At 69.6% G+C, this 40,707-nt stretch carries 52 protein-coding genes (1 of these 52 running past the window's edge); 5 read left to right on the top strand and 47 right to left on the bottom strand.

Annotated features, from left to right (window positions below):
* A protein-coding gene (locus ACFV1J_RS23680) for a hypothetical protein (RefSeq protein WP_385860990.1) crosses the window boundary here: on the top strand, positions 1-384 show its end. The gene continues 2,169 nt to the left of window position 1, outside the view; the window shows 384 of its 2,553 coding nt (coding positions 2,170-2,553); the start codon falls outside the window, past its left edge; the stop codon is at positions 382-384.
* 66 nt (positions 385-450) lie between these two features.
* Here ACFV1J_RS23680 and ACFV1J_RS23685 read toward each other — a convergent pair whose 3' ends face one another.
* Complete coding sequence (locus tag ACFV1J_RS23685; RefSeq protein ID WP_385861095.1) at positions 451-1,002, bottom strand: GNAT family N-acetyltransferase; 552 nt, start codon at positions 1,000-1,002, stop codon at positions 451-453.
* Positions 1,003-1,394: 392 nt separating this feature from the next.
* Between ACFV1J_RS23685 and ACFV1J_RS23690 the strand changes: the two genes are divergently transcribed.
* On the top strand, positions 1,395-2,672 hold the full coding sequence (locus ACFV1J_RS23690; protein WP_385861097.1) for a geranylgeranyl reductase family protein: 1,278 nt from the start codon (positions 1,395-1,397) through the stop codon (positions 2,670-2,672).
* A 495-nt stretch (positions 2,673-3,167) separates the two neighbouring features.
* On the opposite strand, the gene ACFV1J_RS23695 is transcribed toward ACFV1J_RS23690, so the two are convergent.
* The 5 genes from ACFV1J_RS23695 to ACFV1J_RS23715 form a co-directional block, all read right to left on the bottom strand.
* Entirely contained in the window at positions 3,168-3,896 is a 729-nt protein-coding gene (locus ACFV1J_RS23695; protein WP_385860992.1) for a hypothetical protein, read from the bottom strand.
* Between the two features lie 87 nt (positions 3,897-3,983).
* On the bottom strand, positions 3,984-4,793 hold the full coding sequence (locus ACFV1J_RS23700) for a phosphotransferase (protein WP_385860994.1): 810 nt from the start codon (positions 4,791-4,793) through the stop codon (positions 3,984-3,986).
* A gap of 91 nt (positions 4,794-4,884) precedes the next feature.
* Positions 4,885-5,346, bottom strand: coding sequence for a glycine-rich domain-containing protein (locus ACFV1J_RS23705; protein WP_385860996.1), 462 nt, complete (start codon positions 5,344-5,346; stop codon positions 4,885-4,887).
* 330 nt (positions 5,347-5,676) lie between these two features.
* Entirely contained in the window at positions 5,677-6,114 is a 438-nt protein-coding gene (locus ACFV1J_RS23710; RefSeq protein ID WP_385860998.1) for a hypothetical protein, read from the bottom strand.
* 56 nt (positions 6,115-6,170) lie between these two features.
* A complete protein-coding gene (locus tag ACFV1J_RS23715; RefSeq protein ID WP_385861000.1) occupies positions 6,171-7,400 on the bottom strand; it encodes a helix-turn-helix domain-containing protein in 1,230 nt (409 codons plus the stop codon).
* 690 nt (positions 7,401-8,090) lie between these two features.
* On the opposite strand from ACFV1J_RS23715, the gene ACFV1J_RS23720 reads away from it, so the two are divergent.
* Positions 8,091-9,305, top strand: a complete 1,215-nt coding sequence (locus tag ACFV1J_RS23720; protein ID WP_385861002.1) for a DNA cytosine methyltransferase — start codon at positions 8,091-8,093, stop codon at positions 9,303-9,305.
* Here the strand turns inward: ACFV1J_RS23720 and ACFV1J_RS23725 are convergent.
* From ACFV1J_RS23725 to ACFV1J_RS23830, 22 genes are all read right to left on the bottom strand, one after another.
* Positions 9,292-10,107 carry a hypothetical protein gene (locus ACFV1J_RS23725; RefSeq protein WP_385861004.1) on the bottom strand — a complete coding sequence of 272 codons (816 nt, stop codon included), beginning with the start codon at positions 10,105-10,107 and terminating at the stop codon, positions 9,292-9,294. The two genes, ACFV1J_RS23720 and ACFV1J_RS23725, sit on opposite strands and share 14 nt — an antisense overlap.
* Positions 10,108-10,202: 95 nt before the next feature.
* Positions 10,203-10,457 carry a hypothetical protein gene (locus ACFV1J_RS23730; protein WP_385861006.1) on the bottom strand — a complete coding sequence of 85 codons (255 nt, stop codon included), beginning with the start codon at positions 10,455-10,457 and terminating at the stop codon, positions 10,203-10,205.
* The gene (locus ACFV1J_RS23735; protein WP_385861007.1) at positions 10,454-10,720 is read right to left on the bottom strand and encodes a hypothetical protein; all 267 of its coding nucleotides are present in this window, start codon (positions 10,718-10,720) and stop codon (positions 10,454-10,456) included. The genes ACFV1J_RS23730 and ACFV1J_RS23735 overlap by 4 nt, the downstream gene beginning before the upstream one ends.
* A gap of 77 nt (positions 10,721-10,797) precedes the next feature.
* Positions 10,798-11,595 (bottom strand): peptidoglycan-binding protein, encoded by a 798-nt coding sequence (locus tag ACFV1J_RS23740; protein ID WP_385861009.1) that lies wholly within the window; start codon positions 11,593-11,595, stop codon positions 10,798-10,800.
* 69 nt (positions 11,596-11,664) lie between these two features.
* Positions 11,665-13,608: a hypothetical protein gene (locus ACFV1J_RS23745; protein WP_385861011.1), complete on the bottom strand. Its 1,944-nt coding sequence runs from the start codon at positions 13,606-13,608 to the stop codon at positions 11,665-11,667.
* A gap of 19 nt (positions 13,609-13,627) precedes the next feature.
* A complete protein-coding gene (locus tag ACFV1J_RS23750) occupies positions 13,628-14,503 on the bottom strand; it encodes a hypothetical protein (RefSeq protein ID WP_385861013.1) in 876 nt (291 codons plus the stop codon).
* Positions 14,503-15,594, bottom strand: coding sequence for a hypothetical protein (locus tag ACFV1J_RS23755; RefSeq protein ID WP_385861099.1), 1,092 nt, complete (start codon positions 15,592-15,594; stop codon positions 14,503-14,505). The genes ACFV1J_RS23750 and ACFV1J_RS23755 overlap by 1 nt, the downstream gene beginning before the upstream one ends.
* Positions 15,595-15,621: 27 nt before the next feature.
* Positions 15,622-16,605 (bottom strand): hypothetical protein, encoded by a 984-nt coding sequence (locus ACFV1J_RS23760; protein ID WP_385861015.1) that lies wholly within the window; start codon positions 16,603-16,605, stop codon positions 15,622-15,624.
* A gap of 15 nt (positions 16,606-16,620) precedes the next feature.
* Entirely contained in the window at positions 16,621-17,526 is a 906-nt protein-coding gene (locus ACFV1J_RS23765) for a phage distal tail protein (protein ID WP_385861017.1), read from the bottom strand.
* 2 nt (positions 17,527-17,528) lie between these two features.
* Entirely contained in the window at positions 17,529-18,347 is an 819-nt protein-coding gene (locus tag ACFV1J_RS23770) for a hypothetical protein (RefSeq protein ID WP_385861019.1), read from the bottom strand.
* Between the two features lie 27 nt (positions 18,348-18,374).
* Complete coding sequence (locus tag ACFV1J_RS23775; RefSeq protein WP_385861021.1) at positions 18,375-19,691, bottom strand: hypothetical protein; 1,317 nt, start codon at positions 19,689-19,691, stop codon at positions 18,375-18,377.
* 247 nt (positions 19,692-19,938) lie between these two features.
* On the bottom strand, positions 19,939-20,406 hold the full coding sequence (locus ACFV1J_RS23780; protein WP_385861023.1) for a hypothetical protein: 468 nt from the start codon (positions 20,404-20,406) through the stop codon (positions 19,939-19,941).
* Positions 20,403-20,876, bottom strand: a complete 474-nt coding sequence (locus ACFV1J_RS23785) for a phage tail tube protein (protein WP_385861025.1) — start codon at positions 20,874-20,876, stop codon at positions 20,403-20,405. Before ACFV1J_RS23785 ends, ACFV1J_RS23780 begins: the two co-directional genes overlap by 4 nt.
* Positions 20,877-20,888: 12 nt before the next feature.
* Complete coding sequence (locus ACFV1J_RS23790) at positions 20,889-21,314, bottom strand: minor capsid protein (RefSeq protein WP_385861026.1); 426 nt, start codon at positions 21,312-21,314, stop codon at positions 20,889-20,891.
* Positions 21,304-21,663, bottom strand: coding sequence for a hypothetical protein (locus ACFV1J_RS23795; RefSeq protein ID WP_385861028.1), 360 nt, complete (start codon positions 21,661-21,663; stop codon positions 21,304-21,306). Before ACFV1J_RS23795 ends, ACFV1J_RS23790 begins: the two co-directional genes overlap by 11 nt.
* The gene (locus ACFV1J_RS23800; protein ID WP_385861030.1) at positions 21,660-21,980 is read right to left on the bottom strand and encodes a hypothetical protein; all 321 of its coding nucleotides are present in this window, start codon (positions 21,978-21,980) and stop codon (positions 21,660-21,662) included. Before ACFV1J_RS23800 ends, ACFV1J_RS23795 begins: the two co-directional genes overlap by 4 nt.
* Positions 21,974-22,372: a hypothetical protein gene (locus ACFV1J_RS23805; protein WP_385861031.1), complete on the bottom strand. Its 399-nt coding sequence runs from the start codon at positions 22,370-22,372 to the stop codon at positions 21,974-21,976. The genes ACFV1J_RS23800 and ACFV1J_RS23805 overlap by 7 nt, the downstream gene beginning before the upstream one ends.
* A gap of 2 nt (positions 22,373-22,374) precedes the next feature.
* Positions 22,375-22,617, bottom strand: coding sequence for a hypothetical protein (locus tag ACFV1J_RS23810; protein WP_385861033.1), 243 nt, complete (start codon positions 22,615-22,617; stop codon positions 22,375-22,377).
* Positions 22,618-22,624: 7 nt separating this feature from the next.
* Positions 22,625-23,635 carry a major capsid protein gene (locus tag ACFV1J_RS23815; RefSeq protein ID WP_385861035.1) on the bottom strand — a complete coding sequence of 337 codons (1,011 nt, stop codon included), beginning with the start codon at positions 23,633-23,635 and terminating at the stop codon, positions 22,625-22,627.
* A 16-nt stretch (positions 23,636-23,651) separates the two neighbouring features.
* Positions 23,652-24,131, bottom strand: a complete 480-nt coding sequence (locus ACFV1J_RS23820; RefSeq protein ID WP_385861037.1) for a hypothetical protein — start codon at positions 24,129-24,131, stop codon at positions 23,652-23,654.
* 783 nt (positions 24,132-24,914) lie between these two features.
* Positions 24,915-25,088: an Rmf/CrpP fold protein gene (locus ACFV1J_RS23825; protein ID WP_385861039.1), complete on the bottom strand. Its 174-nt coding sequence runs from the start codon at positions 25,086-25,088 to the stop codon at positions 24,915-24,917.
* Between the two features lie 5 nt (positions 25,089-25,093).
* Positions 25,094-27,355 (bottom strand): phage minor capsid protein, encoded by a 2,262-nt coding sequence (locus tag ACFV1J_RS23830; protein WP_385861041.1) that lies wholly within the window; start codon positions 27,353-27,355, stop codon positions 25,094-25,096.
* Positions 27,356-27,472: 117 nt separating this feature from the next.
* On the opposite strand from ACFV1J_RS23830, the gene ACFV1J_RS23835 reads away from it, so the two are divergent.
* Entirely contained in the window at positions 27,473-27,646 is a 174-nt protein-coding gene (locus tag ACFV1J_RS23835) for a hypothetical protein (RefSeq protein WP_385861043.1), read from the top strand.
* A gap of 25 nt (positions 27,647-27,671) precedes the next feature.
* Here ACFV1J_RS23835 and ACFV1J_RS23840 read toward each other — a convergent pair whose 3' ends face one another.
* From ACFV1J_RS23840 to ACFV1J_RS23930, 19 genes are all read right to left on the bottom strand, one after another.
* The gene (locus ACFV1J_RS23840) at positions 27,672-29,144 is read right to left on the bottom strand and encodes a phage portal protein (RefSeq protein WP_385861045.1); all 1,473 of its coding nucleotides are present in this window, start codon (positions 29,142-29,144) and stop codon (positions 27,672-27,674) included.
* Positions 29,104-29,565, bottom strand: a complete 462-nt coding sequence (locus ACFV1J_RS23845) for an HNH endonuclease signature motif containing protein (RefSeq protein ID WP_385861047.1) — start codon at positions 29,563-29,565, stop codon at positions 29,104-29,106. Before ACFV1J_RS23845 ends, ACFV1J_RS23840 begins: the two co-directional genes overlap by 41 nt.
* Positions 29,566-29,635: 70 nt before the next feature.
* Positions 29,636-30,868 carry a PBSX family phage terminase large subunit gene (locus ACFV1J_RS23850; RefSeq protein ID WP_385861049.1) on the bottom strand — a complete coding sequence of 411 codons (1,233 nt, stop codon included), beginning with the start codon at positions 30,866-30,868 and terminating at the stop codon, positions 29,636-29,638.
* Complete coding sequence (locus ACFV1J_RS23855; protein WP_385861051.1) at positions 30,868-31,314, bottom strand: helix-turn-helix domain-containing protein; 447 nt, start codon at positions 31,312-31,314, stop codon at positions 30,868-30,870. Before ACFV1J_RS23855 ends, ACFV1J_RS23850 begins: the two co-directional genes overlap by 1 nt.
* Positions 31,315-31,531: 217 nt before the next feature.
* Positions 31,532-31,783 carry a hypothetical protein gene (locus tag ACFV1J_RS23860; protein ID WP_385861053.1) on the bottom strand — a complete coding sequence of 84 codons (252 nt, stop codon included), beginning with the start codon at positions 31,781-31,783 and terminating at the stop codon, positions 31,532-31,534.
* Between the two features lie 295 nt (positions 31,784-32,078).
* Positions 32,079-32,525 carry a hypothetical protein gene (locus tag ACFV1J_RS23865; RefSeq protein ID WP_385861055.1) on the bottom strand — a complete coding sequence of 149 codons (447 nt, stop codon included), beginning with the start codon at positions 32,523-32,525 and terminating at the stop codon, positions 32,079-32,081.
* A gap of 100 nt (positions 32,526-32,625) precedes the next feature.
* On the bottom strand, positions 32,626-33,411 hold the full coding sequence (locus ACFV1J_RS23870; protein ID WP_385861057.1) for a hypothetical protein: 786 nt from the start codon (positions 33,409-33,411) through the stop codon (positions 32,626-32,628).
* Complete coding sequence (locus ACFV1J_RS23875; RefSeq protein ID WP_385861058.1) at positions 33,408-33,857, bottom strand: hypothetical protein; 450 nt, start codon at positions 33,855-33,857, stop codon at positions 33,408-33,410. The genes ACFV1J_RS23870 and ACFV1J_RS23875 overlap by 4 nt, the downstream gene beginning before the upstream one ends.
* Complete coding sequence (locus ACFV1J_RS23880; RefSeq protein WP_385861060.1) at positions 33,854-34,033, bottom strand: hypothetical protein; 180 nt, start codon at positions 34,031-34,033, stop codon at positions 33,854-33,856. Before ACFV1J_RS23880 ends, ACFV1J_RS23875 begins: the two co-directional genes overlap by 4 nt.
* Positions 34,030-34,275 carry a hypothetical protein gene (locus ACFV1J_RS23885; RefSeq protein WP_385861062.1) on the bottom strand — a complete coding sequence of 82 codons (246 nt, stop codon included), beginning with the start codon at positions 34,273-34,275 and terminating at the stop codon, positions 34,030-34,032. Before ACFV1J_RS23885 ends, ACFV1J_RS23880 begins: the two co-directional genes overlap by 4 nt.
* Positions 34,272-35,078, bottom strand: a complete 807-nt coding sequence (locus tag ACFV1J_RS23890) for a hypothetical protein (RefSeq protein WP_385861064.1) — start codon at positions 35,076-35,078, stop codon at positions 34,272-34,274. Before ACFV1J_RS23890 ends, ACFV1J_RS23885 begins: the two co-directional genes overlap by 4 nt.
* Entirely contained in the window at positions 35,075-35,902 is an 828-nt protein-coding gene (locus ACFV1J_RS23895; RefSeq protein WP_385861066.1) for a hypothetical protein, read from the bottom strand. The genes ACFV1J_RS23890 and ACFV1J_RS23895 overlap by 4 nt, the downstream gene beginning before the upstream one ends.
* 159 nt (positions 35,903-36,061) lie before the next feature.
* Positions 36,062-36,673 carry a hypothetical protein gene (locus tag ACFV1J_RS23900; protein WP_385861068.1) on the bottom strand — a complete coding sequence of 204 codons (612 nt, stop codon included), beginning with the start codon at positions 36,671-36,673 and terminating at the stop codon, positions 36,062-36,064.
* Positions 36,630-37,205 (bottom strand): DNA cytosine methyltransferase, encoded by a 576-nt coding sequence (locus tag ACFV1J_RS23905; RefSeq protein WP_385861101.1) that lies wholly within the window; start codon positions 37,203-37,205, stop codon positions 36,630-36,632. The genes ACFV1J_RS23900 and ACFV1J_RS23905 overlap by 44 nt, the downstream gene beginning before the upstream one ends.
* A gap of 50 nt (positions 37,206-37,255) precedes the next feature.
* Positions 37,256-37,903 carry a recombinase RecT gene (locus ACFV1J_RS23910; RefSeq protein WP_385861070.1) on the bottom strand — a complete coding sequence of 216 codons (648 nt, stop codon included), beginning with the start codon at positions 37,901-37,903 and terminating at the stop codon, positions 37,256-37,258.
* Positions 37,903-38,154 carry a hypothetical protein gene (locus ACFV1J_RS23915; protein ID WP_385861072.1) on the bottom strand — a complete coding sequence of 84 codons (252 nt, stop codon included), beginning with the start codon at positions 38,152-38,154 and terminating at the stop codon, positions 37,903-37,905. Before ACFV1J_RS23915 ends, ACFV1J_RS23910 begins: the two co-directional genes overlap by 1 nt.
* Positions 38,151-39,203, bottom strand: coding sequence for a YqaJ viral recombinase family protein (locus ACFV1J_RS23920; RefSeq protein WP_385861074.1), 1,053 nt, complete (start codon positions 39,201-39,203; stop codon positions 38,151-38,153). The genes ACFV1J_RS23915 and ACFV1J_RS23920 overlap by 4 nt, the downstream gene beginning before the upstream one ends.
* Positions 39,200-39,475, bottom strand: a complete 276-nt coding sequence (locus ACFV1J_RS23925) for a hypothetical protein (protein ID WP_385861076.1) — start codon at positions 39,473-39,475, stop codon at positions 39,200-39,202. The genes ACFV1J_RS23920 and ACFV1J_RS23925 overlap by 4 nt, the downstream gene beginning before the upstream one ends.
* 14 nt (positions 39,476-39,489) lie before the next feature.
* Positions 39,490-39,642, bottom strand: a complete 153-nt coding sequence (locus ACFV1J_RS23930) for a hypothetical protein (RefSeq protein WP_385861078.1) — start codon at positions 39,640-39,642, stop codon at positions 39,490-39,492.
* 207 nt (positions 39,643-39,849) lie between these two features.
* Between ACFV1J_RS23930 and ACFV1J_RS23935 the strand changes: the two genes are divergently transcribed.
* Positions 39,850-40,308 carry a helix-turn-helix domain-containing protein gene (locus ACFV1J_RS23935; protein ID WP_385861080.1) on the top strand — a complete coding sequence of 153 codons (459 nt, stop codon included), beginning with the start codon at positions 39,850-39,852 and terminating at the stop codon, positions 40,306-40,308.
* The last annotated feature ends 399 nt before the right edge of the window (positions 40,309-40,707 follow it).

The raw sequence follows: 40,707 nt of genomic DNA on the forward strand, positions 1-40,707 counted from the left end.
CGTTCGGTGAAGGGCACCCAGGTCGACTACACGGCCCCGGTCGGCAAGCAGTACCTGCGCATCGGGGTCATCGCGCACGCCCCGACCTCGTCGTACGGGAACTTCGTGAGCATGGAGAAGGGTGCCAAGAAGCGGACCAATTACCAGCGGGTGGAGCTGAAGAAGAACACCTTCGCCCATCGGCCGGGCGCCCGTTGGGAGTTCACGTACGTCAACGAGACCGGGAACACCGTGCACGCCATCGACCAGGCGTACGTGGCCGAGGACGGGACCGAGTACAGCGTCTACTACGAGTGCCTGGACGTGCTGTACGACCCCGAGAACGACAAGGTCTTCAGCACGGCGCTCAGCACATGGTCCGTCAGCGCCGTGGACGTCGACTAGGCGATGACCAGGCGATGAAGCCAGGGGAGGGGCAGTGGGAGCGGTGCGCTCCCACTGCCCCTCCCCTCACACCCCCAGCCGATAGCAGTGCCCCGTGCGTCCGCTCACCGGGATCAGCAGCGTTTCGGCGTGGTGCATGCCCAGGCGGCGGGTCACCGCGATCGAGCGGGTGTTGTGGGCGTCGACCATGGCGACGACGTGGCGTACGCCCGCTGCTCGTACGGCTTCCAGGGCCGCGGTGGCCGCGGCGGTGGCGTAGCCCTTGCCCCAGTACGCGCGCCCGAGGCGCCAGCCGATCTCGATCTCGCCCACCGGGCCCCAGTCGCGGGGCCAGGGCTGGGCGCCGGTGAAGCCCATGACGGCGCCGTCGGCCGGGTCGAGCAGGGTGTAGAGGCAGAAGCCGAGTTCGGCGTGGTGGCGGCGCTGGCGGGCGGTGAGTTCTTCGTAGACGGAGAGTTCGGCGGGGGCGCCGCCGTGGAATTCCATGACCTCCGGGTCGTTGAAGACCCGGTGCCAGTGCAGCGCGTCCTCGTCGGTGGGCACGCGGAGTTCGACGGCGGGCAGCGGCCGGTCCGGGCGCGGCTCGGGAACGGCCGGCGGGGTCGGGGTCGGGGCCAGGGACGAGGTCGGGGACGTGGTGAGCGGGGTCCGGTCTGCGGTCGGCGGGGTCTGGGACGTCACGGCACAACCCTTCGGCTTCATGGAGCAAGCAACGCTTCGGGCAAGGCCCCGGCTTCACGGACAACCCTTCAGGCCCGCGGCTTCACGGGACAACCCTTCAGGTGCTGATCACCGGGGCCCCCATAGACTGCACGTGCCCGGTGCCGGTCGGCACCCAGATATCCAGATAACGACTTCCGGGAGACACCGCCGTGACCGAGTCCGCGTCCGAGCCCGCGCCCGAGTCCGCGTCCGAGCCCGCGCCCGAGTCAAAGCCCGCGACCGCGTCCGAGCCCGCGACCGATTCCGGGACCACCGCCGGTGCGAAGCACAGCGCCGGCGCGGAGCCCATCGCCCTCTCGGAGCACTCCGCGGATGTGATCGTCGTCGGTGCCGGGCCGGCCGGTTCGGCCACCGCGTACCACCTCGCCAAGTCCGGTCTGGACGTACTGCTGCTGGAGAAGACCGCCTTCCCGCGGGAGAAGGTCTGCGGTGACGGGCTGACGCCGCGCGCGACCAAGCAGCTGGTGGCGATGGGCATCGACATCTCGGAGGAAGCGGGCTGGCTGCGCAACAAGGGTCTGCGGATCATCGGCGGCGGCTCCCGGCTCCAGCTGGACTGGCCGGAACTCGCCTCCTTCCCGGACTACGGACTCGTCCGCAAGCGCGACGACTTCGACGAGCAGTTGGCACGGCAGGCGCAGAAGGCCGGTGCGCGGCTGTACGAGCGCTGCAATGTGGGCGCGCCGATCGTGAACGAGCTGACCGGCCACATCACGGGTGTGCACGCCAAGCTCGGTGAGGAGAAGACCCCGGTCACCTTCCACGCCCCGCTGGTGGTCGCGGCCGACGGCAATTCCACCCGGCTGTCGCTGGCGATGGGTTTGCACCGCCGCGAGGACCGTCCGATGGGCGTCGCGGTCCGTACGTACTTCACGTCGCCGCGGCACGACGACGACTACCTGGAGTCCTGGCTGGAGCTGTGGGACCGGCGCGGTGCCCAGGACCGGCTGCTGCCCGGTTACGGCTGGATCTTCGGCATGGGTGACGGGACGAGCAACGTCGGGCTGGGCGTGCTCAACACCTCCGCGTCGTTCCGGGAGCTGGACTGGCGGGAGATCCTCAAGGCGTGGTGCGCGTCGATGCCGGAGGAGTGGGGGTACACGCCGGAGAACATGACCGGCCCGATCCGCGGCGCGGCGCTGCCGATGGCCTTCAACCGCCAGCCGCACTACACCAAGGGTCTGCTGCTGGTCGGTGACGCGGGCGGCCTGGTCAATCCGTTCAACGGTGAGGGCATCGCGTACGCCATGGAGTCGGGGGCGATCGCCGCTGAGGTGATCGTGCAGGCGCAGGCGCGGGCCACGTACGCCCAGCGGGAGCTGGCCCTGCAGCGGTACCCGAAGGTCCTCAAGGACACCTACGGCGGCTACTACTCGCTGGGCCGGGCCTTCGTGAAGCTGATCGGCAACCCGAAGGTCATGCAGATCGCCACCCAGCGCGGGCTGACCCATCCGCTGCTGATGCGCTTCACGCTGAAGATGCTCGCCAACCTCACCGACCCGACGGGCGGCGACGCGATGGACCGCATCATCAACGGGCTGAGCAAGGTAGCTCCGCGTTCATGATCATTCAAGCCGGATGGCTTGGGTCAGTTGTGGCCTACGGCGCGAGCCCGTTCACGCCGTAGGCCATGACTGGTTAGCCCGATTCGAGATCTGGGTAAGCCAGGCTGCGACTGCGCAGTACGGGGTCGCGTCCGAGCCCTAGCATGATCATGAACCCAGGTGGCTGAAGCCGTAACTTCCCAGCACTACGAAGCCGGATCGGCGGGCGAGCCGTAGGTGGCGGGACATCTTCTCTATGGGGAGCTCTGTCCATGTCCGCCTGGCTTGGTGACGTTGTTGTTCTCGTAGTGCTCGCACTGATCGTCTTCGTTAGCGTTCTTGCAGTGCTGCATCCGAACGAGAGGAAAGCCCGGCGCGCGGTTCGCGTCCTCCGGCTGCTGCTCAGGTCATTCCTCGGGCGATAGGTTCAGCGACTGTGCACGCGGGAGCAAAGCGTGAGTCGGCCCCGTGCCCTGCTCTGAGGGACCGGGGCCGTCGTCTGCTCCGCCTTCCAGGTCAGATCGCTCCGGCCAGGCCTGCCGCGTCACCGATGGCCTTCAGGTCGTTCGTCCAGGGCGAGCCGACCATCAGATCGTTGAACGCGATCATGCCGAAGAACAGGAAGAAGAAGGCCATGTACGGCGACGCCTCCATCGGGTCGCTGTCGATGCCGTAGGTCGGGGTGAGGGACAGCTCAATGGTGTCGTCCGACTCCCGGTAGAAGCACCCAGCCGCTGTGAGGGTGGCGTGCGAGAGCTGAGTCTCCCCGACGTACGACTCGAACAGTCCGCCGCCGAGGCTCTTGGCGAGAGCGTTCATCTGCGAGTACTGATTGGCCGGGTTGCTCGGGATCACGGCGTCCCGCACGGCGTCGGCAGCCTCCGGGTCGTATATGTACCCACCGTCGTCCGCCGCCTTTCGGAGACCGGCGTGCTTGAACTGGTGGGCCTTGTTCATGGAGTCCACGGCGTCTTCGCCGTCCCTGACGAGCCACTGGAGGTGAGCGACGTACTCGATCATCAGGCGCCGATTGGGAGCGGCTTCGTGGCCAAGTCCCTTGCTGTGCAGAGTGACCACTGCGGCGGCCTGTCGGTGCAGGGCGGCCACCAACCCCCATCCGACCTGAAACGGTCGACGGTTCTCGGGGGTGGGAGCGTGGTCGGCGGCGCCACCGACCAGCAGCTGGGTCAGAGCCTCCAGGCCAGGCACTGCCCGCCTGTTGAACTCTGCGATATCTACGGTCATACGCAAATCGTCCCGCACGTGGTGTCCCGTGCGCACCATGGTTTCCGAACTGACAAAGAATCATCCGGTGCGCCCATGAAAGGCCCTTTATGGAAACGGCACACTCTCGCGGTGGGTAGCCCACTCTCGTGCGGCGGCGGTGAGGGCGGCACGGTGCGGCAGTGGTCGAGTCCGTTCCCAGTCTTCCCACGCGCGGAAGACGGTGCGCGCGAACGTGGTGACCATGGCAGGGGCGGCAGCGCTGTATGCGGGAATCTGCCGGGCGATTGCTTCGGCCTGCTCTGCGGTGTGTCCGGCGGAGATGAGCCGCGGGATGGTCAACGCGGTGTCCGCCCATGCGGGGGCGGGGCAGGCTAGAGCCCAATCAAGTAGCAGCAGCTTGCCGACAGGGGTTACCAGCATGTTGTGCGGCGACATGTCTGTGTGAGCGAGCCCTCGACCTTGCAGCCCGGCTGGAACATCCTCGGGAAGGAAGTCGGCCCAACGTGTGTGAAGCGGCTTCTTACGCAGCGCCTCAGGCCACGGCACCTCGGACACGACGGTGAGCGTCCGCACAAGGGGGTCGAGATCGTCGGACCCCGGTGTCAGGTCCGGGTAGCGTCCCTCGACGTACTCGTACCCGTACAGCAGCCACCCGCCAGCGTCGACGTCCCAGAGGACGTGGGGCGCGCGAGGCGCGTTCCGGGTGACTTGCGCCTCGTGGCGGTACACCCAAGCCTGTGGGTCGTCACGGCGGGTGCCCTTGACGAACATTCGGCCCGCTCGTGTGTCGACGGTGCAGGCGAGTCGAGACATGACGCCGTGCGGTGCGGTCACGGCCTCCTCGACCGGGCCCGTGTGGTGCTCGACGGCGGCCCGGGTTGCAGCTGGTAGGTCGTGCCATTCGATGCGGTCCACCGCCGGTCTCCCTGCGTTGGTCGAACAAAAAGGGGGCCGGCCCCCGGTCTGGCCACAGCGTGGCACAGACCAGAGGCCGGCGGGGGCACCGTCAGGGATGGAACGGGCTGTCCGAGCAGTTCGCGTGGCACTGCGAGCACTCGGCGAGGTCCAGCTCGGGCCAGAACTCCATGTCGATCTCGTAGCCAGCGAGTGTGATCGCGTCGACTGTCCGGGCACGGAGTGCCTTGCCGCCCCCGTGCTCCTCCGGGTCGAGGTACCCGGGCTGGTGGTCCAGGAATCGGCCGAACTTCTCCTCGCAGAACTCCCGGTACGCCTTGGTGTGGAGCAGGAAGGCGTGCCAGAAGTCGTCGACGAGGGGCGACGGGCTGAGCGGCTTGTCGCTGTAGTCGCACGCGGCGAGGAAGGCGAGCATCTGCCCGACGCCACGGTCGGCCTTCTCCTCGGTCAGCTGCGGGAACTTGGCGCGCATGTTGTCGACCAGGGTCTCGCGCAGTTCCGTGCTGATCAGCGTCCGCGCGTCGGTCGTGGTGCGCTTCTGTGCGGTGGTCACGTTCCGTGCCTCCTTGTGTTGGGGTGGTGCTTCGGACGTGGTGGTGCGCACCGCGGCAGGCCCCGGTTGGCGGCCTCGGCCGCGGTGGAGTCCCCGCCCGCCCAGGGGGAGCAGGAAGCATCCGGGCGGGCGGGGGGCCTTATGCCGCTTCCGGGGCGGCGTCGGGGATGGTCAGCGCCGGGCCGTTGGCTCGAGGGCTGTCGAAGCCGGTGCCTACGAGCATCCCGAGACAGGTGAAACCGGTAGCCGTGCCGATGGCCCAGAGGACGCTGAGGAAGAACCCGACAGGATCGGAGAGTCGCCGTAAGCGGGCGGACGCGTGGCGGGCGCTCACAGCTTGCCCCCGCGTGCCGCGTCGCGCAGTTCGAGAATGCGCCCAACCTGGTAGGCGTACAGCTCCAGCTGCGCGGGGTCGAGCACGAGCAGGGATTCGCTGGTCCCGCCGTCCTCGTAGTGGACGGTGACAGGCAGGCCACCCTGCTCGGCGCGCTGGTCGTACAGCACGTCTCGCTTCTGCGGCGTGATGTGTGTGACCTGAGCGGGGACAGGACGCAGGGTTGTTCCGTCGTGGGGGGCGGACCACTCGTCGCCGCCTCCAGGCGGCACCAGGCCGTAAGTCCGTCTGCCGTCGCCGGGCAGAGCCACGACGACACCGATCTCGCCCTTGGCGGTGTCCCGAGCGAGGTCGCCAAGTCGGGGATAGAACGGTGCGGCGGTCCCTAACTCGCCGCCCTGCGAAGGGAGATGGGGGGTTCCTCGTCGAGTCATGCCCCTGACGCTAAGAGTGCGCCAGGGGCCCAATATGAATCAGAGGAATACGACCCTCATCCGTCGAGATGGAACCGGTCTGACATGCGGCGCAGCTTCTCGCGCGTCGCGGAGCGCTCGGCGTAGACGATGCTCCGCAGCGTCGAACGGGCCATGGGGTGGTTGCGCACAAGCTGTGGGGCGATGCGCTCGGCGGTCTCCAGTTCGGCGAGCGCCTTGTCGCGGTTTCCGTCCCACAGCCAGGCTCGGGCGAGGTCCATGTGGTGGTGCCCCTGCCGGGAGTTGGGCAGGGCGGCGACCAGTTCGGGACCCGTACGACGGTTTATCGCCAGCGCTCGGGTCTGGTCGCCGTATTCCAACGCAACACTGATCGCGTGAATCTGCACGTTGCCCGGTGAGAACGTGACTGAATGCCGGTCGTAGACCGGCGGGCCCTGTTGGTTGGTCATCCGTTCGGCCGCGGCGCGGGCATGCGCGATGCGGTCCTCGGATTCCGACGGTCGGCCCGCGCGGGCGGCCGACACAGCGGCGCGCAGGTGCAGAGACCCCCACATGCGGACGGCGAGAGGGTCGCCGCGGTCGTAGTCGTCCTCGATGCTGCTGAGAGCCTTGTCGGACAGCGACAGGGAGTCGTCCCAATCGGCGGTCGCCCACATGTCCCACACGCGCATCCAGTCGGCGAGCGCGGGCATGACGGGGTCACCGGACAGGCGGGCAGACCATGCCGCACGCTCTGCGGCCATGGTGATCAGTTCGGCGTGCCCGAGGGCATGGGCGGCCGTGTGGGCGAACTTGCAGGCGACGGCGTAAATGGCGTACGCCTCTTCGCGTTCGTGGCCGTTGGAAACCTCGGCGAGCGCACGCGCCTCACGCAGCAGGTCCGGCAGCACACGCAGGATGGCCACATTGGCGGCGGCGTCTCGTAGGCGATGCAGCCTGGTCATGTCGCGCCACAGTTCGCTGGATGGCCGGGGGGTGCCCTCGAATACCGGCGTGAGGTCGTAGCGGCGTAGTTCACGCAAGATGGATGCGGCGGCGACCTGCCACTGATTGTCAGCCGGGCTGCTGGTGTATGGGCGCCCGATCAGGTCGTTGGGATGAACGTGTAGCTCAGCCGCGATGGCGTTGAGCAGGCCGACGCGGTCAATCTCGATTTGTCCGCGTTCCATCTTGGACACCCACCCCTGAGACTTCCCCAGGGCGGCGGCGAGGTCCGCCTGTGGCATGCCCAGGCGCAGGCGCGCGCGGCGAACACGGCGGCCGATCTCCTCGGCTTCTTCCAGCATGCGCGGGGCTCCATCCGTTCGGGCTCTCTCAAGAACGGTACCCATGAGGCGCGGTGAGCGTCTTCCGTGGCGGCAGAACGACAAAGGCGCCCCTGCTCTGCGGCACGAGGCCGGAGATCGGGGGCGCTTCGCGCTTCAGGCTCACCCCGATTGGGCGCGCCGGAGAACCGTTGATTGATCGGTCAGGTACCAGCGTCCGCCGGCGTTACTGGCCACGCCATGTTTCCGGAGGTACGACAGGCTCGCACTGACGGCATCTGGCGTCGTGAAGACTCCGTCCTCTGCCAGTTGATCGACGATCTCGGTACGTGTGAGGGGGGAAGCCGTCCCTGCCAGTAGCGCGCGCACGGCAGGAGTGATGCGACCTCGCCCCGTAGCCGGAGCCGTCCGGCTTGACTCAGCGTCCGGCGGAGTCGGCCTAGGTCCGCCTGCCAGGCGCGCCAGCGAAAGGGACAAACCGTACTCTTCGTCCCGCAACTGCTGAATGTGCTCGGAGGTTGCTGCAATCTCGCGCCTGACCTCAGCCAGTCGCGACTGTAGAGCCTCCACCTCGTCCACGCGGCTCAAGTTATCAGGCGGTTGCTTCATGCCCTCCCTCGCACTTGACTTGACTTGACTTGAGTTCTTGGGATGTCGTAGTCTCGTGAGGGTTCAAGATGTTGCTGAGGTGTTAGCGCGAGGGGAGTGCCGGTGGGCCTTAAGGCGAACCGCGTCGTCGATCTCTTTTCCGGCGGCGGCGGCATGAGCTGCGGCTTCTATGCGCATCCCTCATTCGACCTTGTCGGTGCCGCCGACGTGGAGGTTGGGAAGCCGAGTACCGGGCACGGTGCGATCGGTTGCAACGACACTTACGCGGCCAATCTCAAGGTGGAGCCCCTGGCCGTGGACCTGTCGGTCATCTCGGCTGACGAGCTGGCGGAGAAGATGCCGGCGGACGTGGAGGACCTTGAGGTCCTCTTGGCGTGCCCGCCCTGCACCGGTTTCTCTCGCGCGGTGTCGAAGAACTGGGCGGAGGACGACCCGAGGAATTCTCTCGTTGCGCGTGTGGCTGATCATGTAGCGCGCATGAGGCCTCGGGTGTTCATGATGGAGAATGTTCCGCAGCTCCTGAATGGGAACTTCCGGCACCACTTCGCCGCCCTTCGGGAGAACCTCCAGGGCATGGGCTACAAGGTTCACGCCTCTTCGCATGCTTTGTCCCGCTTCGGGCTCCCGCAGCAGAGAGAACGAGCCCTCGTCATCGCGGTTGCATCCGACCTCCCCCTCTACACGCTCGAAGATCTCTGGCGGGGGTACGAGGTGAGCCCTCAGGCCATTACGGTGCGACGCGCCATCGCGCATCTCCCCAAGGTCGACTCAGGCGAGACTCACCCGGACGACCCCAATCACACGAGCACCCTCCTCAAGGGCGAGTCGCTCGAAAGAATCGCGGCAATGCCTCACGACGGAGGTAGCTGGCCCGACCTGCTCGGAAACCCCGACACGGAGAAGTACCTGATTCCGTCCATGTGGAAGGCCGTTGAGCGGGGCAGGCTGAACTCTTATTGCGACGTTTACGGGCGTATGTCATGGGACAAGCCCGCTGCCACCATCAAGCGTGAGTGCTCGCATGTTGGCAACGGGCGTTATGCTCACCCCGAACAGGATCGGCAGTGCACGGTTCGCGAGCTTGGCATCCTGAACGGATTCCCATCTGACTACATGTTCACCGGCGGAAGCCGTAAGAACCTCTACCGTCAGATCGGCGACGCGGTCCCCCCTCTTGTCTCCCACCAGCTCGCGTGGGTCGCTCAGTGGATCCTCACCGGCGAGAAGCCTGATCTCGATCAGGTGGTTCTGCCTAAGACCTCGCTGCGCGTGGACGACTTCGTTGCTGCAGAATCGGCGCAGCTCACGCTTGTGTAAAGAGGGTCAGCTCATCGCTGTCGGGCTTGGACACCACCCAAGAGCCATGGTGAATGCAGTACTTCGTCTGGTACCAGAGTCGAACCTTCTCGACGCTGGAATCCAGAAGCATCCTGAAAACCTTGTCCCCGTTGGTTGGGTGTGAGAAGTCCGCGCCGAAGCTGATCCCTGGCTTTCCGCCACGGTCCTTCTTCGTGAACATCTCAGGGGTGGCCGAAGTGAAGCAGTCGAGCAGGACCTTTTTCGGTACCTCCTCCAAGGTGTAGACGAAGCTGTCAGTTCGTGTCTCCGCGCGCAGGATCAGGATGCGGTCGTACCCGTCCATGTGCCGGGGGAGGCGTTCACGAACCTCTGCTGCACATAGCTCAGCCGTCGTCGCCTCGCGCACCCAACGAGCCTCGGAGAACTTTTCGATCTTGACCTGCGTAGCACTCAGCCCCTTGGCGGCTTCCGTCTTCAGCGACCATCGCTCGCCGTTCCCGAAGACGTCATAAGCGGACTCGCCAGGCGCCGGGTTGAGATCAGCCTCGTTGTGCCCTTGGGCAATCAGGCAACGCTTCATCGCGTACTCAAAGGGCTTCTTGTTGAGCGGCGCCTCGTGATTTGAGTGGTGGAGGCTGAGGAGATTGGACATCTCCTCAGCAAATGCCTCATCTACGATGTCTACGCCTGAACCCGGGATGAACTGGACGGGGATGTTGAGGCTCTTGACCATTGATGCCACGGTCTCAAGCTGTCGCATCGACAGGTGGTTAAGTCCACTGGTGATCTCATTGGTTACCCGCTCACGGTCGCTGCTCATGGGCTGAGACTACGTTCAGCTGCCCGTCTCGTCGAAGGCGTCGGCGTGAGGCCGGACTCACGCCCCAGCGTGAAGCTGGTGTGCCGGGGTGCACGTCACCGGGCCGTGAGCTGCCACAAGTTGAGGGCGACTCCGACGATTGCGACCAGGGCGAGAACGCTTGGGAGCGGCCAGCGAGAGCGTTCGAGGGCGTCGAGCCTCTGCTCGTGGTCGGCGAGCTGTCGGTCGACTTGGTCACCGCGCTGCACGACGAGGGCGAGCTGCCCGTCGAGGCGGGCGAATCCTGCCTCGACCGCACCGCGGAGTCGCTCAAGTTCGAGGGCGACATCGGACGGCGAGGGGTCGGTCACTCGGCGGTCCCCTTATCTGTTCGGCCGAAGGCGAGCAGCTCGTCGTCGCGGTGCGGGGCGGTGCGCAGCCACGAGGGCAGCAAGCCCTCGATGACGGGAAGGGCCATCACGCGCGTGATGCCCGCGGCGACGGCGAGCACGACGCCAACGCCGGCCGCGGTCTGCGGGATGCCAGCAGCGTCGATGATGAGCGGGGCGCCGGCGGCGAGGGCGAGCACGGTCTGCAGGACGGTGCGGATGGTGCGGCGAGTGGCGTCGGTCATGGCGGTACCTCGTTCCGTGGAAAAGGGAATGGGCCGCCCGCGGTGTGCGGGCGGCCCGTGGGGCGGGGTGGTCGGGGTCAGACCTTGGGGACCTTGAGCGCGTCCCAGGAAGCGCGGCCGGGCCACCCGTCGGCGTCGTCGCCGCGGTAGCCGAGGTGGCGCTGCCACCGTGCGTACGACTGGCGGTCGGACTCGGTCCACTTGGGTCCCGGGCCATCGCGGTATGCGGAGCAGCCGACGGCGACGAGGCGCCGTCCCATGGCGGTGACGATCGGCGAGCGCGGGTGCTTCCTGAACCAGTCGGCGCCCGGGAACGGCTCGTACGCCGACGGCTTGGGCTTGGGCGGTGTGGTGCCGCCTGGGCGCGGGGCGCCCTTCTGGACCCATGCGTACAGCGCCGGTCCGGGGCAGGCGGTCGCGAATCCGTCGCGGTGTCCCTTGATCTCGTTGCCGGCGCCGCCACTCTTACGCAGCCACTCGACGGCGTCGCGCAGGCCGGCGAGCTGCGCGTCGGTCGGGGTGGTCAGACCCGAGTCGCCGACCATGGCGCACACGGCGTAATGCGCGGAGATGAGCGAGCTGTTCCCGTTGGCGCCAGTCTTCTTGTGGGCGCCGCGGCCCTCGAACACGTAGCCGTGCGGGCAGACGATCGCGTTGTACGCGATGTCGGAGTAGTTCTCCTTGGTGTTGGCGAGGTGGCTCGCCTGGATCGCGCGGACGCGTGCCGCGCACTGCCCGTGATTCTCGGGGCGGGCGAGGGACGCCGGTACGGCTGTGCCCTCGTAATGGATCTTCACCCCTCGCGTGCTGCCTATGTAGGTGAGCGGGTGTCGGGAGGGACGGGCGCCCCACTGGGCGCGGGTCACGAACTGCAAGGGCCCTCCTCGGGCATGAGAAAAGCCCCGGGCCATGAGGGCACGGGGCGTGTTGAATTGGCGGGCGGTCTAGGCGAGCGCGGCCCAGAATCGGTTACTGCCGTTCTCCATCGAGCTGAGGGTGAGGGACGCGGGCGCCGTTGCGGCACCGGTCGCGTACGAGCCGAACCGGCGAACGGTGGTCAGACCGAAGACGTTGGGTGGGGAGCCGAACGAGCTCTCGGCAACGAGCATCATCGGGCCGTCGCCCGTGCTGGTGTTGTACTGGAAGCGCCACGCGACGTAGTACAGGCCGGTGGCGGCGGAGTAGGCGGCGGTGAGCGGGACGGAGACGGTCGCCCCGCCGGCGTTGTGGACCTCGGCCGGCTCGGCTCCTGCGGTCGACAGGTCTGCGGTCTGCGCGACCCTGGTTCCGGCGGAGTTGTAGAGCGCGGCCCACGATCCGGTGGTGAGTCCGCCCGCGTATCCGCCGAAGTGCCACACGATTTTCGTCACGGACGCCGCCGACCGCAGGTAGACGGCAGTGACGCGGATCGGGCCAGATCCGGGGTAGAGCGGGGCGGAGTGCCCGACGGCGGGGTCGAATGCCCACGTGAGCAGACCAAAGTCGGACGCGCGCCACTCGCCCCCGCCGAGCGCGTCCACGTAGCTCTTCCGGGCGAGGTGGTTGTCGGCGGTCGGTGCCGCGCTCGACGAGGGAACGCTGCTGAACGTCTTCGAGCCGGCGATCGTCTGCGTTCCGGTGAGCAGGACGGCGGTTCCGGCGGCCTCGGCGCTGACGTCGGCGGCGTTCAGCACGACTGTGCCGGTCTTGCCGTTGACGGACGCGACCGCGCCCGTGCCCCCGGCTCCGACGGTGAACGTGGTTCCGTCGGACTGCCGTACTTTCAGCGCGCCGCCCTCGGCGTACAGCAGCGCCCCCGACGGGTGGCTGCTGCTCGGGACGGTGGCGGCGTTGGCCACGGCCAAGATTCCGTCATCGCCGGCGCCGTAGTTGGTCACTGAGCCGACGGTCAGGTTCTTGACCTTGGCGGCGGTGTTCGAGACGAGCTCGGCATTCTTGTTGACGGCGGTGTACGCGGACTGATCGGCGTTGGACGCTTTGAACACGTCGGCGCCGGTACCGGCGTAGACGACGTGCAGGGTTCCGTCGGTGCGGCTGTATCCGCCGTTATTGGCGACGGCGCCGACGTCGGCCGCGGCGAGGACGATGTCAGCGGCGCTCTTGCCGTTGACGGACTGGACGACGCCTGGAGCACCAGTGGCGCCGGTCGGCCCGGGGTCGCCCTTGTCGCCCTTGGGGCCGCGCAGGTTCCCGCGCGCGGTGCCCCATCCGGAGCCGCTGTTCTGGTAGACGTCGCCGGTATCGGTGCGCAGCAGCAAGTCGCCCGCCCTGGTGCCGGTGCTCGACGTGCTGCCGTTGTTCAAGTACCACGCGGCGCCGCGCACTTCGCCGCCGAGTTGCGCCCACGATCCGGCGGTGCGCTGCCAGGTGGTGACGGTCGTACTGGTCACCCCGAGCACGGTCGCCGTCTCGTACCTGATGTAGAGATCGCCGTCGATGCCGATGTCGGCGGCGGGCGGGGCGCTGCCGGTGTAGATCCGTGAGCCGGGGGCGCCGGCCGGTCCGGTGTCGCCCTTGGGTCCGGGTACGCCGACGTAGTTCGGTTTCGAGGGGTCGGTCGGGGCGATGTCGGCGAGGTCGACGAGGGGCTGCGCCTTGGGTAGCAGGACGTTGTACGTACGGCCGACGGGGATTCCGGCGAGCTGCTCGGCGACGATGTACGCCCATCCCGACGGGTCCATGTCGGGGGCGTCGGTCGCGGGCAGGGTGACCTCGATCGCGCCCTGCGCGTCGAGCGGAGCGACCACGGGGCCGCCGAGGATCACGTCGGACTGGGGGAAAGTGAGCTGCGCGGGGGCGCGGAAGGTGACGGCGCCGGACAGGGGGCGACCGGAGGGGTCGAGGAACCGTCCGCGCACGGTGACGCTCGGGATGTTCTCGGGCAGCACGAAGGAGGGCGCCTCCTTGTCAGTCGTCGATGGCGCGCAGTCCCGGCTCGTCGCCGGCGGGCGGCGGACTGTCGGCGAACGACGCGGCCGGAACGCTGAGCGGGTCTTGTGCCGCCGCTGCTGTGGCGGCTGTGCGTACGGGGGTGTCGGGCGCCTCGTCGGCGGTGAAGGTGTTCCGGGTGTAGGCCCGGTAGAGGCGCGTCTCGACGTTGACGCCGCTGTTCTTGGCGCGGTGGCTGACATCCCACGTCACGGTCTGCAGGAACTCGACGCCGTCGAGCGGCGCCTCGATCGTGCGCTGCGTCCATGTGTTCGCGGCGACGTCGTACTCGGCGAGTGTCCTCGCGCTGTCCCCGGACGGCGTCATGGTCACTTTCACTTGTCCGCCACCCGTGCCTGCGTACGTGAACACGACGATCACGGCGACCGCGTTGTGTGCGGGGCTCGCGCCCCACCACGCGGTGTCATAGGCGGTGCCGGTGTAGGACTGCCGCGCGGTCGGGTACAGGCCGATGGGTATCCAGGGGCGGCCGAGGAATCGCTCGGAGAACGCGTCATCCATCACGATCACGTCGCGGTTGCCCTGGTCGCGGTTCCACACGCGGACCATCTGTCCGGCGCCGGCGGCGTTCTCGTCGCCGACGGTGAGGGCGGCGGTGCCGTCCGTGGGGCGGGCGATGCCGACGGCCCAGTCACCCGCCGGGGTCTCGCCGGTCATGAAGATGCGGTTACCGTTCGGGGCCATGGCGATCAGCCGTCCGCCCTCGCCGATCACGACATCGCCGTGCAGCACCTCATTCAGCGCGGGACGCATCTGCGCCCGTCCGGTGAGCTCGCGCACCTGCCGTTCGAGAGCGCGGATACGGTCGAGCAGGTCGAGGGGTACAGCAGCCACTAGGCGGCCTCCATGTAGAGCTTCGCGGTTTCGGGTCGGCCGCGCACGGGTGGGGAGATCGCGAGGCCGACGACGCGGTACCGCTCGTCGAGGCCCTCGGCGAACCAGTCGTCGCGGATGCGTACGCGGACGGTGGCGCCGAGCAGAGCGGGGGACAGGGGGATGCGGTCGAGTGCGACGGTGATCTCGGGAATGGTCCGCGGCTGGCGGGCGGCGGCGAGGTCCGCGCGCGCGTGCGCGGCGAGGGTGGCCTGCTCGGTCACGGTGGAGTAGTCGGCGGTGCCGTCGAGGCGCGGCCATCCTGCGGCGATGTCCTCGTCGGCGACGAGCACCTCGGAGAGCAGTGGCAGGGACTCGGCTGCTTGGTTCTTGTTGTCCGAGGCGCCCCGTGCCTGCCACGCGTTCGCCTGAACGCTGGCGTCGATAGGCCACCCGTACGACATGATCGGCCCGGGGCGGTCGAGGACGATCTCGCTCGTTCCGGCCCTGATGATGGGCGAGCCGAGCTGCAATCGCTTGATGCGTCGCCCGCTTCCCGGGTCGCGGTACGACATGATGCGCCACTCGAACCCCTCCTCGACGGCGCCGAGTTGGTCGAGAAGCTCGCGTATGCGCGGCTGGTCGTACCGGCGATAGAGCCGGTCACGGACGACGTTCGAGACTTCCGTGCCGAACTCGATGCCGATGTCGCCGCCGTCCACAGACTGTGCGTAGGCGATCAGGCCCCGGGCGATGTCGAACTGATCAGTCTGCTTGGCCTCTTGGGTGTCGAAGACGACGCGGTGATCGAGGTAGCTCGCCCACCCGCCGGCGCCGATCTGGAGCCCGAGAAACCCGCGGTCGTTGCTGCTCACGTTGGCGGTCCAGACGACGCCGCCCCACCAGATTTCGGCGCCGCGCTCGATCCACAGAGCGGTGCGACCGGGCTCGACGGCGACGCGCGCCCGCTGTGCGATCTGCCGGTTCGGGAGCGGGACGGTCACGCTCGCCGAGCCGGTCTTGCCGATGTAGTCGTCGAACGACACGTCGGTGAGCGGCAGCGCGTCGAGGACTTGATCAGAGCGCAGATCGCACAGCAGCGCCCGATACATGGGGGCGGCCACGGGCTTACCCCCCCTCTACGCGTCGAGCGGGTACTGCACTCCGGAGAGAGCGGCCCAGGTGGTCACGCCCGTGACGCTGATGAAGCGCAATTGCCCGCTGGTCTGGACGTCGAGCTTGATGTCGACGCCGCCGGCCGCGATCGGCACGGACGTGAGCGCGGCGGGCCGGCAGTTGGCGGGCAGCACCGCGGCCAGAAGGTTCCCCGAGTTGGGGATCGAGCCGGACGTCGCCCAGGACACGCCGCCGCGGAGTTGCAGGAACGGCACGCCGGCGATGGTGACGCGCCGGTATCGCACGGTGCCCTGCGCGTTGCCGTTGTTGGTGAACCCGGAGGCGAGTGTTACCGCGGTCCACCCGACGGACGGTTCGAGGGGCTGCCACGCCGTACCGTCCCAGCGGTCGAGGCCGGCGCCGTTGTCGCGGTACTGGCCCGCATAGGCGCCCGCGAACGACAGTCCCCAACCGCGGGGGATGATCCCGCCGTACGCCGCGGTGTACCGGCGGCGGTCGGCGAGCGCGCTTTCCCACGTAATCCCGCCGGTACCGGCCGAGGCGCCCGCGGGAACGGTGATGTCCCACAGGCGCAGACAGGCCGAGGGCAGGGTCGGCGGACTCGGCGTCGCATTGGGCTGCCCTTGGACGATCTCGACGGCGACGGCGGTCTGCTCGCTCGTGTCGTACAGCCCGTCGTAGACCTTGAGTACTACCGAGTCGATGCGCGTGTACTGGGCGTTCCCGTCGCCGACGGTGAGCGTCTCGGGCGAGGTCACGGCCACGGGATAGGCGCCCTGCGCGGTGGTGCCCTGGACCAGGGCGCGGCCGGTGCTGATCTGTACCTGCATGGCGGCGACGCCTGTCGCCTTGAGCGGGTCGCCGCCGGCGATCACGCCGTCGCGGGATGTCATGGCGGACTCGGGCGCCATGGTGCCGAGCGGTACGAGGCGGGTGTCTTCTCTGGTCTGCCCGTTGGGCAGCAGCCATCCGGCGCGCACGGTCACGTCGGGGTGTCCTCCTTACCAGTAGGCAGAGCGCCACCGGAGCGAGCAGGCGGCGCGCGGGTCGCTCGATCCGGGGGCCGCGCGGAAGGTGAGCGAGGCGGCGCCAGGGGCGAGGCTGAACAGCGGCTCGGGCACGCTGCGGGCGGTCGCGGTGTAGAGGCGCGAGGCAGTGCGGTTGAGCGTGACCGTGCCGGCCGCGGTGTCGACGAGCAGCTCGTCGTCGGCGGCGAGGGCGATGTCGTATTCGAGGACGGCGCCCGTGCGCAGGTTGGTGATGGACGGGAGCTCGACGGGGCCGCAGAAGCGCACGAGGGGATGCGCGGGGGCATCGCCGTCGTTGGCCGCGGTGACCGTGCCAGTACTGCCCGGGGTCCCGAACGCGAGTGGGTAGGTCAATGCCTCGGGGCCGGGGTCGACGTGCCAGTCGAGGCCCGGCTCGGGCATCGGCAGGCGGGTCTCGGCCTGCTGCTCGACGAGCGCATAGCGGCGCGGGTCGGATGCCTCCCACTGGATCGCCGCTCCGGTGACGGTGCCGAGCGCGTAGCCCTTGCCGACGGGTACCGCGCGGCGCACCACACGGGCGTAGGCGAGTAGGGGGCCGCGCTCGTCGATCCACACGACGAGCGGCTGCTCGTCGTCGCCGAGGGCGGTCGCGGTGTTCAGTGCGCGGACGGTGGCGCCGATGGTGCCGCCGGGGGCGCGCACGACCATGTCGTCGAGCGTGATCGTGCGCGCCTGCGCGAGCAGGTGTCCGGGGTAGCTGCCGTGTCCGTCGGCGCGGTTGACGCTTCCGGAGTCGAGGGCGGGGAGTTCCTCCCACCCGGTCAGGGAGCGCCACCGGTAGGGGGTGCCGGGGCCGATGAGCAGCTCGTCGCCGAACTGGACGTGTCCGCGCTGGGTGACCTTGTCGCCGGCGGCCACGATCACCCCCTCTGCTTCATGTGCCAGGCGAGCGCGGCGGCGTTCTGCTCGGGGGTCTGCTCGCCGCCGTGCCAGTGCTCGATGTGGACCGAGGCGCCGCGCCCGCTCGGCCCGAACGCTGTTCCGCCCGCGCCGAAGGGGGCGGCGAGCTGCGGCAGGGCGGGGACGGCGGGCGGGGTGACGAGCCGGCGCATGGTGCGGTCGACGGCGTTCTGTCCGCCCTCGATGCCGCGGACGAGGCCAGCGGGAATCCAGCGGCCGATGTCACGGGCCATGACCCGCGAGGGCGAGTTGATCCCGAGCGCCCGAGCGATCGGCCCGGGGATCATGTCCTTGGCCCAGCCGATCAGCTTGTCTTTGATCCACCCGCCCATGGACTTGATGCCGTTCCACAGGCCGCGGACCACGTCTTTGCCCTTGCCGAGCAGGAGTGAGCCGAGGGAGCCGACGGCGGAGGCGAGGCGGCCGGGCAGTCCGCGCAGCCAGTCGACGGCGGCGAGCGCGAGCTGAACCTGACCGTCCTTGAAGCGGCGGAACGCGGCCGTCGCGACGTTCCAGAGTTTCGAGGCGAGGCTCGCCAGTGCCGAGACGAGGCGCCCCGGGAGCCCGGCGACCCACTTGACGCCGTCCGAGCCGAGCGTGCGCACGGCGGACCAGGCGGCCGAAAAGCCGGACTTGATCTTGTCCCAGTATTTGACGACCAGCCCGACGGCGATCCCGATCGGTCCGGTCAGGATCGCGAGCAGCATCGGCCAGTTGGCCTTGACGAAGTCGATCACCCAACCGGCCGCGCCGACGATGCCGTCGAATGCTGCCTTCAAGATCTCCCAGGCGACCGAGGCGGCCGTCTAGATGCCGGACCAGGCAGCTTGAACGATCTGCCGGAAGGTTTCGCTCTTTTGGTAGGCGAGGACGACGCCGGCGACGAGAAGCGCGATCAGCCCGACAACGAGCATGATCGGGTTGGCGGCCATGACCGCGTTCCATGCGGCCTGCGTCGCTGCCCACGCGCGCGTGGCCGTGGCCGAGATCGTCTGCCACAGGGTCCACGCCTTGACCGCGAGCGTTACGGTCGTGATGACGGTCGCGAGGACCGTGAGGACCGGAGTCGGTACGGCCGAGATGACCTGCGCGAACGCGGAGACGAGTAGCGCGGTTGTGCCGAGCAGCGGCCCGAGGGCGACGAGCAGGTCGAGGACGGCGCCGCCGAGGTTGCCGAGGGTCTGCGCCCCAGTGCGGGCAAGGTCGAGGAAGTTCGCGAACCCCTCGGAGTCGCCGAGGTTCTGCCCGAACTCCGCGAACCGCGCCGAGAGATCGGCGAGCCCGCCCGACATGCCGGTCGAGACGGGCAGGAACGCCGACAGGATGCCGGCGAACCCGATCGCAACGTTCTTGAGAACGTCGAGGAAGTTGGCGAGGTTCGGGCCGGCGGCCTCGCCCATGTCCGCGGCGAACCGCTTGAACGGCGCCGACTCGACGCCGGCGCGGACCTCGTCGAGGAAGTCGCCGAACGCCGCTGCCGCGCCCTTGACGAACGGGGTCAGGGTCGGCAGCAGATCGCGCAGCAGCTCAATGCCCTTGGCGAAGACGGGCATTGTGGTGCTGCTGAGCGAGTCGGACCAGGACTTGACGTCCTCTTTCAGTCCGATGAACGACTCGGCCGTCGCCCGGGTCGCGGGCGGCATCTTGGCGAGCGCGTCTTGATACGCCTGCTGCGCGGCGGCGGCCTCTTCCCCGCCCTTGGCCGCGGCGTCCTGCGCCGCCGTATACAGGTCGTAGGCCGAGGTGACCTGTTCGAGCTGCGGTCCGGCGGCGAGCGTGAACGCTTTGACCGCGGCCTGCGCGGCGACGGCGCCGGCGGCGAGTCCGCCGATCGCGACGCCGACCGCGGCGACCGCGGGCAGACCGACGCCGATCCCAGCAACGGCCTTGCCGACCAGGGCGAGGCACCCCGAGGCGCGCTCGGAGCCCTCGCCGACCTCGTCGCCGAGGGCGGCGCCCATTGCCGCGGACTCGGCGACGAACCGGCCGCGCAGATCGCGCAGCCTGCCATCGGTGCCGCGCTGCAAGTCGCGCAGCGCGCCCTCGGCCGAGGCGACACCCTGCCGGGCGCCGCTGTCGTCGAGGTCGATGAACCCGACGAGCTCGCCGATGGTGAGTGCCAAGGGAGCTCACCTCCCTTGGCCGCGCTATTCAGTTGTCAGTGATCGATAGGCACTCCGGTGAGTCGTGCGATCTCTGAGGGGTCGGTCACGGCGCGGGGCGTGCGCTGCCACAGGCGGGCGAACGCACTCTCGGCGGGCAGTCCGCCGAGCAGGACGAGGAAACGACGGGTGGACAGGCGGGCGAGCTGCTCGGCGTTGAGGTGGTACTCGCGGGCGAGGTCGGATTCGACCGCGGCCCAGTGGCGGATTACCGCCTGCCAGAGCTCGCCGGCTGCTTCCCCTTCCCCTTGCTCTTGGCCCGGCGGTCGGCCCGGTTCGGCGCTGCTTTTCCCGCCGCGGCGCCCTCGCGCTCGTCGTACAGGCGGGCGGCCTCGGCCATGGAGACCGAGCCGGGGCGGCGGCAGTTGGCGGTCGACCAGACGAGGACGACGCCGAGCTGCCGGTCGGTCATGCCGCGCGCGGCCCACTCGTCGAGTGCGTCCGGGCCGAACAGCGAGGCGAGCATCTTGCGGATGTCGTCGGGGTCGGCGGAGTCCTTGAGCCGTTCCATTTGCAGGGTGAACAGCAGGGGGAGCGACGTCGGCAGGCGGTACTCGTGGCCGTACAGCTTGAGCGGCACCCCTTCGCGCTGCTCGGCCTGCTCGGAAAAGAACGCGTCGAAGTCGGCGACGTCGCTCTCGTGCTGCGCGACCAGGGCGCGGGGGTCGTCGGTCACGTCGTACCTCCACCTGCGACCGGGGCCGTGCGCGGCTTGCCGCAGCGCGTGAACGTCGCGCCCCAGCTCGTCTTATCGTTCGTGCCGCCTGACTGCTCGCCCGGGGTCACGGTCGCGTCCCAGATGACCCATACGTTCTGCGTCTTGTGCCGCCACCGGATCTCGTTCTGGGAGTTGGCGCCGAGGCGGTAGGCCCATTCGTTGTCGATGTATGCCTGCCCGGGGTCCGGGGTGCCCGAGGTGACCTGCGCGTACAGGCCCTCTACCTCGATCGTGGCGCCCCGCTGCATGACGTCCTGCGAGTAGTAGCCCTCGCTGTCGTTGGTCGTGGTGTCGGCCGTCTCTTCGTTCTCCGACTCGTTGCGGTTCCAGCTCGTGAGCAGGCCGATCGGCAGCCACGTCTCGGTGGCCGCCTCGGCGTCGCGAACCTCGAAGATCCAGCCCCGTGCGTCAATCGGTCGCGACGCCAACGGGGTACCTCCTTAACTGCGGTGCGGGGTGGGGTTGGTGACGTCGACGGCGATATTCAGCACGTGCTCGTGTCTGCCGTTCGCGTCGGTGCCCATCGGGGCGGGAGTCGCGCGGGCCGCGGCGAGGACCAGCCACGGGCCGTCGCCCGGGAGTTGGATTCCGGCGAGCCCGTGAAGTGCGCCGTAGATCGCCTCGCAGCGGCGGCGCGATACGCGCGGGTCGGCTGTGCCGCGCACACGCACCTGCACAGAGCGGGTGTCGTAGCCGTTGCGCGCGTCCGGGGCGCCCGCGTCGTACAGCCACAGGCCGACCGCCTCGGCCGGCTCGGGGGGAAGGGTCTCGATGAACGTGTCGCCCGCGGTGCCGTCGGGGTCGTAGGTGAGCAGACTCTGCTCGTCGAGGTACCGGGCGAGCGCGTCGAGCAGGTCAGCGGCCACGCAGCGACCGCCGAAGCTGCGCGGCGATCAGCGCGGCGACTGTCGCCGCCTCGCTGTTCATCGGCCGTTCTAGGTACTTCGCGGACCGCCCGGGGGCGTGCTGGTATCCGAGTTCCTCGTGCTGTCTGATCGCGTATTTCGTGTCATAGGAGACGGCGGCCGTCAGCTCCTGCTCGTCGACCGATACGGTTCCGGACCGTTCGAGGGTTGCCTCGTCGATCGGGACGAGCTTTCGGGACTCGGCGAGGACGTGCTCGGCGCCGAGCAGCAGTCCGCGCAGTGCGCCCTCGTGGGTGCCGCGCAGGACGGCGTCGCCGTTGAGGCGGAGCCGGGAGCGCTGCGGACTCATTCGCACATCACCTCGCAGCAGGCAGGGACAGGAAGGCCTGGGGCGGTGTGGCGGGCGACCGAGAGCGCGGTCGTTACGCGGCCGGTCGGCAGGGTGAGACGGGAGCCGGCCGGGCAGTCGAGATCCGGCTCGGCGATGAGCTGCGCGGTCGAGGTGACCTCGCGTCCGTCGGCCGCGCGCACTTGGCGCACGGACTCGGCGACCAGGGCGGGAACGTCGGCGACCGCGGGACCGTACCGGGGGCCGTATGCGGAGTCGCCGAGGTACGGCTCGATGGTGATCCGGTGCCGCAGCAGGAACGCGGGCAGGCTCACCACGCGATCACCCGTCCCGGGGTGAGGCCGGCGCGGCGCAGTGCGCGGTCGGCCCGCGGGGCGAGCTCGACGCCGGCCGTCGCCGACGAGGTCTTGCTGCGCCCGGACAGGGACACGGGGCCGATCGAGACGGAGTCCCAGACGCCGCCGGCGCCCGTGCCGTCGTCCCCCGTGGCGATCCAGTATTCGACCTGCGCACAGACGGCGTCGCTCAAGGCGGCGGCGACCGCCGGGTCGGTCGGGTCGCCGTCCTCGTCGACCGGATAGACGGCGGTCAGCAGGGCCGAGTCGATGTCCTCACCGGCCCGTGCGATCAGCCGCTCGGCGCCCGCGGGTGCGGGGGCGCCGAGCCATGCGGCGAGAGCCTCGGGGGTGGCGTAGGGCTGCCGCGCCACGATCACCCCCTCTTGCTGCGGACAGCAGAACGGCCCGTCGACTTGGTGTCGGACGGGCCTTCTGGCTCAGTGGCGGACTCGTCGTCCGGCGGGTCGTCGTCGAGGGGCTCGACGGTGTACCCGGCGCCTTGGCAATACCCGATGATCGCCGGGTCGCTGGTGGTGGCGGTGCCGTCGACGAACGGCAGTCCGCCCGGTCCCTCCCCGGTGAAGCCGGACACTGGGGCGGTAATGCGCACGGTCACGGTCACCTCACGCGCTCTTGATGTTGCGGAACACGGCGGCGGCCTTGGTGGCCTTGAGCACCGGGGCCACCGGACCCATTTCGACCTCACCGGTCTTGACGGCGCCGGCGCGGTCGAACTCCGGGAGCCAGGTGTTCACCAGCGGTGCACCGCCCCCGACCGAGGCACCGTGGAAGCCGTCCAGCCCGTAGCGGACCGCGTACAGGTCGCCGAGGCCGGTCACGTTGCCGCCGTTTCCGGCGCCGTCGGGGTCGCGGGTGACGAGGCCGATCACGTCAGTGTTGCTGCCGGCCTTGGTCTTGAGGTCGACGAGTGGGATTCCGTTGTACGCGGTGACCGGGCGGCCGAACGCGTCGGTTGTCTTGTCGATCTGATCGCACCAGGCGGCGATGCGCTTGAACAGCGCGAGCGTCTTGCGGTTGCCGTAGATGACATTGGGGGTGTCGTCCATGGCGGCGAGCCAGTTGTCGATGTGGGTCTGCGCGGCGAGCGCGGCGGCCTTGTCGTTGACCGCCGTCCAGTCGACGAACCCCGCGGCGACGCCGTTGTTCAGCGGCAGGTACTCGGTCGAGCTGCCCGTGAGGATCTTCGACAGACCGTCGAACCCGTTCGTCTCGACCGCCTTGTCGCCGTTGATCACGGCGTCGGCGAACCTGGCGCGGCTCGCCTTGATGAGCTGCTGCATGTTGAGCGTGACGGCGCCGGAGGCGGCCGGACCGATACGGGCGATCACGCGGTCGATCTGGAAGCTACCGCCGAGCGGCACGAGGTCGACGGTGTAGCGCTGCGTCTGCACCTCGACGGGGGTGTACTCGGTGTTCAGCGCGCGGAAGTCGGCCGAGCGCTGGGTGATCAGGCGCCGGTATCCATAGGTAAGGGTGTCGCCGCCGGTCGGGGAAACGACGTTGTCGAACGTCATCCGGTCGAGGATGTCCGAGCTCTTGCGGAACTCGTCGATCACGTTCACGTCGAGGTCGTCCTGCGCGTTGTTGCGAGCCTCGGCGAGGGAAGTAGGCAAATCGGTTCTCCAGTGGTCAGGCGCCGCTCAGGCGGGCGGCGACGGCGTCGTGCAGGGTGGCGGCGCGGCGTTCGCCCGTGGGGGCGCCGTTGAACTCGGCGCCGCCGCGCACAGGGCCGCTCGCGGCCGCGCGGTACAGATCGGGGTCGGCCTCTACGGCGGACTTGATCGCGTCGCCAAGCCGCTCGCCGAACTTGGCGTCGTCCGGGTCGAGTTCGGAGAGCGCGGAGAGGAACGAGCGGGAGTTGAGCAGCCGGTCGGCGCGAGCGCCCTGCTCGCCGGCTGCCTTATAGGCGGCGAGCTCGACACGGGCCGCGCGCAGATCGGCGGCGGCTTGGCCGAGCTGCTTGTCGCGGTCGGCGATGGCGGCGGCGAGCGTGGCCGGGTCCTGCTCGCCCTGCTCGGTGCCGGGGTTGAGCGCCTTGTGCACCGCGTCGAGCGCGGCCCGCAGCTCGTCGCGCTCGTCCTGTGCGCGTTGCGCTGACTGCTCGGCCACGGCGATGCGCTGCTCTGCCGCTGAGTCGACTGCGGGCGGTGGCGCTGGGGTCGCGGTCGCCGCCGGGGGGACCGGTGGCGAAGACGTCTCGTTGCCGGGGCCGCTGCTCGGCGTTGTAGCGGAGGCCGAAGTGGGTTCAGACATGGGTGAGTTCGTCCTTGGGATGGTGTGCGGGCGATGAGAGAGGGGCCGTCATGTGGCGGGCCCTACTGGGGTGTTTGCGTGGATTGCGGAGTAACGCGCATGCGTCTACGGCGTGTACGGCGTCAGCATGGCTTTTTCTACGCAATTTCGAGCCTGAATGGGCGGCAGGGGGCGTTAAGTTGACAACACGGGCTACCCTGGAGGCGACGCCGCAAGCGGCGCCCCCTCCACCCTAGCCCGCGCTGTTAACTTGCCCCCTGACCTGCGGAAATGCCGTTTGAGGTCCCGAATTGCCCTCTTCAGTCTGGGTGTTGCGTCGGAACGCCCGACGCGAAGACCTACGGGAGGGACCTGAAGATGAGCAGTAAGACGCGGACCGGCGCTCGGCGCGAGAGCCGCCGTGCGAACGTCGGTGCGCCGCAGTGGCGGCCGGTTCGTTGGCAGTGGCGCAAGCCCCACATCCTGGAGATCACGGGCAGCATCACGGGGGTGCCCGTTGTGGCCAGCATCGCCGGATATGTTCCGGAGGGTGCTCCCGCGCTTAGCGTCGCTGGAGCTATGGCCCTCCACCTTGTGGCCGATCTCGTCGCCCGGTGCGTTCGCCGCACCCGCGACTGAGCGGCCACGTTCCGCCGGACCCTAGTCGTCGGACTCGTCGGGGAGCGGTCGGGCCTTGGAGTATCCCCGGACCCATGCCGCGCGGCGCAAGTCGCCGCGCGGGTACGGGCACGACGTGACAGGGGCGGCACTCCGTCCGGCGGCGCGGCCGGCTTCCTGCGCCCGCACTACGGACTCGCGGACGTTCACGGACACCCCCGTCAGAACTTGCGGCGCTGGTCTTCGCGCGCGTGGCGGGCGGTCTCCCCGGCATCGCCGCGGATGCCGGTTACCTGCTCGGTGAACTCGGCGAGCGTGACTCGGGGGCTCACCTCTTCCCAGAACCTGATCAAGTCCTCGGACGCGCGGGCGTACGCCACATGCGCGGGGCCGGAAAACAGGCTGTAGGGGTCGACGCCGGCGGCCTCGGCCTTTCGGTTGAGCATGTTGCCGCGGGTGTAGTCCTCGGCGGCGAGCACTTGCAGATGGACGTGTTCGCGGTACATCTCGCGTTTCTCCTCTCGGGTGTACGCGATCTGTGCCTCGCGGTCGGCGAGCTCGCGCTCGTAGGCCCAGCGTTCCGCGGCGGACATGTGCTCGGTGCCGTCCGGGCCGACGGTGATGTCGGAGCCGTAGGCGCCCCATTCGTCAGGGTTCGCGGGCTGCGGGTGATCGAGCGATACGGGCCGCAAGGCCTCGTCGAGGGCGGACCGGTTGGCGAGGTAGTCGTCGACGGTCGCGCCCGCGGCCATGGCGGGCGGCGCGGTGGGGTACCGGCGGTCGAACTCGGCGGCGATCCGGGCGGCCTCGTCGGGGCGGGCGTAGCGAACCGCCCACGCGAGCACCTCGTCGCCGAACCCGGAGAGGTCGGCGGCGAGGTGTCCGCCAGGGAAAACGGCGGAGAGTAGTTGCCGACGGTCGGCCTCGGCGGCGAGCGCGGCGAACTCGGCGGCGTCGGTGGCGATCCGGGCGCGGTGGGCGAGCTGCTCGTCGGACAGCCCGACAAGGTCGGGGCGGACCTCGGGCAGCGTGGCGGCGACGTCGCGCCGGTCCATCTCCGCCATGACACGCAGCACCTGCTCGTCGTCGAGGTGATCGAGGACGCGGGCGAGCTCGCGGTCAGAAAACACGGTCAGGTCGTCGGCGAGGACTCCGCCGGGGCGGATACGGTCGAGCAGTGCCTGCTCGTCGCGCCGGTCGAGCTCGGCCGCGGCCCGGTCGCGTTCGCCCTGGTCGAGGACACCGGACCGGAACGCGGCGGCGAACTGCTCGTCGCTCATCTCGCCCGGGGTACGCTCGTCGCCCGCGCGCAGCCGTGCGGCCTCGATCGCCTCGGCGGGTGGTGTGGGCCGACCCGTGGGGAGGTTCCCGGCGCCGATGGCCTCGCGCTCACGCTTGCGGCGCAGCTCGGGGTGCGCGGCGAGGTGCTCGCGCATCTTCTGCTGCCACCCGCGCACGCGCGCCTCGGCCTGCCGCTTGGCCGCGGGGTCGACCGCGGCGGCGGCGCGCACCTTCCATTTCCGGATGGCACGCTCGATCGCCCGCTGCCGCTGGGATGCCTCGTAACCGTTGGGGTCCTGCGCCTGCTCGACGGGGAGCACCGTCACCCCGGGCAGGAACGCCGAGACGCTGTGCCGGCAGTTGGGATGCTGCAACCCCTGCCGTCGCGCCTCGTCGAGCGATCCGGCGACACGTACGCGGACCGTGCGGCCGTCGTCGATCGCGTGCTCGGCCTCGATCGTGCGGGCGTCGCCGGGCCCGTTGAGCGCGAGAACCTTTCCTTCCCACGGGGCGCAGAGCGGGCACTCGTGCGGGGCGTCGGAGACGACGACGAGCTCGAGGTCGGCGGCGCGCAGCCGGTCGGCGTGCGCCTCGACGGCGGCGCGGCCGGTGCTCGTGCGTACGGCCATCTCCGCATAGGTGGTCATCGACCACGTGCGGCCGGCCTTGTCGGTGAACGAGCCGATCCCGCGATCGGTGAACTGCTGTACCGCGCGCTGCGTCGCCTGCCGACGGGTGTCTATGCCGAGCAGTGGCGTACCGGAGACGGCGGCGACCACCTTCCGGTAGATGTCCTCGACCGCCCGCAGAATCCCGCGGTGCGTCGCGGTGACGAGCTGCACGGTCTCGGCGGCGAGCTGGTCGACCGCCCTCGTGTTCGGGGTGACCTCGGCGGCGCGGCGGGCGTCGGCGTCGGACAGGGCGCCGAGCTCGGCGAGCCCCGCGCGTGCCCCGACGTCGTACGCCTCGGCGACCGCGTCGAACACTTCGAGCTGCACAGCGCTCGCGAGCACGTCGACGACAGCCTGCGCCGCGCGTCGAAATGGCTGCACTGCGGCGAGCTTGGCCGCGGCCCACCCCGGGGCGTCGAACCCGTCGGCGAGCTGCCGCGCCATGATCTCCAGCAGCCGCAGCTCGGCGTCGGCGTAGAGATCGCGCACACCTGCCGAGAGGTCCTCGGCCATGCCGGGGTGGATTGTCAACAGCCACCCCCTCAGAACCGCGTTCACCCGATCGGGTGACTGTGCTGGTCACATACCCCCTAGGGGTATATGTTATGTGATGTAAATCACATGAACTTGTGAAGGGGAAAGTTAGAAATGGACGAGCGAAAAAACTTCACAATCTCTGTGGCAAAGATTGGTGCGGCTAAAGTTCTCGCTTTTGGCTTCGTGACATTGCTTGCTTCGGGATGGGTTGAGGACACGGTTAGGGTCTTGGCAATGGCCGTTGTGGTGACCGTGGCCCTGATCTGTGATGCGCTGAGGCGCTGAGGCGGACGAACGACGGCAGGTGTAGTTAGTCCCATGCGCCGGTCTGTATGGGGTCGGGCGCAGTGCGGCCGGACTCGGCAAGGATGCGGTCGGCCTCCTCGCGCACTGCGGTCTCATCCCAATCGGGGTGCAGCGCGCGCACCTTGGTCTCGGCGCTGACAGCCTCGGCCTGAGACAGCAGGGCGAGGACCTGCGCCGTGCTGGCGGGGTCCTCGCTCACCGCAGGGGCGAACTCGACCTGGGGCCGCTCGACGACAAGGCCCGGTGTGAACATGGCCCGGTCGAGCATGAGCAGGGCGTGCAGCATGTCGGCGACCGCGGGTGCCCAATAGCGCACCTTCTTGTCGCGCGTGGTCATGCTGCGCCGCTCGCGAGCCTTGACCTCGGTCGCGGTGACGGCGACCTGATCGCCGAGCCCGAACGTCTGCGCCGAGTAGCCGGCGCTGCGCACCGCTTGCCGGGTGATCGCCTCGGCCGTCTGCGCGTGCTCGGCGACCCTGATGTCGAACTGCGACAGCGTGATTCCGCCCCCCTCGGTCGGGGGGATGTTCAGAAGCTGCCAGATCTCCCGGTCGTCGTCGAACGAGGCGCCGCGGCCCGGTCCGTGATCCCGCAGGTAGCCGTCGGGCACGAGCAGTCGCGCGCGGGCGAGCCGCAGGTCGCGAATCCAGCTCGACCACGTCGTATCCAACGCGTCGAGCAGGTCGTACAGCGGCGCGGCGTAGTCCGAGCGTCCGAACGGGCTGCCGCGGTGGCGCCTGCTCGGCCGGATATTGGGGATGTACGCCGCGGTCAGCAGGTCGATACCGGTCTCGATCGAGTCGCCCTCGGGGCCGAGTGAGTCGGCGAGGGCGGCGACCTCGGGGTGCTCGGTGAGCGGGACGCGCACGCCGAGCCGGTCGGGGCTGCCCTGGTAGAGGGCGTGCTCGATGCGGCCCGGGGAGTGCCGTTCGAGGTGGCGCCACACGGTGGCGGAGTCCGAGGCAAGCTCGTGCCAGAACGTCACCGCGACGAGGTGGCCCCAGCGCCATTCGGGCACGGCGGCGTCGGCGTGCACGACGGTGAGCAGCGGCCGGTCGGCGAGCGCGCGATCCCAGGTAACCCGCAGGTAGACGCCGCCGAGGGCGGACGCGACCTCGGCGGCCTCGATCAGGGTGTTCGCGATGCCGTCGGCCTCGGTGATCTCGTCGAGTCGGTCCTGCGCGGCGGTGTCGGCGACGGTGAACGTCGGGGGTTCCGCAAAGAGTAGGTCCGCGCTCGCGGTGGCGATGTCGCCGGCGAGCGGGATGTGCAGTCGGGTGTGGCGCTTGCCCGGGTGCACGTTGCCGTCGCGCGCCCACAGGCGCCGCCGTCCGTCCTTGCGCAGGGGGTTGTCGCGGTAGACCGCGGCGAGCTTGTCGTGATCGCCGCTGTACCACGCATCATCGACCCGTATCTCGGCGTACAGCTTGGCCAGTTCAGGCGGCGGCCACGGGGCGCCGTTGGCAGGCAGGGGCATTCGTCACCCCCTGTCTGTCGCGTCGGGTCCGCTTGCGGTCGGCACGGCACGTCCGGCAGTTGCGGGCGCCGCTCGGGGCGACGTAGGTGTTCGCGGCGTCGAACCAGTGACCCCGTACGCAGTGCGTGCGCCGTGCGTTGCGGGCGGCCGGCCCGGCGCCGCGCAGGATGTTGGTCCGATGCGTGACCGGTTCGAGGTGATCGGGATTCACACAGCGCCGGTTGCGACACAGGTGGTCAATCACGAGCCCGTCGGGGATCGGGCCGCGCAGCGCCTCGTACGCGACGCGGTGCGCATGCAGCGGACGCCGGTTGATCCGAACCTGCCCGTAGCCGTTGGGCTTGACGTGGCCCGTCCACTCCCAGCAGCCGCCCTCGGCGTCGCGGATTTTGTCGAGGAACCGGTCGGTCCAATCACGCATGGTGCGCCCCCTCGGACATGGCAGATCCCCAGGACCCCGGCGGGGCGCGGCCGGGGCAGAGGTGGATCGTTTACGCGGCGGTGGCGAGCAGCCCTCGCCACTCGTGCGCGGTGGAATGGATCACGTAGCGGACGGCGTCGACGCTGTGGTCGTCCTTCTTCACGGGCTTGTCCTCGCCGCGGGCCGCCGCCGTCTCGTCCCACACGTACGCGGGCAACTCCAAGAGCAGCCCCTCGCACGAGCGATGGATGCGCAGCAGCCCGGAGTCGAGGGCGACGGACACGGAACGGATGCCGTCGAGGACGTCGTTACTGGCCCGAGTCACGCCCGGGTGTCCGTCGCTCCACAACTGGACAAGGAAGGAGGCGGCCGACGGGTCGACGAACGTCCACTCGGGGACGACGTCGAGCTCGTCGAGCCAGTTACGCACGGCACGGGAGTACGCGGCGTCGGTCATCTGCCGGTGCGCGGCGCGGGCGTCGTGGCGCCACTCGCTCACCGCGTACAGCCGGTCGTCGACGCCGAGGCCGAGCAGGATCGCCGAGAACGGATTGCTCGTGCCGTAGTCGATGCCGAGCCAGTACCGGCGCATCGCTGGCAACTCGTCGACGACGTGCCGCTGCTCGTCGTACGCGTCGTAGATCGCGCCCTCGGCGACGACCCACTCGCCCAGGATCATGCGACGGCGCCAAAGGCCGGTGAACTCGGCGGCGAGCGAGGCGACATACGCCTCGGAAAGACTCGGGTTGTCGGCGAGCTGAAAGTGAAAGTCGACGAGGTCGAGCTCGTGCGCGCGATCGAGGTACTCGGTCCGCAGCCAGTGCTTAGGGCTGTCGGGGTTGGTGGTCCCGATCAGCATCGCGCCCGGAACGGAGAGACGGGCGAGCAACTGCCTAAAGAACGCTTCGGGAAGCAGCGTTACCTCGTCGCAGTAGGCGAGCGAGGCGGTCATGCCGCGCAGCCGTCCCTCGGCGCGCGCGTCCGAGGCGCCGACGAGGTGCACAACCCGCCCCGTGATCACGGCGGTTGTGGCACCCCGGGTGTGGTGCACCTCGGCGGCGACGTCGCCAAACAACAGGGGGTCGGCGAGGACGTCGAGGCAGTTGCGCTCGATCGTCTGCAAGCTGCGCCCGACGATGACGACGAGCCCCGAGGCGGGAGCGCGGCGCAGCGCGAGCAGGAAGCGCACAAGGCTCGCGATCGTCTTTCCGGACCGGACGCTGCCATGCCAGATGTTGATACGGCGGGTGGCGCGGCGGATCGAGTCGAGCTGCTTGTCGGAGAGCGGCAGGGGGCCGGTCATCACACCCCCTCACGGTCACCTCCCGTACTCCCGAGCAGGGCGTCGGCGAGGCGGTCGAGCATCGAGGCGCCGCTGCTCCCTGTGCCGGAGTGGCGTGCGAGCTCAGCGACGCGGGCATGCACCTCGGTAAGGGCACGGGCGGCGGTGGCGTGGTCGCGGGCATCGCGGGCGGACTCGGCCGCGGTGGTCTTGGCGACCTGCCCGAGGGCACCATCGAGGGCCTCGTCTGCGAGCTGCTCGCGCCGCGCGGCGGCGTCGGCCCGGTGCGCCTCGGTGGCCGCTGCGACGCGGGCGCCGCCGGCGAAGGTGAGGCCAAGCGCGTTCGCGATCTTTGAGACAGTGGCGGCGCCGCGCCCGATCTCGCGGGCGATGGCGTTACGGGACTTGCCCTCGGCGTGCAGTCGGCGCACGGCCTCGCGGTCGCGGTCGGTGATCGGCTCGGCCATGCGCCCACCTCCCGACGGGGACATGCGAACGCCCCGCCGCAGGGGGGAGTGCGGCGGGGCGTACGAGTGAGGGGCCAGAGATTCCGGGCACGCCGGAGGCGCCACCTACATTAGGTCACGGAACGATAACGATGCAAGTCCAATCGGCGCCATCGTCGCGCTCTGCCCGGCGAGGCCAAAGGCGGCCGCCCATCATGGGTCAACAGAGCGCGGTTTGTCACTTTTTGACAGGGAAGACCGTTTCCAGCTTGCCAGCTGCCTCGTAGATGACATCCATGGTCAGGCGCTTGCCCTGGCGCAGCTCGCCAAGGGTTGTGGAGGTGAGCACCCCAATGCCCTCCTCGATGGCCTGTGGGTCGGCGTCGGGGAAAGCCATCTCAAGCAGGTATCGGCACGTCTCGACGTCGGTAAGCCCTTCCGGCAGGTCGAACTCGTCGTCCGGCTGCATGTCTCGGGGAATGTCGCTCACGGGTGTCACCTCCTCTAGCTTCCCTGTGCCCGCTTTGTGCACCAGGGACACGTGACGTGTTCCATCCCAACAGGGAACAGCATCCCGATGGCGTGGGACTCGCAGCACCGAGTGTGGGCCGGGCCGTCGGGGCACATGGTGCCCCTGCTACAGAGCATCACCGTACGCAGCCAGTCCTTGTTGGCCAAGTGTTCGTCGGTGTGAATCGCGAGAAACTGCTTCGCGAAATGTGCTTCCGGCTCGTCCCCGCTGTCCTCCAGCGTCCACAGATCGCGGATCACCTCTGACCTCCGACCTAGGGGTTGCTGCTGGGCGGGTGATCGTCTCCGAAGAGTTGTCGCCTGATCTCCTCGGGGCTCATTTCCTTCATTGCCTCCAATCGGCGGCCGAAGATGCCTCCGGCGAAGATGCCGATCATCGTCGGCAGGGCGATCCACCCGAAGACGCCGAGGACGCCTCCCAGGGATCTCGCCAGGCTCCCGTGCTGCTCCATGGAAAAAGCGCTCGACAGCCCGAGTGTCAGTTCGTACGCCGTCTGGAAGCCGGAGAGAACGACGACGAAGACGAACAGGAAGGCAAAAGCGATCAATAGCGCGACGCCTAGAACAAGGAGGAGCCGACGGAAAGGGCTTAGCCACAGCGAGTAGAAGTACGTCGCAACCCGTGACCGGGTGCGCCGCCACCATCGCATCTTGGGGCGAGTCCTCGGCGTGTCTTGGGTTGATCCGGGCGATTCGCTCACTCGACCAATGTAGGAAGCGTGTGTAAAAGCCGCATTTCTGGCTCACTCGTTCGGTCGAGCACGGTGGCCCAGTCCTCGGCCGGTGCAGGTAGGTCCGTTATCACTGCCCCTCGGCAGCCCTGAGCATGCTGACCAGGGCAACGAGGTCACCCCACCCCCACACGCGCCGTCCCTGCTCGTCGACCGGTACGGGCGCGGGGCACTGCGGGCCGGTCGAACAAGTCACACTCGGGGCGGTGTCCGGGGCGGTGTGCAGTGCGAGGTCGCCGGCGCACCACGGGCACGCCCGGTCCGGTACCGGGGTGCTGCGCGCGTCGAGTCCGAGCGTCCGCAGCAGGCGCCCCTCGGCGATCCGCACAGTGCGCCGTGCCTCGTGCAGCAGGTGCTCGGGCAGGGGAGCGAACGGGGGCACGGCGAGGGTGCCGTCGAGCTGCTTCTCGGGGGTGGTGTCCTCGTCAAGCACGCGTCCCTCGACCCACACGCACGCGAAGTGCAGACCGTGCGCCCTGCTGCCGTGCGCGTGCCGGATGTCGGCCGCGCCCGGGTCGGCGAACGCCCAGCGCCGCGGGTCGCGCTGCGCCCCCTGCTCGCTGTGCTGGACGGCGGCGGCGAGGGTGTCGGCGAGCCCGAAGATCATCCGCTCGACGGCGAGGCCGGTGTCGAGGGCGTCGAGGTTGGCCGGCGCCGGGTGCTCGCGCAGCACGAGCGGGGCGCGGTCGACGACGTCGAGCTGCTCGTCGTCGACGGCGCGCAGCGTGTGCGCGAGCTGCCGTGGGGGCCACACATCGGCGGGCGGTGTCTCGACGGCGAGCAACAGCTCGGCCCACTGCTCACGGATCGTGCGCAGGGCCGCGACCGTCTCGCGAGCGGTGACTGCTCGGTTCATCGGCTGCTCTCCTCGTTGTCCTGCTCGACCTCGATCTCGTCCTCGCCCGTGCACGCGCGCCGGATGTCCTCGACGAGCTGCTGCTCGCCGTCGCCCACGATGGCGGCGAGCTTGTCGGCGAGCTGCTCGACGCGGGCGAGGCGCGCGGCGTACCGGTCGCGGTCGGACTCGGTCTCAACGAGGCACTCGTTGGCGGCGGCGAGGGTGCGGTGCAGACGCATCGCGGCGACCTGCTGTCCGCTGGCGCTGCGCCGGAACGTCTCGCACTCGGCGACCTCGGCCTCGACGTAGCCCCGCAGCGCGGCGGAGTCCTCGGGGGTGAGCACTCCGCGGTCGGCGCGGGCGAGCAGCAGGCGCAGCCCCTCGCGGCGGGCGGCGCGCTCGGCGTCGCGCAGCTCTCGACGTCCTCGACGGGAGTCGCTACGGGTACGGGTGCGGGTGTTCATTGGTCCCCCTCGTTCAGTGCGGTGCAGGTGGTGCAGTCAGGCGGGCAGGCGCCGCGGGTGTCGGCCGGACGCCGTCTCAGGGGCCCAGGGTCGCGTCGGCAGGCGAGGCGGCCGAGCGGCAGACCCGAGGCGACGACGAGCAGCACGACGAGCGCGGCGACTGTGTCGGCCGTCATGGGGCCGGATCTCCCTTCGTACGGGCACGGCCGGTGAGGCGAGCGACGAGGCGCCGAGCGCGCGAGGTCTCCCGCGCGCGAGGCGCGACCGGTCGCGCGTGCCGGGTGGTGGTGATCTCCCATCCGTCCGCGGCGAGGCGGTCGGACAGGCTCTGTGCGGTGAGCGCGGCGAGGTGGGGGTGCACGTCGAGCTCGTCGGTCAGGTGGGCGGCGATGAAGGCGCGCGCGGCTGCGGGGGTCATCGGTGCTGTCCTCCGGTGGTGTGGCGGGCGCGGCTCTCGCGCGGGGCGGGTGGCTGGCACATGAGGCGGGCGAGGCGGACCTGCTCGGCCTCGTCGCGCTCGTCCTGCGTGCCGAGTTGGGCGACTACGGCCTCGATGCGGGAGGGATGTACGCCGCTGATCTCCCGGTGTCGGCGGTAGCCGCTGCGGCAGCGCTTGCCGATCTCGGCGCGGCAGTGCGGGCACTTGGCGCCGAGCGGGTCGGGCAGTCCCTCGGCGACGAGGGCCTCGCGCTGTGTCTGTGCCGGCCGGAAGGGGGCGAGCTCGCGTGCGACGTGCTCGGGCATGTATCGGCGGGGCCCGGTGCCGACACCCGCGACAAGGGCGGCGAGACGTTTCTGCCCGGCGGGGTTGATCTCGGCCCGGTACTGGGCGGGCGGGGTGTGTCCGGTCGCGACCGCGGCGCGGGTGCCGAGCAGTTCCTCGCGCCACGCTGCCGGGTCGTCGGGGTCGGCGGACGGTACGGGGTCGGTGTGCCGGTTCATGAGCTCGGCGCGGTGCGGCGCCCATGCGGCGAGTACGTCGTGCGGCTCGACGGGGCGGTACTGCGCGGACCGGTCGGCGCCGCGCTGCTCGTAGTAGCGGCGCACGGCCTGCGAGGCGTCCCAACCGGTGTCGGACAGCGTCGCGGGTACGTCGGCGAGGGCGGCCGTCCAGTCGGCGATGGTGCGGGCGGACTGCTGCGGGTCGGCGAGGGTTCGGCGCACGCGGGAGTCGAGGCGGCCGGCGTACGCCAACAGGGCGGCGATGTGGTTGTCGATCACGGGGTGCCCTCCTTCTGGGCTTGTAGCAGGGCGAGGCCGGCGGCGAGGTTGTCGGTGTAGGCGGCGGGGTTCGCCGATCGGAGCGGGACGACGTTCGGGCCGGGGCGGGCGGCCGGGGCGCGGTCGAGGTCGCCCCAGACCTTGAGCCAGTAGCGGGCCGGCTTCGCCTCGGTGCCGGGTGCGGTGCGGGCGGTGGCGCGCTCGACGAGGGCCTCGACGCCGTGCGCCTGGACGAGGCGCCACACGTCGCGCTGCTCGCCGAGGCCGAGCGACCAGCGGACCGGGATACCGGCGGCAGCGAGTGCGTCGCCGAGCGGGTGCAGTTCGGGTATCAGCGGGGACCGGGTCGCGCGCGGCTGCCGCTGTTCTGCTTGGTGCTTGCGTTCTCTTGCGTTCTGGGGTCCGGATTCCGGACCGGTGGGGGTCCGGTTTCCGTACCCCGCTGGTCCGGTTTCCGTACCCCCCGGGGTCCGGTTCTCGGATCGGTCCGGATTCTGTACCGGTCCGGATTCCGGACCCCCGAAACGGGTCTCGTCGGGCGCGCTGCGGACGTGTCCGACGGCGCGCGGCAGGTGATAGACGGTCTCCCCGCGGGGCCCCTTGGCGCCCTCGAGGACGCGCAGCTCGTCGCCGGCGAGCAGCTTGTCGACCGCGGCCACGACGGACGAGCGGGCGGCGTTGGTGCGCCGCACGAGCATGGTCGTACCGGCGTAGGCGGTGCAGGTGTCATCGGGGCACTTGTCGGCGATGGCGAGCAACACCATGCGGGCGGTGCCCTTGGCTGCGGACTGAGTCCACACCCAATCCATGGCGTCGAGGCTCAACGGTCCGTCTCCTAATCGGGGTTGGTGATCCGGGGGGTTCGGGCCGCCCGGCGAGGGCGGCGGGGGTGTGGGCGGGGCACCGGTAGCCGGTGAGGTAGCGGCGGACGCCGTCGACGGCCCGGCAGTGGCGGCGGGCGGCGCCGTCCCAGTGGCCGCAGATCACACGGTCTGCCGCACGTCGTCGAACCGGTCGAGAAGCAACCGCAGTGCTGCGGCGGCCTGTTGTGGCACGACACCGTTCCCCAGCGCCTTGAGCTGCGCCCCTCGTGACAAGCCATCAACGCCGGTCACGTGGTGCTCGGGCAATCCCATGAGCCACTCGACGAACGCGGGACTCAAGCGCCCCTGCTCATCGATGGGCGGTGGTGCCTCGCGCGTGAGGGTCTCCCAGCGCTCGACCGCTGCGGCGTAGGGGCCCCAAGCGGTTCGATCGTCGGTGGGCTCGGGAGCCTCCGAGGAGGCGGTTTCATCCCTGTATGTCGCAAGAGGCAGAACGACCTGTGACAGGGGAGGACGGAACCCGTCGCTCGATCGTCGACCCGGAGTACCCGTGTCGCTCGCGCGAGGCGTCGGCAGCAGTGAAACCGCGGTTCGGAGATCCGGGCCGCCGTCGCCGTGGGAGCCAGCGCCGTTGGTGTCCGAGGTGCGCGGCGTCGGCAGCAGGCGGACGGCCAGACCGAGGGGCATTCCCATGTCACCCATGCCGGGGTGGCGGGCCTTCATACGGTCACGCCGCGCTCGCCATACCTCGGGGTCGATCGCGTCCTGCACGAACGTCGCCGTCGGCGTCGGCAGTAGGACGCGCCGCGATGAACACCCGCTCGCGGCGGTGGGCAGTGCCGATCTCCGACGCGCGTACGCAACACCATTCCGCGTCGTACCCGAGGCGGGCCAGGTCGCCGAGTACGGCGCCGAGTGCTCGCAGAGGAGGTTCAGCGCTTCCGTCTCCCACACACCACGGGCAGGGTTCCACGCTGCTATGCGCCGTCGCCGAGAGGAGGCCGCGGACATTTTCGATCACCACCAATCGGGGGCGTAGGGCTTGGATTGCTCGGGCGACGTGCAGCCACAGGCCCGAACGGGTGCCCTCGGCGATGCCGGCGCGGCGGCCGGCGAGACTGACGTCTTGACAGGGGAATCCGGCGGTCAGGACGTCGACGGGCTCGACCTGGTCGAAGTCGACGGCGGACAGGTCGCCGAGGTTGGTCACGTCGGGCCAGTGGTGGGCGAGGATGGCGGCGGCGTTCGGGTCGATCTCGCAGTGCCATACGACAGAGCCCCCGAGCACTTCCCGCACGCCCATATCGAGCCCGCCGTAACCGGAGCACAGAGAACCGATACGGGGGCCTGCCGTCATGCGCCCCCGTTCGGCTCGGCGGCCTCGGGCCATCCGGCGAACTCCGCCGGCACGTCTTCGACCGCGGCCTGCTGCTCGCCGTCGGGTGCCTGCTCGACGACCTCGCCCTCGATGTAGTCCGGCGGTGTGTCGAGTCCCTCGGGCGACATGTCGCGCCGCACACCCTCGTCGTGCGCCACCGCGCGGGCGAGCTCGGGCGACTTGGGGAGCAGCTTGAAGAGTTGCCGGATCACGGTCTTGCGGGCCATCGCGTCGTAGTCCGTCGACCACGGACCCGAGTCGCGCGACTTGCTGCGCTGCCGGATCGCCTCGACGTCCTCGACGCTCATCACCACGAACGCCGAGCCGCCGTTCGCCATCTTCGCGACGGCGTAATAGTCCGTCGGGCGCCCGCGATCGGACCGGGCCGGCTTGTGTCGCAGGACCGGATCGAGGCCGTACTCGTACTCGAACTCGTCGTTCTCGTACACCGCGTGGGCGGCGAGCCCGGCGGCGGCAGGGTGCTGCCAGAACAGGCGGATCATGCCCTGATAGCCGATGACGAGCTGCACCTCGTAGGCACGGACACGCTTGTTCCAGAACGGCAGCAGGTACGCCTCGCCGAGAGCGCCGCCCGGTTCGAGGCCGAGCTGCGCGCAAGTCATTAGCGCGCCACCGAACGACTCTTGCGTGCACTCGGCGAGGTGTGCTCGACTCTGCGCAGCTCGGTAAGCGCGATACGGGCGATGCGCTCGGGGTTGGCGACGTGCGCGGGCAGCGCGCGGGCGATTTCGCCGCGCATCGACTGCACGAACTGCACGAGATTGGGCTGCTGGGCGACGGCGCCGCGGGTGGTCTGGCGGGCGGGCGGGTGGCTGCGGCGGGCGGCGACGCGCTCGGCAAGGTTGGTGCTCACGCTGCGGTGCTCTCCTTCGGGACGACGAGGCGTCGGGCGCGGTGCGCCCGGAACTCGTCGGGGTGCTCGGCGGCGAGGCGCTTCGTATCGAGCGCGTCGACGCTGTGCGTGTACTGGGCGGCGAGCTTGGGGTGAGCTGCGGCGAACCGTTTCGTCGAGAGCGGCCCGTTCTGCTTCCACGTATACGCGGTACGGCCTTGAACCTTGACGATCTCGGCCTCGCCGGCAACGGCTTTCAGGCGGTCGTCGAGCTCGCGCAGCTCCTCGGCCGTGCGTTGTTCGCGCGCCTTGAGCTCGCGGCGGCGTTCAAGCAGCGGCAGCACCTCGGCCGGATCGGCGACGGTCACGGCGTCGGCCTTGACCTTGTAGAGGTGGCCGAGCAGTTCCTCGGTCGCCTCGGAACCGTCCACGGGCGGCGGCGTGCGGTTGAGCACGCGCTGCCAGAACTCGCCGACCAGGGCGACGAGGTGCTCGACGAGCTGCTCGTCGCGCTCCACCCGGTGAATGACCAGACGGTTCCCGCCGAGCAGCGCGGCGACGTGCGCGTACGAGTAGCCGGTGACGGCGAGGTACCAGTGCGTTTGCAGTGCCGGCCCGTCCGGCACGCCGAGCAGCCACTCGTCGAGCTGGAACGCGGAACGCGTCTTGATCTCCAGCAGGCTCGACGGCGTCCGCTCGCCCGGCTCGATCACGTAGCGGTCGACGTTCGCCAGCATCCAACGGCGCTCGACGTGGGCGAGCATCCCCGGGCCCTCGACGACGCCGAGGCCGGTTCGCTCGGCGAACACCCAGGCGATGGTCGGCTCGTGCTGGTGCCCCCAGAACGCCGCCTCTTCCAACTCGGGGGAGCGTGGCACGTCGCCGAGCTCGCCCGTCTTGTCGAGGTACAGCTCTAGCGGCGAGGTGTACTTGCTCATCCCGAGGACGGCGGCGATGTCCGAGCCGCCGATGCCCGTACGCCGCGCGGCAAGCCACCGCTCGCGGTCGAGACCGGGCGGGGCGACGATGACGCCGGTCGGCGTCACGGTCGCCGCGGGTGCGTTCGTCACTGCTCGCCCCCGACGTACCGGGCGTAGACACGGTGTTCGGTGCGCCCGCCCGCGGTGACCGTGCGGGCGACCGCCTCGAACGATCCCGCCGGGGCATAGGCCGGCAGCCGCGCGTCGCGGATCGCCTGAGCAGCGGAGGCAGCGCGCGGCAGCGTGTCGGGCTTCCGCACGACGCCCCACATTTTCGGGTGCGCCCGCAGCTCGCGGGCGATCCGCGCGTGCTTGGTGTTGCGCTGCTTCGGCGGCGGACCGACGAACTCGACGTGACTCACGCTCTGCTCTCTCCTCACGCTGCGGACTGCTGCTCGGCGCGCTCGGCGCGTGCCTGATGAACCAGAGGGGCGACTATTCGGCGGATCAACGCGATTTGCTCGTCGGTCGGCTCCGGCCAGTCCTCGGGGCTCGCCGGCGTCGTCGGTGGTGTGTGCGCTGTGGTCACGGCTCCCCCTTCCGATGCGTTCCACAATTCGAACAGCCAAGGGTGTAAAGCACATGAAAGCGCCCGTCCGGCTGTTGCACATCTCGAACACCCGTAACCGTAGGTGGGGGGAAACGGCACGTCAACGCAGTTCCAGGTGTACGAATCGCGATGATCGCTGGTTAGATGAGACTGTTCGAGTTTTGCAACAAGAACGGAGATGAGAGCGTGTCGGACGCCGGCACCCCCCGCCCCGAGGACACCCCGTTCCCCAAGGGCACCCCGTTCGGGGACCTGCTTCGGCAGTGCATGAAAGAGCAGGGGCTCTCGTACCGCAGGCTCGCGGAGCGTGCCATCGACCCCGAGACGGGCGCCGTGGTGGGGCACACGACTCTGCACCGGATAGCCCACGACAAGCCGATCATGGTTGATCCGGGGGTCATCGGCGCCGTCGCCGCAGCCCTCGGTCGCCCCGAGCGCGAGGTGCGCATCGCCGCCTCGCGACAGTACTGCGGCCTCGTCGCCGACGACCCGTTCGGCGCAAGTACCGACGAGACGACCGTCGTCGTCGTGCACGCCCCCGGCATGGGTCGCGAGGACATGCCCAGGGTCGAGGAATTGCTGAGGCGGTACGCCGCCGGGGAGCTGCCCCAGGAACTTACCGAGGGTGGTCAAGCGTCGAACTAGTGCGATCACTCCGGGTGGTACCCGCGTGACCTGCGGTGTTGTGCGGAGTAAGCTGACTCGGGCCTTTGACTCGGACATATGTTCGAGTCATGGGTCAGCCATGCCAACAGGGGGGCACAACCTTGATCCGCGTAACCCGCACCCAACTGGACACAGGAGCAATCGCAGTCGTTCGAGCAACCCGAGACGGACTGACGATCCGCCACATCACCCCCACGGGCGCCGCAGGACTACAGGACGCGCTGAACGGCCTTGCCCCCCGACGAGGCGATACGGGCTTGGACGACGAGAGGCCAACCGCCGATTGATCAACAGCAGGGGGCCGGGCGGGCCGATCCCCGCGGCCCCCCGGTGGTATGCGGCCAAAAGGGCCGAGTCCAGCGCGGGCGGGGCGGGGCG

The sequence above is a fragment of the Streptomyces sp. NPDC059649 genome (assembly GCF_042734445.1).
Taxonomy (GTDB): Bacteria; Actinomycetota; Actinomycetes; order Streptomycetales; family Streptomycetaceae; genus Streptomyces.

Bases quoted from the DNA above. Each gene is read 5' to 3' on its own strand.
- ACFV1J_RS23695 (WP_385860992.1), bottom strand. From the start codon at position 3,896: ATGACCGTAGATATCGCAGAGTTCAACAGGCGGGCAGTGCCTGGCCTG.
- ACFV1J_RS23710 (WP_385860998.1), bottom strand. From the start codon at position 6,114: ATGACTCGACGAGGAACCCCCCATCTCCCTTCGCAGGGCGGCGAGTTA.
- ACFV1J_RS23715 (WP_385861000.1), bottom strand. From the start codon at position 7,400: ATGCTGGAAGAAGCCGAGGAGATCGGCCGCCGTGTTCGCCGCGCGCGC.
- ACFV1J_RS23725 (WP_385861004.1), bottom strand. From the start codon at position 10,107: ATGAGCAGCGACCGTGAGCGGGTAACCAATGAGATCACCAGTGGACTT.
- ACFV1J_RS23735 (WP_385861007.1), bottom strand. From the start codon at position 10,720: ATGACCGACGCCACTCGCCGCACCATCCGCACCGTCCTGCAGACCGTG.
- ACFV1J_RS23755 (WP_385861099.1), bottom strand. From the start codon at position 15,594: ATGTATCGGGCGCTGCTGTGCGATCTGCGCTCTGATCAAGTCCTCGAC.
- ACFV1J_RS23795 (WP_385861028.1), bottom strand. From the start codon at position 21,663: ATGAGTCCGCAGCGCTCCCGGCTCCGCCTCAACGGCGACGCCGTCCTG.
- ACFV1J_RS23835 (WP_385861043.1), top strand. From the start codon at position 27,473: ATGGACGAGCGAAAAAACTTCACAATCTCTGTGGCAAAGATTGGTGCG.
- ACFV1J_RS23840 (WP_385861045.1), bottom strand. From the start codon at position 29,144: ATGCCCCTGCCTGCCAACGGCGCCCCGTGGCCGCCGCCTGAACTGGCC.
- ACFV1J_RS23845 (WP_385861047.1), bottom strand. From the start codon at position 29,565: ATGCGTGATTGGACCGACCGGTTCCTCGACAAAATCCGCGACGCCGAG.
- ACFV1J_RS23850 (WP_385861049.1), bottom strand. From the start codon at position 30,868: ATGACCGGCCCCCTGCCGCTCTCCGACAAGCAGCTCGACTCGATCCGC.
- ACFV1J_RS23855 (WP_385861051.1), bottom strand. From the start codon at position 31,314: ATGGCCGAGCCGATCACCGACCGCGACCGCGAGGCCGTGCGCCGACTG.
- ACFV1J_RS23870 (WP_385861057.1), bottom strand. From the start codon at position 33,411: ATGAACCGAGCAGTCACCGCTCGCGAGACGGTCGCGGCCCTGCGCACG.
- ACFV1J_RS23875 (WP_385861058.1), bottom strand. From the start codon at position 33,857: ATGAACACCCGCACCCGTACCCGTAGCGACTCCCGTCGAGGACGTCGA.
- ACFV1J_RS23880 (WP_385861060.1), bottom strand. From the start codon at position 34,033: ATGACGGCCGACACAGTCGCCGCGCTCGTCGTGCTGCTCGTCGTCGCC.
- ACFV1J_RS23885 (WP_385861062.1), bottom strand. From the start codon at position 34,275: ATGACCCCCGCAGCCGCGCGCGCCTTCATCGCCGCCCACCTGACCGAC.
- ACFV1J_RS23905 (WP_385861101.1), bottom strand. From the start codon at position 37,205: ATGGGCGTGCGGGAAGTGCTCGGGGGCTCTGTCGTATGGCACTGCGAG.
- ACFV1J_RS23910 (WP_385861070.1), bottom strand. From the start codon at position 37,903: ATGACTTGCGCGCAGCTCGGCCTCGAACCGGGCGGCGCTCTCGGCGAG.